Annotated in this window: 57 protein-coding genes and 4 pseudogenes (1 of these 61 only partly in view); 47 read left to right on the top strand and 14 right to left on the bottom strand. The window is 69.0% G+C overall.

Going from position 1 to position 56,231, the window contains the following annotated elements:
* The 5 genes from SSPN_RS0126785 to SSPN_RS0126765 all read left to right on the top strand — a co-directional run.
* Positions 1–227, top strand: partial view of a hypothetical protein gene (locus SSPN_RS0126785; RefSeq protein ID WP_010311089.1) — the 3' portion only. Its footprint begins 85 nt before the window's first position; the window shows 227 of its 312 coding nt (coding positions 86–312); its start codon lies beyond the left edge, outside the window; its stop codon occupies positions 225–227.
* A 77-nt stretch (positions 228–304) separates the two neighbouring features.
* Positions 305–2,977, top strand: a complete 2,673-nt coding sequence (alaS, locus tag SSPN_RS0126780) for an alanine--tRNA ligase (protein WP_010311088.1) — start codon at positions 305–307, stop codon at positions 2,975–2,977.
* Complete coding sequence (gene ruvX, locus SSPN_RS0126775) at positions 2,974–3,444, top strand: Holliday junction resolvase RuvX (protein WP_010311087.1); 471 nt, start codon at positions 2,974–2,976, stop codon at positions 3,442–3,444. Before alaS ends, ruvX begins: the two co-directional genes overlap by 4 nt.
* Positions 3,445–3,523: 79 nt before the next feature.
* Entirely contained in the window at positions 3,524–4,618 is a 1,095-nt protein-coding gene (gene mltG, locus SSPN_RS45950) for an endolytic transglycosylase MltG (protein ID WP_237710744.1), read from the top strand.
* Positions 4,605–5,459 carry a shikimate dehydrogenase gene (locus SSPN_RS0126765; protein WP_010311084.1) on the top strand — a complete coding sequence of 285 codons (855 nt, stop codon included), beginning with the start codon at positions 4,605–4,607 and terminating at the stop codon, positions 5,457–5,459. Before mltG ends, SSPN_RS0126765 begins: the two co-directional genes overlap by 14 nt.
* 87 nt (positions 5,460–5,546) lie before the next feature.
* Here SSPN_RS0126765 and SSPN_RS0126760 read toward each other — a convergent pair whose 3' ends face one another.
* The 3 genes from SSPN_RS0126760 to SSPN_RS45940 are packed head-to-tail and all read right to left on the bottom strand — an operon-like array spanning position 5,547 to position 7,986.
* The gene (locus tag SSPN_RS0126760) at positions 5,547–5,816 is read right to left on the bottom strand and encodes an HPr family phosphocarrier protein (RefSeq protein ID WP_010311082.1); all 270 of its coding nucleotides are present in this window, start codon (positions 5,814–5,816) and stop codon (positions 5,547–5,549) included.
* A gap of 41 nt (positions 5,817–5,857) precedes the next feature.
* A complete protein-coding gene (locus tag SSPN_RS45945) occupies positions 5,858–7,120 on the bottom strand; it encodes a PTS transporter subunit EIIC (protein ID WP_010311081.1) in 1,263 nt (420 codons plus the stop codon).
* Positions 7,117–7,986 carry a GntR family transcriptional regulator gene (locus SSPN_RS45940; protein WP_237710743.1) on the bottom strand — a complete coding sequence of 290 codons (870 nt, stop codon included), beginning with the start codon at positions 7,984–7,986 and terminating at the stop codon, positions 7,117–7,119. Before SSPN_RS45940 ends, SSPN_RS45945 begins: the two co-directional genes overlap by 4 nt.
* Positions 7,987–8,260: 274 nt before the next feature.
* On the opposite strand from SSPN_RS45940, the gene SSPN_RS0126745 reads away from it, so the two are divergent.
* The 8 genes from SSPN_RS0126745 to SSPN_RS0126710 all read left to right on the top strand — a co-directional run bounded on the left by SSPN_RS0126745 (position 8,261) and on the right by SSPN_RS0126710 (position 15,316).
* Positions 8,261–8,497, top strand: a complete 237-nt coding sequence (locus SSPN_RS0126745) for a PTS sugar transporter subunit IIB (protein WP_010311079.1) — start codon at positions 8,261–8,263, stop codon at positions 8,495–8,497.
* Complete coding sequence (locus tag SSPN_RS0126740) at positions 8,494–8,949, top strand: PTS sugar transporter subunit IIA (protein WP_010311078.1); 456 nt, start codon at positions 8,494–8,496, stop codon at positions 8,947–8,949. The genes SSPN_RS0126745 and SSPN_RS0126740 overlap by 4 nt, the downstream gene beginning before the upstream one ends.
* Positions 8,950–9,164: 215 nt before the next feature.
* Positions 9,165–9,848 carry a prepilin peptidase gene (locus tag SSPN_RS0126735; RefSeq protein ID WP_237710742.1) on the top strand — a complete coding sequence of 228 codons (684 nt, stop codon included), beginning with the start codon at positions 9,165–9,167 and terminating at the stop codon, positions 9,846–9,848.
* 194 nt (positions 9,849–10,042) lie between these two features.
* Positions 10,043–11,248, top strand: coding sequence for a chorismate synthase (gene aroC, locus SSPN_RS0126730; RefSeq protein WP_029535748.1), 1,206 nt, complete (start codon positions 10,043–10,045; stop codon positions 11,246–11,248).
* Positions 11,248–11,772 (top strand): shikimate kinase, encoded by a 525-nt coding sequence (locus SSPN_RS0126725; RefSeq protein WP_010311070.1) that lies wholly within the window; start codon positions 11,248–11,250, stop codon positions 11,770–11,772. The genes aroC and SSPN_RS0126725 overlap by 1 nt, the downstream gene beginning before the upstream one ends.
* 94 nt (positions 11,773–11,866) lie before the next feature.
* The gene (gene aroB, locus SSPN_RS0126720; protein WP_010311069.1) at positions 11,867–12,976 is read left to right on the top strand and encodes a 3-dehydroquinate synthase; all 1,110 of its coding nucleotides are present in this window, start codon (positions 11,867–11,869) and stop codon (positions 12,974–12,976) included.
* Positions 12,973–13,407: a type II 3-dehydroquinate dehydratase gene (gene aroQ, locus SSPN_RS0126715; protein WP_010311066.1), complete on the top strand. Its 435-nt coding sequence runs from the start codon at positions 12,973–12,975 to the stop codon at positions 13,405–13,407. The genes aroB and aroQ overlap by 4 nt, the downstream gene beginning before the upstream one ends.
* A 439-nt stretch (positions 13,408–13,846) precedes the next feature.
* Positions 13,847–15,316, top strand: a complete 1,470-nt coding sequence (locus SSPN_RS0126710; protein ID WP_237710741.1) for a glycoside hydrolase family protein — start codon at positions 13,847–13,849, stop codon at positions 15,314–15,316.
* A 258-nt stretch (positions 15,317–15,574) separates the two neighbouring features.
* Here the strand turns inward: SSPN_RS0126710 and SSPN_RS0126705 are convergent, their stop codons facing one another.
* Positions 15,575–16,546, bottom strand: coding sequence for a GlxA family transcriptional regulator (locus SSPN_RS0126705; protein WP_010311063.1), 972 nt, complete (start codon positions 16,544–16,546; stop codon positions 15,575–15,577).
* Here SSPN_RS0126705 and SSPN_RS0126700 point away from each other — a divergent pair.
* The gene (locus SSPN_RS0126700; RefSeq protein WP_010311060.1) at positions 16,545–17,912 is read left to right on the top strand and encodes an MFS transporter; all 1,368 of its coding nucleotides are present in this window, start codon (positions 16,545–16,547) and stop codon (positions 17,910–17,912) included. The two genes, SSPN_RS0126705 and SSPN_RS0126700, sit on opposite strands and share 2 nt — an antisense overlap.
* On the opposite strand, the gene SSPN_RS45935 is transcribed toward SSPN_RS0126700, so the two are convergent.
* Positions 17,887–18,531 (bottom strand): beta-1,3-glucanase family protein, encoded by a 645-nt coding sequence (locus SSPN_RS45935; RefSeq protein ID WP_272941782.1) that lies wholly within the window; start codon positions 18,529–18,531, stop codon positions 17,887–17,889. The genes SSPN_RS0126700 and SSPN_RS45935 overlap by 26 nt on opposite strands.
* Positions 18,532–19,531: 1,000 nt before the next feature.
* On the opposite strand from SSPN_RS45935, the gene SSPN_RS0126685 reads away from it, so the two are divergent.
* Positions 19,532–20,194: a spermine/spermidine synthase domain-containing protein gene (locus tag SSPN_RS0126685; RefSeq protein ID WP_010311055.1), complete on the top strand. Its 663-nt coding sequence runs from the start codon at positions 19,532–19,534 to the stop codon at positions 20,192–20,194.
* 31 nt (positions 20,195–20,225) lie between these two features.
* Here SSPN_RS0126685 and SSPN_RS0126680 read toward each other — a convergent pair whose 3' ends face one another.
* On the bottom strand, positions 20,226–20,747 hold the full coding sequence (locus tag SSPN_RS0126680) for a methylated-DNA--[protein]-cysteine S-methyltransferase (protein WP_029535747.1): 522 nt from the start codon (positions 20,745–20,747) through the stop codon (positions 20,226–20,228).
* 114 nt (positions 20,748–20,861) lie between these two features.
* Between SSPN_RS0126680 and SSPN_RS0126675 the strand changes: the two genes are divergently transcribed.
* From SSPN_RS0126675 to nusB, 3 genes are all read left to right on the top strand, one after another.
* Positions 20,862–21,971 carry a M24 family metallopeptidase gene (locus SSPN_RS0126675; RefSeq protein ID WP_010311051.1) on the top strand — a complete coding sequence of 370 codons (1,110 nt, stop codon included), beginning with the start codon at positions 20,862–20,864 and terminating at the stop codon, positions 21,969–21,971.
* An 88-nt stretch (positions 21,972–22,059) separates the two neighbouring features.
* Complete coding sequence (gene efp / locus SSPN_RS0126670; RefSeq protein ID WP_010311049.1) at positions 22,060–22,626, top strand: elongation factor P; 567 nt, start codon at positions 22,060–22,062, stop codon at positions 22,624–22,626.
* A gap of 48 nt (positions 22,627–22,674) precedes the next feature.
* On the top strand, positions 22,675–23,118 hold the full coding sequence (gene nusB, locus SSPN_RS0126665; protein ID WP_029535746.1) for a transcription antitermination factor NusB: 444 nt from the start codon (positions 22,675–22,677) through the stop codon (positions 23,116–23,118).
* Between the two features lie 219 nt (positions 23,119–23,337).
* Here nusB and bldD read toward each other — a convergent pair whose 3' ends face one another.
* On the bottom strand, positions 23,338–23,826 hold the full coding sequence (bldD, locus tag SSPN_RS0126660; RefSeq protein ID WP_010311046.1) for a transcriptional regulator BldD: 489 nt from the start codon (positions 23,824–23,826) through the stop codon (positions 23,338–23,340).
* Between the two features lie 289 nt (positions 23,827–24,115).
* Here bldD and pyrR point away from each other — a divergent pair.
* The 13 genes and pseudogenes from pyrR to SSPN_RS0126600 all read left to right on the top strand — a co-directional run bounded on the left by pyrR (position 24,116) and on the right by SSPN_RS0126600 (position 37,198).
* Positions 24,116–24,713, top strand: a pseudogene (gene pyrR, locus SSPN_RS45930) (bifunctional pyr operon transcriptional regulator/uracil phosphoribosyltransferase PyrR).
* Complete coding sequence (locus SSPN_RS0126650) at positions 24,713–25,645, top strand: aspartate carbamoyltransferase catalytic subunit (RefSeq protein ID WP_010311043.1); 933 nt, start codon at positions 24,713–24,715, stop codon at positions 25,643–25,645. The pseudogene pyrR and the gene SSPN_RS0126650 overlap by 1 nt, the downstream one beginning before the upstream one ends.
* A gap of 136 nt (positions 25,646–25,781) precedes the next feature.
* Complete coding sequence (locus SSPN_RS0126645; RefSeq protein ID WP_010311040.1) at positions 25,782–27,092, top strand: dihydroorotase; 1,311 nt, start codon at positions 25,782–25,784, stop codon at positions 27,090–27,092.
* A complete protein-coding gene (locus SSPN_RS0126640) occupies positions 27,092–27,640 on the top strand; it encodes a PH-like domain-containing protein (RefSeq protein WP_010311037.1) in 549 nt (182 codons plus the stop codon). Before SSPN_RS0126645 ends, SSPN_RS0126640 begins: the two co-directional genes overlap by 1 nt.
* 109 nt (positions 27,641–27,749) lie before the next feature.
* On the top strand, positions 27,750–28,871 hold the full coding sequence (gene carA, locus SSPN_RS0126635; protein ID WP_010311035.1) for a glutamine-hydrolyzing carbamoyl-phosphate synthase small subunit: 1,122 nt from the start codon (positions 27,750–27,752) through the stop codon (positions 28,869–28,871).
* Positions 28,871–32,196, top strand: a pseudogene (carB, locus tag SSPN_RS45925) (carbamoyl-phosphate synthase large subunit). Before carA ends, carB begins: the two are co-directional and overlap by 1 nt.
* Entirely contained in the window at positions 32,193–33,041 is an 849-nt protein-coding gene (pyrF, locus tag SSPN_RS0126625; protein WP_010311034.1) for an orotidine-5'-phosphate decarboxylase, read from the top strand. The pseudogene carB and the gene pyrF overlap by 4 nt, the downstream one beginning before the upstream one ends.
* Before the next feature lie 87 nt (positions 33,042–33,128).
* On the top strand, positions 33,129–33,656 hold the full coding sequence (locus SSPN_RS0126620) for a hypothetical protein (protein WP_010311033.1): 528 nt from the start codon (positions 33,129–33,131) through the stop codon (positions 33,654–33,656).
* Positions 33,657–33,757: 101 nt separating this feature from the next.
* Complete coding sequence (locus SSPN_RS45920) at positions 33,758–34,264, top strand: YbaB/EbfC family nucleoid-associated protein (RefSeq protein ID WP_101376995.1); 507 nt, start codon at positions 33,758–33,760, stop codon at positions 34,262–34,264.
* Between the two features lie 11 nt (positions 34,265–34,275).
* Positions 34,276–34,599 (top strand): WXG100 family type VII secretion target, encoded by a 324-nt coding sequence (locus tag SSPN_RS52015; RefSeq protein WP_237710739.1) that lies wholly within the window; start codon positions 34,276–34,278, stop codon positions 34,597–34,599.
* Positions 34,596–35,762 carry a WXG100 family type VII secretion target gene (locus SSPN_RS45915; protein WP_010311029.1) on the top strand — a complete coding sequence of 389 codons (1,167 nt, stop codon included), beginning with the start codon at positions 34,596–34,598 and terminating at the stop codon, positions 35,760–35,762. The genes SSPN_RS52015 and SSPN_RS45915 overlap by 4 nt, the downstream gene beginning before the upstream one ends.
* Positions 35,759–36,490, top strand: a complete 732-nt coding sequence (locus SSPN_RS0126605; RefSeq protein ID WP_010311026.1) for a hypothetical protein — start codon at positions 35,759–35,761, stop codon at positions 36,488–36,490. The genes SSPN_RS45915 and SSPN_RS0126605 overlap by 4 nt, the downstream gene beginning before the upstream one ends.
* A 12-nt stretch (positions 36,491–36,502) precedes the next feature.
* On the top strand, positions 36,503–37,198 hold the full coding sequence (locus SSPN_RS0126600) for a hypothetical protein (RefSeq protein WP_010311023.1): 696 nt from the start codon (positions 36,503–36,505) through the stop codon (positions 37,196–37,198).
* A gap of 50 nt (positions 37,199–37,248) precedes the next feature.
* On the opposite strand, the gene SSPN_RS45910 is transcribed toward SSPN_RS0126600, so the two are convergent.
* Together SSPN_RS45910 and SSPN_RS0126590 are read right to left on the bottom strand one after the other, a co-directional pair.
* Complete coding sequence (locus SSPN_RS45910) at positions 37,249–38,208, bottom strand: serine/threonine-protein kinase (protein ID WP_101377424.1); 960 nt, start codon at positions 38,206–38,208, stop codon at positions 37,249–37,251.
* A 46-nt stretch (positions 38,209–38,254) separates the two neighbouring features.
* Positions 38,255–40,111, bottom strand: coding sequence for an ABC transporter ATP-binding protein (locus SSPN_RS0126590; protein WP_010311016.1), 1,857 nt, complete (start codon positions 40,109–40,111; stop codon positions 38,255–38,257).
* 566 nt (positions 40,112–40,677) lie between these two features.
* Here SSPN_RS0126590 and SSPN_RS0126585 point away from each other — a divergent pair.
* A complete protein-coding gene (locus SSPN_RS0126585) occupies positions 40,678–41,820 on the top strand; it encodes a serine/threonine-protein kinase (protein ID WP_010311014.1) in 1,143 nt (380 codons plus the stop codon).
* A complete protein-coding gene (locus SSPN_RS0126580) occupies positions 41,817–42,254 on the top strand; it encodes a hypothetical protein (protein ID WP_010311012.1) in 438 nt (145 codons plus the stop codon). The genes SSPN_RS0126585 and SSPN_RS0126580 overlap by 4 nt, the downstream gene beginning before the upstream one ends.
* Before the next feature lie 113 nt (positions 42,255–42,367).
* Here SSPN_RS0126580 and SSPN_RS55460 read toward each other — a convergent pair whose 3' ends face one another.
* Together SSPN_RS55460 and SSPN_RS0126570 are read right to left on the bottom strand one after the other, a co-directional pair.
* Positions 42,368–42,799 (bottom strand): hypothetical protein, encoded by a 432-nt coding sequence (locus tag SSPN_RS55460; protein WP_143539735.1) that lies wholly within the window; start codon positions 42,797–42,799, stop codon positions 42,368–42,370.
* Between the two features lie 552 nt (positions 42,800–43,351).
* Positions 43,352–43,567, bottom strand: coding sequence for a hypothetical protein (locus SSPN_RS0126570; protein ID WP_010311008.1), 216 nt, complete (start codon positions 43,565–43,567; stop codon positions 43,352–43,354).
* A 162-nt stretch (positions 43,568–43,729) separates the two neighbouring features.
* On the opposite strand from SSPN_RS0126570, the gene SSPN_RS0126565 reads away from it, so the two are divergent.
* The 13 genes and pseudogenes from SSPN_RS0126565 (at position 43,730) to SSPN_RS0126515 (ending at position 54,375) form a co-directional block, all read left to right on the top strand.
* Positions 43,730–44,581: a helix-turn-helix domain-containing protein gene (locus tag SSPN_RS0126565; RefSeq protein ID WP_029535744.1), complete on the top strand. Its 852-nt coding sequence runs from the start codon at positions 43,730–43,732 to the stop codon at positions 44,579–44,581.
* Between the two features lie 21 nt (positions 44,582–44,602).
* A complete protein-coding gene (locus SSPN_RS52010; RefSeq protein ID WP_010311005.1) occupies positions 44,603–44,866 on the top strand; it encodes a DUF397 domain-containing protein in 264 nt (87 codons plus the stop codon).
* Positions 44,867–45,043: 177 nt separating this feature from the next.
* A complete protein-coding gene (locus tag SSPN_RS55455; protein WP_010311002.1) occupies positions 45,044–45,529 on the top strand; it encodes a hypothetical protein in 486 nt (161 codons plus the stop codon).
* Positions 45,465–46,085, top strand: coding sequence for a DUF3558 domain-containing protein (locus SSPN_RS62970; protein WP_083822122.1), 621 nt, complete (start codon positions 45,465–45,467; stop codon positions 46,083–46,085). Before SSPN_RS55455 ends, SSPN_RS62970 begins: the two co-directional genes overlap by 65 nt.
* A gap of 69 nt (positions 46,086–46,154) precedes the next feature.
* Positions 46,155–47,354 carry a hypothetical protein gene (locus tag SSPN_RS0126555; protein WP_237710738.1) on the top strand — a complete coding sequence of 400 codons (1,200 nt, stop codon included), beginning with the start codon at positions 46,155–46,157 and terminating at the stop codon, positions 47,352–47,354.
* Between the two features lie 76 nt (positions 47,355–47,430).
* Positions 47,431–48,207, top strand: coding sequence for an ESX secretion-associated protein EspG (locus SSPN_RS0126550; RefSeq protein WP_029535743.1), 777 nt, complete (start codon positions 47,431–47,433; stop codon positions 48,205–48,207).
* Between the two features lie 93 nt (positions 48,208–48,300).
* Positions 48,301–49,281: an ABC-2 transporter permease gene (locus tag SSPN_RS0126545; RefSeq protein WP_237710737.1), complete on the top strand. Its 981-nt coding sequence runs from the start codon at positions 48,301–48,303 to the stop codon at positions 49,279–49,281.
* A 355-nt stretch (positions 49,282–49,636) separates the two neighbouring features.
* Positions 49,637–49,954 carry an integration host factor, actinobacterial type gene (gene mihF / locus SSPN_RS0126540; protein WP_029535742.1) on the top strand — a complete coding sequence of 106 codons (318 nt, stop codon included), beginning with the start codon at positions 49,637–49,639 and terminating at the stop codon, positions 49,952–49,954.
* Complete coding sequence (gmk, locus tag SSPN_RS0126535; RefSeq protein ID WP_010310993.1) at positions 49,951–50,553, top strand: guanylate kinase; 603 nt, start codon at positions 49,951–49,953, stop codon at positions 50,551–50,553. The genes mihF and gmk overlap by 4 nt, the downstream gene beginning before the upstream one ends.
* Positions 50,554–50,633: 80 nt before the next feature.
* On the top strand, positions 50,634–50,927 hold the full coding sequence (gene rpoZ / locus SSPN_RS0126530; RefSeq protein WP_010310991.1) for a DNA-directed RNA polymerase subunit omega: 294 nt from the start codon (positions 50,634–50,636) through the stop codon (positions 50,925–50,927).
* Positions 50,924–52,189, top strand: coding sequence for a bifunctional phosphopantothenoylcysteine decarboxylase/phosphopantothenate--cysteine ligase CoaBC (coaBC, locus tag SSPN_RS0126525; protein ID WP_010310988.1), 1,266 nt, complete (start codon positions 50,924–50,926; stop codon positions 52,187–52,189). The genes rpoZ and coaBC overlap by 4 nt, the downstream gene beginning before the upstream one ends.
* A 92-nt stretch (positions 52,190–52,281) precedes the next feature.
* Positions 52,282–53,464, top strand: a pseudogene (metK, locus tag SSPN_RS45905) (methionine adenosyltransferase).
* Between the two features lie 212 nt (positions 53,465–53,676).
* Complete coding sequence (locus SSPN_RS0126515) at positions 53,677–54,375, top strand: YwaF family protein (protein WP_010310986.1); 699 nt, start codon at positions 53,677–53,679, stop codon at positions 54,373–54,375.
* Here the strand turns inward: SSPN_RS0126515 and SSPN_RS0126510 are convergent, their stop codons facing one another.
* The 3 genes and pseudogenes from SSPN_RS0126510 to SSPN_RS62960 all read right to left on the bottom strand — a co-directional run.
* Positions 54,376–54,834, bottom strand: a complete 459-nt coding sequence (locus SSPN_RS0126510) for a tRNA (cytidine(34)-2'-O)-methyltransferase (protein ID WP_010310985.1) — start codon at positions 54,832–54,834, stop codon at positions 54,376–54,378. It abuts the gene before it with no gap.
* An 11-nt stretch (positions 54,835–54,845) separates the two neighbouring features.
* On the bottom strand, positions 54,846–55,178 hold the full coding sequence (locus tag SSPN_RS62965) for a Rossmann-fold NAD(P)-binding domain-containing protein (protein ID WP_394378416.1): 333 nt from the start codon (positions 55,176–55,178) through the stop codon (positions 54,846–54,848).
* Positions 55,179–55,261: 83 nt separating this feature from the next.
* A pseudogene (locus tag SSPN_RS62960) lies at positions 55,262–55,378 on the bottom strand (SDR family NAD(P)-dependent oxidoreductase); the annotation flags it as partial.
* Positions 55,379–55,494: 116 nt separating this feature from the next.
* On the opposite strand from SSPN_RS62960, the gene SSPN_RS0126495 reads away from it, so the two are divergent.
* The coding region (locus SSPN_RS0126495) for an IS982 family transposase (protein WP_010310416.1) at positions 55,495–56,231 on the top strand (737 nt) is incomplete at its 3' end.

The raw sequence follows: 56,231 nt of genomic DNA, 5'->3' as shown, positions 1-56,231 counted from the left end.
CCCCGAGCGGCATGGCCGAGCAGCTGGGCGGCGCGGTCCGGGAACTCGCCGGAGCCGTCGGCTCGTTCGGCGCCGAGGTCCGCGCGGGCATGCAGGAGCGGGAGCAGGAACTGCACGACGTGGTGGAGCGCGGCAGCGCCTCGGACACGGTGCAGTTCCGCCGGATCGACGTGGACTCCGGCGCGGGCATGGTCAACGGTCGGCGAGCTCGCCGGGCGGGCCGCTGACGTCGGCGCTCCGCGCCGCCAGCCGCCCGCCGACCCCACCAGCCGTGTCCGTCACCCGAATTTCCTGAGGAACCACCGTGCAGACCCACGAGATCAACAACCGGTTCACCGAGCACTTCCGCAGCCGCGGCCACACCGTTGTGCCCAGCGCGTCGCTGATCCTCGACGACCCGACGCTGCTGTTCGTCAACGCCGGCATGGTGCAGTTCAAGCCCTACTTCCTGGGTGAGGCCCCGGCGCCCTACCCGCGGGCCACCAGCATCCAGAAGTGCGTGCGCACCGGCGACATCGACGAGGTCGGCAAGACCACCCGGCACAACACGTTCTTCCAGATGGCCGGCAACTTCTCCTTCGGCGACTACTTCAAGGAAGGCGCCATGCAGCACGCCTGGGAGCTGCTCACCGGTTCCCAGGCCGACGGCGGCTACGGCTTCGACCCGGAGCGGCTGTGGGTGACCGTCTACGAGAAGGACGACGAAGCCGCTCAGCTGTGGCAGAAGGTCGCCGGCGTCCCCGCCGAGCGGATCCAGGCCCGCGACGGCAAGGACAACTATTGGGACATGGGCGTGCCCGGTCCCGGTGGCCCGTGCTCGGAGATCTACTACGACCGCGGTCCGAAGTACGGCCGCGAGGGCGGACCGGTCGCCGACGAGGACCGCTACATCGAGATCTGGAACCTGGTGTTCATGCAGGACATCAGGGGTGAGCAGTCGCCGAAGCTGGGGCACCCGCCGATCGGTTCGCTGCCGACCAAGAACATCGACACCGGCATGGGCGTCGAGCGCGTCGCGTGCCTGCTGCAGGGCGTGGAAAACGTCTACGAGACCGACCTGGTCCGCCCGGTGATCGCCAAGGCCGAGGAGCTCTCCGGCCGCCGCTACGGCGCGAACCACGAGGACGACGTGCGCTTCCGCGTCATCGCCGACCACGCCCGCTCCGGCGTGATGCTCGTCGGCGACGGCGTCACCCCCGGCAACGAGGCCCGCGGCTACGTGCTGCGGCGCTTGCTGCGCCGGATCATCCGCTCCACCCGCCTGCTGGGCGTGCAGGAGCCGGTGCTCGGCGAGTTCAGCAAGGTCGTGCGCGACGCGATGGCACCGAGCTACCCCGAGCTGGTCACCGAGTTCGACCGCATCGACTCGGTGATGCGCAACGAGGAAGAGGCCTTCCTGACCACCCTGACCGCCGGCTCGAAGATCTTCGACTCGGCGGTGGCCGACACCAAGAAGGCCGGTGGCAAGCAGTTGGCCGGGGAGAAGGCCTTCCAGCTGCACGACACCTACGGGTTCCCGATCGACCTGACCCTGGAGATGGCTTCCGAGCAGGGCCTGGCCGTCGATGAGCAGGGCTTCCGGAACCTGATGTCCGAGCAGCGCCGCCGGGCCAAGGAGGACGCCAAGGCCCGCAAGACCGGCCACGGCGACCTGTCGACCTACCGGACCCTGCTCGACCAGCACGGCACCACCGATTTCATCGGCTACACCGACCTGCAGTCGCACAGCCGCGTGCTGGGCCTGCTGGTCGACGGGCAGCCGGTGAAGTCCGCCGCCGCGGGCACCGAGGTCGAGCTGGTCCTGGACCGCACCCCGTTCTACGCCGAGGGCGGTGGCCAGATCGCCGACACCGGTCGGCTGGTCGGTCCCGGTGTGGCCGTCGAAGTGCACGACGTGCAGCGCGCGGTGCCGGGCCTGTTCGTGCACCGCGCCAAGGTCGTCGAAGGCGAGCTCGGCGTGGACACCACGCTCGAAGCCGCCGTCGACGTCGCGCGCCGCCACGCCATCGAGCGCTCGCACTCCGCCACCCACCTCGTGCACGCGGCGGTGCGCAGCGCCTACGGCAGGCGCGCCGCGCAGGCCGGTTCGCTGAACTCGCCGGGCCGGATGCGCTTCGACTTCACCGCCCCGACGGCCGTGTCCTCGAGCGTGCTCACCGGGGTGGAGGAAGAGGTCAACGACTACTTGCAGAGCGACGTCGAGGTGCAGTCCTACACCACGACGATGGACCGGGCCATGCAGCTCGGCGCCATCGCGCTGTTCGGCGAGAAGTACGGCGACCAGGTCCGGGTCGTCGACATGGGCGACTACTCCCGCGAGCTGTGCGGTGGCACCCACGTGCCGCGCATCGGCCGCCTCGGCGTGGTCAAGCTGGTGGCCGACTCCTCGGTGGGCTCCGGTGTGCACCGAGTCGAAGCGCTGGTCGGCATGGACGCGATGCGCCACATCAGCAAGGAACACCTGCTGGTCAGCCAGCTTGCCGAGCAGTTCAAGGTGCCCGCCGACGAGCTGCCGGAACGCATCCAGGGCGTCGTGTCCCGGCTGCGCAGCGCGGAGAAGGAGCTGCAGCAGCTGCGCATCGCCCAGATCCTGCAGTCCGCCGGCGAGCTCGCCGACAAGGGCACCGACGTGCACGGCGTGACGCTGGTCGCCGAGCAGGTGCCGGACGGCGTGGACGGCAACGCGCTGCGCGCGCTGGCTGGCGAGATCCGCGGCCGGCTCGGCTCCCGCCCCTCCGTGGTGGCGCTGTTCGCCGCTGACGAGGGCAAGGTCAGTTTCGTGGTCGGCGTCAACGACGCGGCCCGCGACAAGGGCATCGCCGCGGGCAAGCTGGTGCCCGGCTTCGCGGCCGAGGTCGGCGGGCGCGGCGGCGGCAAGCCGGACATGGCGCAGGGCGGCGGCTCGAACCCGGCCGGGATCACGGCGGCGATCGAGGCGCTGCGCAAGGCTCTGGACCAGGTGGTGGCTGGCGGGTGACCGAGCACCGGCAGGCGGATCCCGGAGCGGGGCGTCGGTTAGGCGTCGATGTCGGCGCGGTCCGGGTCGGAGTCGCACTCAGCGACCCCGCGCCGATGCTGGCGACCCCGCTGGTCACCTTGCAGCGGGATGCCACCGGCGGCAGCGATCTCGCGCAGCTGGCCGAGCTCGTCGCCGAGCACGAGGTGGTGGAAGTCGTGGTCGGTCTGCCGAAGACGTTGGCGGGCCGGCACGGAACTGCAGCGGAAACGGCGCAGGCCTACGGGGCGGCGCTCGCGGAACGGATCGCACCGGTGCCGGTGCGGTTCGCCGACGAGCGGCTGACCACCGTGACGGCCAGCCGGATGCTGTCGCAACGCGGCGTGCGGGGGAAGAAGCAGCGCGCCGTGGTCGATCAGGCGGCGGCGGTGGAGATCCTGCAGGCATTCCTTGACAGTCGGGGGAAGACACGAGAGGACCTTTCGTGACCGACGATCTTGGACTGTTCGCGGACGAGCCCGGCGAGCGGCGGCGGGCCGCCGCAAGCGCCGCCGGATCGTGACGGCGGTGGCGAGCTTGTTCGTGCTGCTGCTGGTCGGCGTCGGCGTGCTCTACGGGGCCAGTCAGATCATGCAGATCGGTTCCTACGAGAACTACGAGGGCGAGGGCACCGGCGACATCGTCGTCGAGATCAAGCCCGGTGACACCGTCAGCGCCATCGGTCGCACCCTCGCCGAGAGGGACGTGGTGGCCAGCACCAAGGCGTTCACCAAGGCCGCCGAGGAGAACCGGCAGATCAACAGCATCCAGCCGGGCTACTACCTGATGCGCAACAAGATGTCCGGCGAGGCAGCCGTCGCGCACATCCTGTCGGCGGCCGCGAAGGTGGGCCGGGTTGACATCCGCGCCGGCATGCGGCTGGAGGACCAACTGGCGCCGGACAACGGGCACACCCCGGGCATCCTGACCCGGCTCGCCGAGGCCACCTGCGCCGGGGCAAACCCCACCTGCGTCACCGCCGAGGAGATGCAACGGGTCGCCGCGACCGCCGACCTGGCCTCGCTCGGCGTGCCGCAGTGGGCGCTCGCGGACGCCTCCAAGGCCGAGCCGAATCGGCGGCTGGAGGGCCTGATCCAGCCCGGTCTCTACGACGTGAAGCCGGGCGAGACCGCCGAGAACGTGCTGCGTGACGTGGCCACCCGGTCCGCAGCGCAGCTTGAGATCGCGGGGTTGCCGCAGGCGGCCGAGGGCACCGGGTACAGCCCGTACGAGCTACTCAAGATCGCTTCGCTGGTGCAGAGCGAGGGCATCGCCAAGGACTTCGGGCAGATCTCGCGGGTGATCCACAACCGGTTGACCCACCCGGTCATGCACCTCCAGCTCGACTCCACGATCAACTACCCGCTGGACAAACCGTCCCTGCTGACCAGGCCCGAGGACCGTGGGATCGATGGGCCGTACAACACGTACCGGAACTACGGCCTGCCGCCCACGCCGATCTCGGCTGTCAGCAAGGAAGCCCTGCAGGCAGCGGAGAAACCCGCTGACGGCACTTGGAAGTTCTTCGTGAAGTGCTACCCGGACGGCACCTCCTGCTTCGCCGACACCCAGGCGCAGCACGACGCCTACATCAACGAGGCAAGGGCACGTGGCGCGTTCTGAGCCCCGCCGGGCAGCGGTGCTCGGCTCACCGATCGAGCACTCGCTGTCGCCGGTGCTGCACGGTGCCGCATACGCCGCGCTCGGCCTGCACAGCTGGACCTACGAGCGGGTCGAGGCCGACGCGGACCGGCTCGTCGAGTTCGTCGCCGGGCTCGGCCCGGAATGGGCCGGGCTATCGGTCACCATGCCCGGCAAGCGAGCGGCGCTGGGCGTCGCGACCGAGGTCAGCGAGCGGGCCGCAGCGGTCGGCGCGGCGAACACCCTGGTGCACCAGGCCGACGGCAGCTGGGCCGCAGACTGCACCGACGTCGACGGAGTCGTCGGAGCGCTGCGCAGTGCGGGCGGATTCACCACCGGCCACAGCGGTCTGATCCTGGGAGCCGGCGGCACCGCCGCCGCGACCCTGGCCGCGTTCGCGGAGCTCGGGCTGAGCGAAGCGACGCTCGCGGTGCGCGAGCCCGCGCGAGCGCGCGACGCGGCCGAGACCGCGGAGCGGGTCGGCCTGCGAGTGCGCGTCGAGCGGCTGGACAGCGTCGCGCTCGCGGACGCCGCGGCAGCGGCGGACGTCGTGGTGTCGACGCTCCCGGCAGGGGCGTTGGACGCGCAGGCGGCGGAGCTTGCGACGGCGGGTTGCGTGTTGGACGTCGTCTACCACCCGTGGCCGACGCCGCTGGCCGCTGCGGTGACCGCGGCGGGCGGGCGGATCGCCACTGGACTGGACATGCTGCTGCACCAGGCGTTCGGCCAGGTCGAGCAGTTCACCGGGCTACCGGCGCCGCGCGAAGCCATGCGCGATGCCCTCGCCGAAGCGACGGGAAACGAGCTCCCGCTCCCGCTCTGACCGCAATCTCAATGGAAATTGCGGACTACGTCGAACGGCCCCTCCCCACATTGCGGCGGGTTCTCGGGGCCGTTCGCGTTGTTCCGGTCAGTTGTGGTCGAGGTCCGAGGCGACCAGCTGGGCGAGGTGGTCCAGCGCCGCCTCCGCGCCTTCTCCCTCGGCCGCCAGCACCACCTCGTCGCCGTGGCCCGCGCCCAGGGTCATCAGTCCGAGGATGCTGCCCGCCTCCACCGGATCAGTGTCGTCCTTACGGATCGTGATCTTCACGGGCTGCGCCGCGGCGGCTTTGGCCACTAGTGCCGCCGGCCGCGCGTGCAGCCCAACCTTGCTTGCTACGGTGACCCGTCGCTCGAACATGATTCTCCGTTCGTCGGGGGAATGGGAAACGATCGCCGGGGTCAGCTCCTGTCGGGGCCCGGCTTGGCGTCCCCACCTGCATTATCCGCGCCCACCTCGGCGTTTTCCGTGTCGTCCTCGTCACGGCCCGGGGTGCGCAGGTTCCACTTCGTGATCACGAACCGGAACACGAAGTAGTAGATGACCGCGTAGCCCAGGCCGATCGGGATCAGCCACAGCGAGTTCTGCGAGATACCGAAGTTGAGCACGTAGTCGATGGCGCCTGCGGAAAACCCGAACCCGCTGTGGATGTCCAGCGCGTTGACCAGCGCCATCGAGGTGCCGGTGAGCACCGCGTGGACCAGCAGCAGCGGCCAGGCCACGAAGATGAACGAGAACTCCAGCGGCTCGGTGATGCCGGTGATGAACGCGGTCAGCGCCACCGAGATCATCACGCCGCCGACGATCTTGCGCTGCGACGGCTTCGCGCACTGCCAGATGGCCAGCGCCGCGGCGGGCAGGGCAAACATGAAGATCGGGAAGAAGCCGGTCATGAAGGTGCCCGCGGTCGGGTCACCTGCGAAGAACCGGGCGATGTCGCCCTTCTCACCGTGGTAGTCGCCGAAGAGGAACCAGACCACGTTGTTCGGGATGTGGTGCAGGCCGAACGGCAGCAGCAGCCGGTTGATCACGCCGTAGATGCCGCCGCCGAGCACCGCGTTCTGGGTGACCGCGTCGCTGAAGGCCGTCAGACCGGCGTCGAAGACCGGGAACACCAGGCCCAGGACCACGCCAGCGATCACCATAGCGAAGGCGGTGATGATCGGCACGAAGCGCCGTCCGCCGAAGAAGCCCAGGTAGGCGGGCAGCTTGATGCGGTGGTACCGCTGCCACAGCCAGGCGGCGGTCAACCCGGCGATGATGCCGCCGAGCACGCCGTACGGGCCCTTGTTGAACGCCTTGTCCGACTCGGTGCCGGTGATCTCCCAGAGCACGCCGGAGAGCACCAGGTAGCCCACCGCGCCGGCCAGCGCCGTTGAGCCGTCGGCCTTCTTCGCGAAACCGATCGCCACACCGATGGCGAACAGCAGCGGTAGGTAGTTGAACAGCGCGTTACCGGCCGAGCCGATCACCCCGGCCACGGGCTGCATCCAGGGCAGCACCGCACCGAGCCCCTCCTTGCCGAGCAGGTCGTCCTGGCCGAGGCGCATCAGCAGCGCGGCGGCGGGCAGGACGGCGATCGGCAGCATCAGGCTCCGGCCGAGCCGTTGCAGCAGGGCGAAACCCTTCCTGTTGCCGCTCGCCGTGGTGGCGCTGGCACTCATCGGTTACCTCCTGTGTCGTGGAGACCGGGTTGTCGGGCGGGATGTTGGCGTCCGGTCGGCCGGGTGGGCCGCCTGGACGGGCGGTGGTGGCCGGAGCCGCTCGGGTTGCGGTCCAGCTGCATGGTCACCTGGTACAGATCGCCGCGATACCAGGAAGTCATGTCCTCGATCGGCCGGCCCTGCGCCGTGGAGATCCGGCGGAACACCAGGACCGGGCTGCCGGTGCGGACCCCGAGCAGCCGCGCGGTTTCGGCGTCGGCGCCCTCGGCGAGCACGGTCTGCGTGCCGTTTTCCAGCTGCACCTCGTAGTTGCGGGCCAGTAGGGTGTACATCGAATCGGTCAGGTCGTGGTCGAGCAGGCCGGGCAGCGGCCCGGCGTGGTACCAGCCGCGTTCCACTGCCATCGGCGCACCATCGGCCTTGCGCAGCCGACATAGCCAGTACGCGTGCTGGTCGGGCCGGAGGTCGAGCGCTTCGGCGGTGGCGGTCGGCGGGACCGCCTCCGCCGCATCGAGCAGCACCGTCTCCGGCTGCATGCCGCGGCGGCGCATTTCCTCGGTGAACGAGGCGAGGTGCAGTTGGGAGTCCACCCGGGGCCGGGTGGTGAAGGTGCCCTTGCCGCGGACCCGCACCAGCAGGCCCTCGGCGACGAGCTGTCCAACCGCCTCGCGGACGGTGAGCCGGGACACGCCGTAGCGCACCGCGAGGTCGCGTTCGGACGGCACCGGCGAACCTGGCAGCAGTTCCTCGCTCGCCAGCTCGCGCAGGATCTCGCGCAGCTGGGCGTGCTTCGGCGTCGGGCCGTCGCGCAGCACGTCAGCCGTTCCTGGGCGGGAACAGCCGTCTGCGGTTCGCCGTGCGGCCACGCTGCCTCCATCGGTCTTGCGGGACATCGACGTCCGGTGCCCCCGTGGACACTTGGCACCGGTCGAACGCGGGCGGATCGGATCCGGTGCTGTTCACCGGTCCTACCGGGTTGGTACTGTCCGGTCTAAACCAGTCGGTTGCGAACAATGCACTTTCATGCGATCGGGTGTCAAGACGGGTCGCGATTCGTTGCCGCATCGACACCCGGTGGCGCAAGATCGTCTCGGCGCGGTGCGCAACGCCTGCGTCGTAGGAGGACGAAGGGAGCACGGGGTGGCTCAGGACAAGGCCGCGGCAATCCTGGCCGCACTTGGCGGCGGGGACAACGTGGTGGAGATCGAGCCGTGCATCACGCGGCTGCGCTGCGAACTCGAGGACGGTTCCAAGATCGACGAAGCTGCGCTGAAGGCCGCCGGGGCGCACGGGGTGATGGTGCAGGGCTCGGTCGTGCAGGTCGTGGTGGGCCCGGAAGCGGACACCCTGGCCGAGGACATCGAGGACCTGCGGTGAGCACCGAGGTTGGCAGTCCGGTGGCGGGCCTGGCCACCGCGATCAGCGAGGTGCCCGACCCGGTGTTCTCGCAGGTCATGGTGGGTCCGGGCGTGGCGGTGCAGCCGTCCGGCGGGCGGGCCGACGCGGTCGCGCCGGTAGCCGGCACGGTCGCGACCCTGCACCCGCACGCTTTCGTCATCGCCTCGCCCGGCGGCGCCGCGATCCTGGTGCACCTGGGCATCGACACGGTGAAGCTCAAGGGCGAGGGCTTCGAGCTGCACGTGGCGAAGGGCGACGTCGTCGAGGCGGGCCAGCGCATCGTCACCTGGGATCAGTCCGAGGTGGAGTCGCACGGCTACTCGTCGATCTGCCCGGTCGTCGCCCTGGACGTCGCGCCGGACGCCCTGACCGATGTCCGCGAGGACGGTCAGGTCGTCGCGGGCGACCTGCTGTTCGCGGTGGGGGCTTGAAGTCCGGGGCGTGGATGTCGCGCGCCTGATTTTGAAGCGAACGGCCCGTTCGCCTCGTTAGAGGAGGTGAACAGGCCGTTCGCTCCTTCCTCGGCTGGAAATGGGGTGGGCGAACGGCCCGTTCGTCTCATTAGGCGGCGTGAACAGGCCGTTCGCTCCGCCCTCCGCCGGCGCCCAGGAGTTCTGGGGTTGCGCACCTGCCGCCCGATCCGGGCATGCCTCCCGACACGCGCAGCTTCGCGGATCGGCTGCCCGGGGCTCCGGGACGTCGCGGCGATGCTGGTGCGATGGTCGTGTTGATCGGGATCGCTGGTGGTGCAGCGGGTTTCGCGGCGGGTCGGCTGGGTCGGCTCGCGCTCTGCTCGATGCGCAGGGGAGTTCGGCCGCCTCGGATGTGGTGCGAGGTGGCGGTGGGCCTGCTGTGGGTGGTGGTGTTCGTCCGCGTGGTGACCGGGATGCCGTTGTGGTGGGCGGCGATCCCGTTGGCGCTCGGCTGGTTCGCGGTGTTGCTGACGGTGTGCGACGTGCTGGCCGAGCGGCTCCCGGATGTGCTGACGCTGCCCGCATATCCGGTAGCGGCGGTGTTGTTGACCGTCGCGGCGCTGCACAGGGCGGATGTGCTGCTCGGTGCCGTTGCCGGTGTGGTGGTCTTCGCCGGGACGTATCTGTTGGTGCGCGTGGTGTCGCCGGGTGCGATGGGCCCGGGCGATGTGAAGTTGGCGGGCAGCCTCGGTGCCGTGGTGGGCGCGGTGTCGCTGTCGGCGGTGCTGTTCGTGATGGCCGCCGCGGCGGCGTTGACACTGGTGGCGGCGTTGTGGACGCGACTGGGCGGCGTCCCGCACGGCCCCGCCATGCTCGCCCCGGCCTGGCTCGTCACGGCCTTCGCGCCGTGGCCCTAGGCGCGGCGATCCCGAACGGCGTTTCTTTTGCTGCTGGTCCGGCCCGCGTCCCGGGAGGTACCGGGTCGCGTGATGGGTGAGGGGCACCCTTGGGTGGTACAGCCGCTCAAGGGTGCCCCTCACCTCGGATGAAAGCGCGGGGCAGGACCCCCGGCCGGGTTCACCTGGGACCGAACGTGGCAGGATCTATAGCTGTGCTGCGTTGGATGACCGCTGGAGAATCGCATGGTCCCGCCCTGGTGGCGGTGCTGGAAGGCATGGTGGCCGGGGTCGAGGTGACCTCCGTCGACATCGCGACCCAGTTGGAGCGGCGCAAGCTCGGTTTCGGGCGCAGCCCGCGGATGAACTTCGAGGCCGATGAGCTGGAGTTGATCGGCGGCATCCGGCACGGCCGGACCCAGGGCGGCCCGATCGCGATCCGCATCGGCAACACCGAGTGGCCCAAGTGGGAGCAGGTGATGGCCGCCGATCCGGTCGACGAGGACGTGCTGTCGTCGCTGGCCCGCAACGCGCCGCTGACCCGTCCCCGGCCCGGGCACGCCGACCTCGCCGGGATGCAGAAGTACGGCTTCGAAGAGGCCCGGCCGGTGCTGGAGCGCGCGAGCGCCCGCGAGACCGCCGCCCGCGTCGCCGTCGGCACGGTCGCCCGGCAGTTCCTGCGGCAGCTGCTCGGGGTCGAGATCGTCAGCCACGTCATCAGCCTGGGCGGCGTCGACGCCACGCACGACGTGCTGCCCGGCCCGGACGACCTGGGCACCATCGACGACAACCCGGTGCGCGCCTTCGGCGACGAGGCGACCGAGAAGATGATGGCCGAGGTCGACGAGGCCAAGAAGGACGGCGACACCCTCGGCGGGGTCGTCGAGGTCATCGCCTACGGGCTGCCCCCGGGCATCGGCTCCCACGTGCACTGGGACCGCAAGCTCGACGCGCGGCTGGCCGGTGCGCTGATGAGCATCCAGGCGATCAAGGGCGTCGAGATCGGCGAGGGCTTCGCCAATGCGCACCGGCGCGGCAGCGCGGCGCACGACGAGATCTACCCGGACCAGGGCGCCAAGTGGGTGCGGCGGGGCAGCAACCGGGCGGGCGGCCTGGAAGGCGGCATCACCAACGGCGAGCCGCTGATCGTCCGCGCCGCGAAGAAGCCGATCTCCAGCCTGCCGCGCGCACTGGCCACTGTGGACATGGTGACCGGCGAACCGGCGCAGGCGATGCACCAGCGCTCCGACATCACGGCCGTGCCGCGCGCCGCCGTGGTGGCCGAGACGATGGTCGCGCTGGTCCTCGCGGAGGCCGCGCTGGAGAAGTTCGGCGGCGACTCGCTGCCGGAGACCCGGCGCAACGTCGAGGGCTACCTCGCCTTGCTGCGCGAGCGCGCCGAGAAACGGCAGGTGCGGTGATGGGCCCGCGCGCGGTGGTGATCGGCCCGCCGGGAGCGGGCAAGACGACGATCGGCCGGTTGCTGGCGCAGCGCCTCGACATAGCGTTCCGGGACACCGACGACGACATCGTGCAGACCGCGGGTCGGCCCATCGCCGACATCTTCGCCAATGACGGCGAGCCGGCGTTCCGGGCAATGGAGGAGGACGCGGTCGCCGTGGCGCTGCGCGAACACGACGGTGTTCTGGCGCTCGGCGGCGGCTCGGTGCTGTCGGAACGCACCCGCGAACGACTGGCCGGGCACCCGGTGGTTTTCCTGTCGGTGGGGCTGGCCGAAGGCGCTCGGCGCGCCGGGCTGTCCACGGCTCGACCGCTGCTGGCCGGGGTGAACCCCCGCGCCACCTTCAAGGCGCTGCTGGACGCGAGGCTGCCTATCTACCGCTCGGTGGCCGCTGTCGAGATCGTCACCGACCACGTGGCGATCACCGAGGTCGTGGAGCAGGTCGTCGCCGCGCTGTCCGCGCGCAGCACGGCGTCCAGCTGATCATGACGGTCGGGAGTGGGATGCTTCCAACCGCACCCACCGCCGGGCCAGGGGTGGGGCCAAGCCGAGAACTCGCTCAGCCGAAGGGACGATGATGACCGAACCGGTGCGGATCAGGGTGGCCAGCCAGCAGCCCTACGATGTGGTGGTCGGCCGGGGACTGCTCGGCGAGCTCGTCGACTTCCTGCGCGACGCATCGGTGGTGGCGCTGGTGCACCAGCCCACCATCACCAGCACCGTGGAGGCGGTCCGCGAGGAGCTGACCTCGGCCGGGGTGGACGCGCACCGGGTGGAGATCCCGGACGCCGAGGACGGCAAGAGCCTGCAGGTCGCCGGGTTCTGCTGGGAGGTCCTGGGCAAGATCGGCATGGACCGCAACGGCGTGGTGGTGTCCTTCGGCGGCGGCGCGGTCACCGACGTCGCCGGTTTCGTCGCCGGGACGTGGATGCGCGGGGTCCGCGTGGTGCACGTGCCGACCACGCTGCTGGGCATGGTGGACGCCGCGGTCGGCGGCAAGACCGGCATCAACACCGACGCGGGAAAGAACCTGGTCGGGCTGTTCCACGAGCCGAGCCTGGTGCTGGCCGACCTGGCGACGTTGGAGGGGCTGCCGCGCAACGAGCTCGTCGCCGGCATGGCCGAGATCGTCAAGGCGGGCTTCATCGCCGACCCGGAGATCCTGCGGCTCATCGAGGCCGACCCGGCGGCAGCGACCGATCCGGCCGGTGACGTGCTGGGCGAGCTGGTGCGCCGGTCGATCCAGGTCAAGGCCGACGTGGTCGCCGCGGACCTGAAGGAATCGCATCTGCGCGAGGTGCTCAACTACGGCCACACGCTGGCCCACGCCATCGAGCGCCGGGAGCGCTACCGCTGGCGGCATGGCGCGGCGGTCAGCGTCGGGCTGGTGTTCGCCGCGGAGCTGGCGCGGCTGGCCGGGCGGCTGGACGACGACACCGCCGACCGGCACAAGCGGGTCCTCGACCTGCTGGGCCTGCCGACCAGCTACGACCCGGACGCGCTCGGCCAGCTGCTGGAGGCGATGCGGGTGGACAAGAAGACCCGCTCCGGGGTGCTGCGGTTCGTGGTCCTGGACGGCCTGGCCAAGCCCGGTCGCCTGGAGGGACCGGACCCGTCGCTGATCGCCGCCGCGTACTCGGCGGTCACCGGCGGCGGGGCCAAGTCGGGTTCGGAGGTGTTGCTGTGAAGGTCCTCGTCCTCAACGGGCCGAACCTCGGTCGCCTGGGCAAGCGCGAGCCCTCGGTCTACGGCAGCACCACCTACGCCGACCTGGTGGGGATGTGCGAGCGCGCCGGCAAGGAGCTGGGCGTCGAGGTGGAGGTCCGGCAGACCGACCACGAGGGCGAGATGGTCCAGTGGCTGCACGAGGCCGCCGACCAGCGGTGGCCGGTGGTGCTCAACGCGGGCGCGTGGACGCACTACTCCATCGCGGTGCGCGACGCGGCGGCGCAGCTCGAAGCGGACCTGATCGAGCTGCACATCTCCAACGTGCACAAGCGCGAGGAGTTCCGGCACACCAGTTACCTGTCCGACGTCTCGACCGCGGTCATCGCCGGCCTCGGCGTCGAGGGCTATCCGCTGGCGATCCGGTGGCTGGCCGACAAGTCACGCAGCTAGTTCCCTTTCCGGGCCGTGAGTCTTTTGGGGCGCCGTAGAGGCTGTTTCCATTCTCGTCCTGCGTGGCGGTGCGGGTGGCGGAACCTCAGCCGCCGTCTGGACTACGGGATACCCGACTCATGAAGATCAATTCACCGCGTCGGGGACTGTCCTCGCCGAAAACCCCGACGGGGTGGGCACAGCCTGAGAACCCGCGGCGGTACGAGTTGCGAGGGTGGGCTAAGCGGTTTCGCCGCTTGAAAGGCATGAGCCCCCCGCCCTACCGCACTCCGGACGATCACTTCCAAAGCAGCCTCTACAGCAACCCAGCAGGCTCAGGGCCACATGCCCAGCGGCAATACACCGCTACTGTAGTGAGTCCTGCGGCCCGCGCGTTGCAAGTAAATTGGGCGGAGGTGTCCTTCACCTCGGTGTTGGCGCGGGTCTGGGGGGAGCATCGGTGAGGGATCGGATTCCGTTGCGGCGATTGGCCGGGTTGGCCGTGGTGGTGCTGCTGGCCGGGTGTTCGCCGGTCGAGGGCACGCCCGGGCCCCAGCCGCAGCCCGAGCAGCCGGTTGAGCAGCCCAAGGCACCGATCGCGCTGGGCGTCGGTGGCGCGCGGGGCAGCGCCGGGGTGGTGGTCGCCGGCGGGTTGCCCGCGCCCTACAACTACGGGCCGACGGTGCTGCAGGACGGCGGGCAGTACCGCACCTGGTGGTGCAGCCAGCTGCCCGGGATCGGCCCGCCGGGCGACGACATCCTGACGGCCGCGTCGGGCAGCCCCGACGGGCCCTTCACCGCTGCCGGTGGCGCTCCTGCGGTGCCCACCTTCAGCGGCCAACCCGGCGGGTTCGACGGCATGCACACCTGCGACCCGTCGGTGTCGAAAGTGGACGGTCGCTACTACCTTTACTACACGGGCGCGGCCGGGGATCACGCGCACGGCAACGCCATCGGCGTCGCCAGCAGCCCCGACGGCCTCGCCTGGCGGCGGGAGGCCGGCGGCCGCCCGATCGTCACGGCTTCCGGCGAGGTGAACCGGGAGAACGTCTACGGTGCGGGCCAGCCCTCCGCGCTGTACCTGGACGGCTGGTTCTACCTGATGTTCACCGACACCACTGCTTCCGGGGCGGGCTGGAACGGTGCTGGCCAGTTCGTGCTCCGTGCGCGCAATCCCGAGTTCACCGAACAGCCGCAGGCCTTGACCGAGAAGGGTTTCGACGCCGTGGGCACCAAGCGGTCACGTTCGGTGGTGGACGCGTTCAGCGCAGACTGGATGTGGGTTCCGGCGCTCGACGCGTTCGCGATCGCCCACCAGACCGCGACGGGCACCACGATCACCTTCTGGGACCGGGATTTCACCCGCCACCCCTACCTGCCGGTGGTCGTGCCCGGCCCCTGGCAGGAAGGCCCAGGTCTCGTCCGCGGCCCCGAGGGGCACGCGCCGGTGTCCACAGCGGATCCTTGCGGGACGGTTCCGGTGGACCTTCTCCGCGCCACCGCGTTGTTCCCGGCTCCGACCGACATCCGCCACTTCGGCGTCGACGTCACCGGGGCCGACGGGTGCCGGACGCCCCAGCAGGTGGTGGCGGTCCTCGACGGCTTCGCGGTGCCATCTCCGGCTCGCACGGTCGATGTGGTGCGCAACGGGCAGCGGGTCCGCGTCGAGCGCCGCTCCGTCGCGGCGCAATTGGTCACCAGGGTTCTCGACGTGAGGGTGCCCGCGCTGGACGGGCTCCCGGTCGCCGGCACCATCCTCGCCGCGGCGCCCGCGATGCGATCCCCGCAGGGGATGGTCGGCCTGCTCGACGACAACGGTCAACTGTGGACGGTGAGCGCGGCGGCCGCCGTCGCCAACGGTTCGACGATCGCCGACGTCTCCCAGCAGCAGTGGGACGCGCACGCCTCGGCCGGTGACCTCCGCCGCTGATCAGCGCTCGGCTGCCGGGCAGGTTCCGCGCGGATTCCCCGGTGTGGCTGCACTTCCCGGGCGGAGGCGGCTACGGCCGCCCGGAGGCCCACCCGGAGGCCCACCCCGTGGCCGGGTCCTTGACGATGTCGTCAACGGCTACGTGAGCATCGACGCCGCCCGCGACCACCGGGTTCGAGGGTGGTCGCCGGTTCCTTCGAACCGTCCCGCTCGGCTGCCATAGCGCCCAAGAACGATCACGGCACCCGCGCAACCAGGTCACGCGGTCCGGCGGAAGGTTCGGCGGTAGGCGGCGGGGCTGGTGCCGAGCCGCAGGCGCAGGTGCTTTCGCAGCGATGCCGCGGTGTTCAGCCCGGACTGCTCCGCGACCGCGTCGATCGGCAGGTCGGTCGCCTCCAGGAGGTGGCGGGCGCGTTCGATGCGTTGCTGCAGCAGCCAGTCCAGCGGGCTGGTGCCGGTCTCCTCCCGGAACCTGCGGGTGAAGGTGCGCACGCTCATCCCGGCCTGGACCGCCACGTCGTCCAGGGTGAGGGGCTCGGCGAGGCGTTCGAGCATCCACGCGCGCGTCGGTGCGGTGCCGTTGCCGCCGGTTTCCGGCAGCGGCCGCTCGATGAACTGGGACTGGCCGCCGTCCCGCCACGGTGGCACGACGCTGGACCGGGCCGCGTGGTTGGCGACCTCGCTGCCGTGGTCGCGGCGGATCACGTGCAGGCACAGGTCGATCCCGGCGGCCACCCCGGCCGAGGTCAGCAGGTCGCCGTCGTCGACGAACAGGACGTCCGGGCGCAGCCGCACCTGCGGGTAAAGCCGCTGGAACCGCTGGACGTGCGCCCAGTGCGTGGTCGCCGGGCGCTCGTCCAGCAGCCCGGCCGCGGCGAGCACGAAGGCTCCGGTGCAGATCGACATGATCCGAGTGCCGCGCGGCAGCCCGGCCAGGTAGTCCGCCAGCTCCGCGTCGATGCTGCCGTCGGTGCACGGCCCCGCGACGTAGGTGCCCGGGATGATCAGCGTGTCCGGCGCGGTCAGGAAGTCCGGGCTGGCCCCGGGCAGGATGGAGAACCCCTTGGTGGTGCGGATCGGGCCGCCGTCGAGGCTGCCGACCTGCACGTCGTAGAACGGCTCGCCGTCCTCGTCGCGGGCGCCGGCGAATATCTGCGAGGGGATCGCCAGGTCGAAGCCGACGACGTCGGGGATGCCGAGCACGGCGATCCGGTGCGGGATGGAGGGCATGGCCGAATCTTCTCACATCTTGTCCCTCCGGCCACTGGTTCCGGGCGGCGGACTCGGCGAGGCTGGCAGGGTGATCACCACTGGGACCGCGCGACGCGTCCACCCCGCCTGGTGGGTGGCGGGCGTCGCATTCATCGCCCTGCTCGGGGCCGCCGCCTTCCGGTCGATGCCCGGCGTCTTCATGAATCCGCTGCACCAGGAGTTCGGCTGGCCGCACAGCGTCATCTCGGCCGCCGTGTCGCTGAACCTCCTGCTCTACGGCCTCACGGCGCCGTTCGCGGCGGCGCTGATGGCCCGCTTCGGTATCCGCCGGGTCACCGTCGCGGCGCTGCTGCTCATCGCGGCCGGCAGCGGGCTGACGGTGTTCATGACGGCCAGCTGGCAGCTGATCGTGTGCTGGGGTCTCCTGGTGGGACTGGGCACCGGGTCGATGGCACTGGCATTCGTGTCCACTGTGGTCGATCGGTGGTTCGTGCAACGGCGCGGGCTGGTCAGCGGCGTGCTGACCGCCGGTAGCGCGACCGGGCAGCTGATCTTCCTGCCGCTAGCGGCCGTGCTCGTCGAGAGTCACGGCTGGCGGTTCACGTCGCTGGTCATCGCCGGGACCGCACTGCTGGTCGGCCTGCTGGTGCTGCTGGTGATGCGCGATCACCCCCGCGACGCGGGCGTAACCGCCTACGGCGCGACGGGTGAGGAACCGGAGCAGGTGCGCGACCGGGGCAACCCGGCCGCGATCGCGCTGCGCACCCTGCGCGACGCGGCCCGCAAGCCCGCTTTCTGGCTGTTGGCCGGTGGTTTCGCGATCTGCGGGGCGAGCACCAACGGCCTGGTGAACACGCACTTCGTGTCGGCGGCGCACGACCACGGCATGCCGACCACGACCGCCGCCGGGCTGCTCGCGGTGATCGGCGTCTTCGACGTGCTCGGCACGGTGCTCTCCGGCTGGCTGACCGACAAGGTCAACCCGCGTGTGCTGCTCGCCGCCTACTACACCCTGCGCGGCCTGTCGCTGTTCGTCCTGCCGCAGCTGCTCGGCCCATCGGTGGAGGCGAGCATGGTGCTGTTCGTGGTGTTCTACGGGCTGGACTGGGTGGCCACCGTGCCGCCGACCCTGGCGCTGTGCCGGGAGCACTTCGGGCCTCGCGCCTCGGTGGTGTTCGGCTGGGTGTTCGCCTCGCACCAGATCGGCGCGGCGGCCATCGCCAGCATCGCGGGCGTGGTGCGCGACCAGTTCGGCGACTACGCCGCCGCCTGGTACGGCGCGGGCCTGCTGTGCCTGCTGGCGACGGCCTTCTCGGTGTCGATCCGGGTCGCCGCGCCGCGACGGGAGCCGGAACCGGTCACCACGGCGTCAGCGTCACGGTGATCGACTTCGGCGCGCCGTCCTGGTCGTAGTAGGTGTTGGAGAACGTGCCGAGGTCGAGCCCGTGGCTCGGCGCGATCACCCGCAGGTCGTCCTGGCGCAGGCCGGCGAAGTCCGCGTTCTCCTTGACACCGCTGAGGATTCGCTCGCGACCGCCGACGGCGATAGTGCCGGTGGTCTGGTCCTGCGCGCCTTGCAGCCGGATCGACAGCGGCACGCTGAACATGTCGACCATCGTGGTGTTGCAGTACATGCCGTCGGACTTGAAGGTGAACTCGACGGTGTCGTGCAGGATCGAGTGGTTCGGGTCGGTGTCACCCCAACCAGCCGGGTACCGCAGCGCGGGCTTGCCGTCGCCGCCCGCAACGACCTTGAACTTCAGTTTCCCGTCCAGCGCGAAGTAGACCCGGCCGGACATGCTCGGCAGGTTCAGCGTGGTGTCGCCGCTGCCCTGCAGCGGGATGGCGTAATCGGCGAAGCCGTCGGAGCCGTTGTCGGAAGGCGAAACCGGCACCAGTTGGCCGTCCGGGGTGACCCGGGACTGCTCGCCGGAGTCGAGGTTCACGCCGACGACGTAGACCCAGATCGAGGCGTTGTCGAACTGGCCGCTTTGATTGACGATCGTCAGCGGTAGCGGGACGTCGGGGCGGCGCGGCCCGGCGAGGGTCGCCCGGACGGAGCCGAGGCTGCCGATGGCCGGGACGGCGAGGGCGGCGGCGGAGACGCCGCCTAGGTGGCTGGTGTTTTTCGGGGAGTACCAAGTGAGTGCCTCGAACTTCGAGGCTCAGGGTGGACTGATTCGGTCGACGACCGTCTTTTCGGCCGTCTATGACGATCTCAGCCCTGCACGATTTGTCTGGATCGGTCTTGCGGTGAAAATGAGGCCGTTCGACACCAGCCACCTAGGAAGGATCTTCTGCTTAGCACGGCAAATCCCTTCGGAGTGGGGGGAATAAGTTTGGGATCACAACAATTGTGGGAGCGGCCTCACCAACCGCCAATACTCCGAAGCGCTGCCGACGACTGCGCGATCCGGTCCAGCGAATGAGTCATTTCCGGACAACTGGATTCTCCGACTGGTAAAAGCGGACCGGTTTTACCGCGAGCACCGGAATGTTCCCGAATTTCCCGGAATTCAACGGTCCGGTGACTTCGGCGTGATGTCGCCGAAGCCATCTCCGTCCGGGCAGTGTCCATAGTGGTAATTCGGGTGCGACGACAGCGGCCCGCTGGGCGGCCGCCCGGATCACTATCTGCCCGCCGCAGTTCGCGTGAGCGGCACGCGGCTCAACACCGCGATGTCGGATTCGAAGGCCACGGCGATCCGTCCGCGGGAGGTGGCGGACAGCCCGCTCAACTGGTCGGGAACCGCAGGGCCGGAGCGATCTCCCGCCCGATCAGGTGATCAGCGGCCCGATCCCAAATCCGGACCACGCCGTGGCGTCCGCCGATACACCGCCGAAGCCAGCCGGGCCTCCCGGCTCCCTGCCAGCCCGAGCAGCGGAATGACCTCTGTCGCGGCCCAGTCGACCGTACCGACCGAGCGGATCATTCGACCAGCTCGGTCGAGCGGGCATGAGCGGTTCGGCTTTCCGCCACTGATTTCGCTAACGTTGACGGCGATGACCGAACAAGTCGCGCACAGCCGTTCCGAGCGTGGCGAACTGGTCCTGCTCCGTCGCGGTGCTGCTCTGGAGCTCCGGGTCAACGGTGTCTTCGTGATGGACACTGTGCACACCGAGACCGAACGGCTGCTCGCCAGCGCCACCCTGCGGGCCGCCGCCCGAACCGACCGGGTGCTGGTCGGTGGCCTCGGATTGGGTTTCACGCTAGGGGAAGTGCTGGCGGATTTGCGGGTGCGGGAAGTGCACGTCGTCGAGATCGAGCCGAACCTGATCGACTGGCACCGTGGCGGGCTGGTCCCCGGAACCGCCGATGCGATCCAGGACGACCGGGTGCGGTTCCGCGTCGGCGACGTGGCCGAGATGCTCGACGCACAGCCAGCGGGCAGCTTCGACGTCCTGCTGCTCGATGTGGACAACGGCCCGGATTTCCTCGTCTACGACGGCAACTCCGCGATCTACCGGGCCGAATTCCTGAGCCGTTGCGGGGAAAAGCTCGCCCTGGAAGGCACTTTGGCGATCTGGTCGGCCGACACCTCACCGGATCTCGGCGCGGCGCTGCACGCGGTTTTCGGGAACTGCGAGGAAATCCCGATTCCGGTGACCCTGGGCCAGAAGGAGACGACCTACCACCTGTTCCTGGCCCGCCGCCGTCGTGGGTGAATGTGTTGCAGTTTCTTACCGGCGCAATCACTCACGGCAGCAGGTCCAGCTCCAGCAGGCTGGGTTCCAGGACGCTCTCCAGCACCAGCAGCCGCCGCTTGGCCTCCAACCCGGGGCCGAAACCGCCGAGCCCGCCGCCGCTGGCCAGCACCCGGTGGCACGGCACGAGCAACGGGACCGGGTTGCTGCCCATGATCGTGCCGACGGCCCGCGAAGCCTCCGGCCGCCCGGACAGCTCCGCCAGCTTCTGGTAGGTCACCGTCTCGCCGAAGGGCACCATTTCGTGCAACGTGCGTAGCACGTGCAACCGCAAGCCCGCCAGCGGCTCCCACTCGATCGGCAGGTCGAACTCCCGGCGCTGCCGCGCGAAGTACTCGCCGAGCTGCCGCGCGGCCTCGGTCGCGACGCCGGCGTCCCGGCTCAACGCGGCGTCGTCGAACTCGCCGAGCGCCCGGTCCGGCCCGGCGAAGTCCACCCGGCAAACCCCGGATGCGGTCGCGACCACCGTCAGCTCCCCGACGGGACTGGCGAGCGTGCTCCACGACAGCGACATGCCGGCAGGGTAGCGCCGGGCACCGACGACCCGGCCGCGCAAGGTCGTGGCGGCTTCCCGCCGATGCTGGCGTGACCAGGCCCATTCGCGGATTCGCGGGTTAGGCTCCGAAACATGTCCGACACGCACTCCCACCGACGCCACGCCCTCCGTAACCACCTGCGCGAGCAGGAGTTGGACGCGATGTTGGTGACCGATCTGCTCAACATCCGCTACCTGACCGGCTTCACCGGATCGAACGCGGCGTTGGTGGTGCACGCCGCCGACGAGCCGGGAACCGAGCCGCGCACCGTGTTCTGCACCGATGGCCGGTACCTGACCCAGGCCGAGTCGCAGGTGCCGGACCTGGAGCGGGTCATCGAGCGGGCGAGCGATCTGGCGTTGGCCGAGCGGATCGGGGGCACCGCCGCCGAGCACCGCCGGGTCGGCTTCGAGAGCCAGCACGTCACCGTCGACGGCCGCGACGCGCTCGCCGACGCGGCGGGCAAGGCAGAGCTGGTGCGCGCGCCGGGCCTCGTCGAGCAGCTGCGGCTGATCAAGGACGAAACGGAGATCGAGGCGCTGCGGATGGCTTGCGCCGCCGCCGACCGGGCGCTGGCCGACCTCATCGAGCACGGCGGGCTGCGCCCCGGCCGCACCGAGCTGGAGGTCGCCCGCGAACTGGAGACCCGGATGCTCGACAACGGCGCCGCCGGGCCGTCGTTCGACACGATCATCGCCGCCGGACCGAACTCCGCGGTGCCGCACCACCGGCCGACCGACGCGGTCCTGGCCGCCGGCGACTTCGTGAAGATGGACTTCGGCGCCCTCGTCGACGGCTACCACTCGGACATGACCCGGACCGTGGTGCTCGGCAAGCCCGCGGATTGGCAGCGCGAGATCTACGAGTTGGTGCGCGCCTCGCAGGCCGCCGGTCGGGCCGCGCTCAGCATCGGCACCGAGGTGAAGGACGTGGATGCGGCGGCCCGCAAGGTGATCGAGGACGCGGGCTTCGGCGAGCAGTTCCTGCACGGCCTGGGACACGGCGTCGGCCTGGAGATCCACGAGGCACCGGCGTTGTCGCAGCGGGGGGACGGTAGAATCGGCGCCGGGATGGCGGTCACCGTCGAGCCTGGCGTCTACCTGGCAGGGCGGGGCGGAGTCCGCATCGAGGACACGCTGGTCGTGCGTCCCAGCACACCGGAGCTCCTCACCTTGACGACGAAGGAGCTCGTCGAAGTCTGACGCACCGAGGTGCGCCGGTCCCGCCGGAATCCGGTTCGCGTTGCAGACGAAACACGCCCAAGCCATCACCACAGGAGAGACCCCTACCGTGGCCACCACGAACGACCTGAAGAACGGACTGGTGCTCAACATCGACGGCCAGTTGTGGACCGTCGTGAACTTCCAGCACGTCAAGCCCGGCAAGGGCGGTGCCTTCGTCCGTACCACCCTGAAGAACGTGCTCTCCGGCAAGACCCTGGACAGGACCTTCAACGCCGGGGTGAAGGTGGAAACCGCGAACGTCGACCGCCGCGAGATGACCTACCTCTACAAGGACGGCCCCGACTACGTCTTCATGGAACCCGACACCTACGACCAGGTCAACGTCTCGGCTGCCGTGGTCGGTGACGCGGCGAACTACATGCTGGAGAACAGCGCCGTGGTGGTCGCCCGCCACGACGGCAACCCGCTGTACGTCGAGCTGCCGGCCTCGGTCGAGCTGGTCGTCCAGCACACTGACCCGGGCCTGCAGGGCGACCGCTCCACCGGTGGCACCAAGCCCGCCACCCTGGAGACCGGCGCGGAGATCCAGGTGCCGCTGTTCCTCAACACCGGTGACAAGGTGAAGGTCGACCCGCGCGACGGCCGGTACCTCAGCCGCGTCAGCAGCAAATGATCGCCTGCTCATCCGCAGGACTCGGCCCGGCCGGAAAGAGGGTGTGAGGTGGGGTCTCGGAGCAAGGCACGCAAGCGTGCCGTGGACTTCCTGTACGAGGCGGACCAGCGCGGCATCGACGCGGTGACGCTGCTGGCCGATCGGGTCGGCTCGCCGGAGGTGCCGCCGGTCGGCGACTACACGGTCACCCTGGTCGAGGGCGTCACGGCGAACCGCGAGCGGATCGACGAACTGCTCACGCAGCACGCCGAGGGCTGGTCGCTCGGGCGGATGCCCGCAGTGGACCGCTCGGTGCTGCGGCTGGGCCTGTACGAGCTGCTGTGGAGCGACGACGTGCCGCCGGCGGTGGCCATCGACGAGGCGGTGGAGCTGGTCAAGGCGCTGTCCACGGACGACTCGCCGCGGTTCGTCAACGGCGTGCTGGGCCGCATCGCCGGCATCGGTGACCGCCTCCGCAAGTCGGTCCGCCCGGAGCAGACCGCCGCAGAATAGCCCGAACGAGTTACGTATGAGAGGCATCCTTGATCGAACAAGGGTGCCCCTCGTACGTAACTGCGCCACCGTGCGGGTGATAGGTGAAGGTTGGCATGGCCAGGCGAACGCTCCCTTCACTCGGACATAGCGGAGGGGCACCCGTCTGCGACTCCTGAGTCGCGGTGGGTGCCCCTTCCCGTGCCCGGACTCGCCCGAACGGGTGGACCGGGTGTGGTGTCACTCCTCCCGGGCTGGGCGGGCCTCCGGGGGAAGCACGCCCCAGTCGATGAGCTGCTCGGTGAGCTCACCTGGCGTCATGTCGTAGATGATGGCCAGGGATCGCAGGTCCTCGGTGCGGATGGACAGCACCTTGCCGTTGTAGTCACCCCGCTGGCTCTGGATGGTGGCCGCGTAGCGGGCCAGCGGGCCCACCTTCTCCGCAGGTAGCTGCTGCAGCCGCTCCAGGTTGATCACAACTTTGGTGGCGGGCTCGGCGCCGGACGGCACCCGACCCTCGGGAAGCAGTTCCGCGACCGGAACCCCGTAGAAGTCGGCCAGTTCGGCCAGCTTCTGCACGGTCACCGCACGGTCGCCTCGCTCATAGGACCCGACGACCACGGCCTTCCACCGCCCGCCAGACTTCTGCTCGACGCCGTGCAGCGACAGACCCTGCTGCTGGCGGATAGCGCGGAGCTTGCTGCCCAGCGCCTTGGCGTAGTCGCCCATGTGGCGTTTCTCCGTTTCGTTCGCCCCGTCAGCCGATAACGGCGGCCGGGGAGCAAAGCTCAGATCGATACGGAGAGTAATGTTCGCTCGCCAGCGTCACCAGGTCAAGTTGGTCTTTCTCGGCAATGCGGCGAACGCCACCACACCACCCGGTCGATTGACCTCGCGGCGCTGATAGCGTACAAGGCAGCCCGGTAGCCGGCAGCGGTTTTCGAGCCCGCTACTGCCGGGCAGGTCGTACACCATCCTTTAAGGACCCGTCCAGAGAGGCGGAGAAGGAGGTCGCACCGTGGCGTCACGCCATCCGGCGGACGCGGCGGACCCGGTCGGGCAGCGGGAGCTGCTTTCGGCCGGTGACGTTGCGCGCACGATAGCCCGGATCGCCCACCAGATCATCGAGAAGACCGCGCTGGACACCGGCAACAGCGACGTGGTGCTGCTGGGCATCCCCACCAGGGGGACCTCGCTCGCCCGGCGGCTCGCCGCGAAGATCAGCGAATTCAGCGGCGTGACGGCTCACGCTCTTCCGCGACGACTTGCGGCACCGCCCGAACCGTCCGCTGGAGCCCACCAACCTGCCCAAGCAGGGCATCGACAATGCGCTGGTCGTGCTCGTCGACGACGTGCTGTTCTCCGGCCGCACCGTGCGGGCCGCCCTCGACGCCCTGCGCGACCAGGGCCGACCGCGGGCCGTGCAGCTGGCCGTGCTGGTCGACCGCGGCCACCGCGAGCTGCCGATCCGCGCCGACTACGTCGGCAAGAACATCCCGACGTCGCGCTCCGAGGACGTCGCCGTGCGGCTCGCCGAGACCGACGGCGAGGACGGCGTGGTGCTGCGCCGCCCGGGTGCGGGAGTCCCGCAAGGCACGGGGGAGGTGACCTCCTGATGCGCCACCTGCTTTCCACCGAGGGCCTGGACGCCGCCACCGCGACGAGCGTGCTCGACACCGCCGACACCCTCAAGCAGACGCTGCTGGGGCGCGAGGTCAAGAAGCTGCCGACGCTGCGCGGCCGGACCGTGGTGACCTTGTTCTACGAGAACTCCACGCGGACCCGGGTGTCTTTCGAGATCGCCGGGAAGTGGATGAGCGCCGACGTGATCAACGTCTCGGCCAGCAGTTCTTCGGTGAACAAGGGCGAGTCGCTGCGCGACACCGCGCTGACGCTGGCCGCCGCCGGGGCCGACTGCGTGATCATCCGGCACCCCGCTTCGGGTGCCGCGCACCGGCTGGCTGGATGGCTGGACGAGGTCGGCACCCAGGTCGTCAACGCCGGCGACGGCATGCACGAGCACCCCACCCAGGCGCTGCTGGACGCCGCGACGCTGCGGGAGCGGCTGGGCGAGCTGTCCGGTCGCCGCATCGCCATCGTCGGCGACCTGCTGCACAGCCGGGTGGCGCGCTCGAATGTGCACCTGCTGCGCACCCTCGGCGCCGAGGTGGTGCTGGTCGCGCCGCCGACGCTGGTGCCCGCCGGGGCGCAGCAGTGGGGCGCGGAGGTGAGCCACGAGCTGGACCCGGAGCTGCCGAAGCTGGATGCGGTGATGATGCTGCGGGTCCAGGCGGAGCGGATGCACGGCGGGTTCTTCCCGTCGGCGCGCGAGTACTCGATCGCCTACGGCCTCAACGAGGCGAGGCTGGGCAAGCTGCCCGAGCACGCGGTGGTCCTGCACCCCGGCCCGATGCTGCGCGGCATGGAGATCGCGCCGGCTGTGGCCGATTCGCCGCGCGCCGCCATCACCCAGCAGGTCAGCAATGGCGTGCACGTGCGGATGGCGGTGCTGTACCACCTGCTCGCCGGAGAGGAGCTCGCGGCATGAGGAGTCCTGTGTCAACGCGAGTCCTGCTCAGCCGCACCTCAGGGGAACGTGACGTAAGCCTGCCCCAGGAAACCGCGAAACGCGAGATTGAGCGGAACGTAACCACCACTGTGAAACGCGGAGAGGCGGGGCAGTCATGAGCCGGGTGCTGCTGAAGGACGTCCGCCCGTACGGCGTGGGCGATCCGGTGGACGTGCTGGTCGACGGCGAGGTGATCGCCGAGATCGGTCCTGGTCTGGAGTTGGACCCCGCCGCGAATGTTGACGAGATCGTGCACGCCGGGGGCGCCGTGGTGCTGCCGGGCTTCGTGGACCTGCACACGCACCTGCGGGAGCCCGGCCGGGAGGACGCCGAGACCGTCGAGACCGGTTCGGCGGCCGCCGCGCTCGGCGGCTACACCGCGGTCTTCGCGATGGCCAACACCGATCCGGTCGCGGACAACGCCGTGATCGTCGAGCACGTGTGGCGGCGCGGCCGCGAGGTCGGGCTGGTCGACGTGCACCCGGTGGGCGCGGTGACGGTGGGGCTGAAGGGGGAGAAGCTCGCCGAGCTGGGCACCATGCGCCGCAGCGCCGCCGAGGTCCGGGTGTTCTCCGACGACGGCCACTGCGTGCACGACCCGCTGATCATGCGCCGCGCGCTGGAGTACACGAAGTCCTTCGGCGGCGTGGTCGCGCAGCACGCCGAGGAGCCGCGGCTGACGGTGGGCGCGCAGGCGCACGAGGGCGCGAACGCCGCCCGGCTGGGCTTGGCGGGCTGGCCCGCCCCGGCCGAGGAAGCGATCGTCGCGCGCGACTGCCTGCTGGCCGGGCACACCGGCGGCACGCTGCACATCTGCCACGTCTCCACCGAGGGCACCGCGGAGATCCTGCGCTGGTGGAAGTCCCGGGAGGCAGCTGGCCGGGTTTCGGCCGAGGTCACGCCGCACCACCTGCTGCTGACCGACGACCGGCTGGAGACCTACGACCCGGTGAACAAGGTCAACCCGCCGCTGCGCACCGACGCCGACGTGCTGGCGCTGCGCCGGGCATTGGCCGACGGCACCGTGGACTGCGTGGCCACCGACCACGCCCCGCACGCCGCGCAGGACAAGGACTGCGAGTGGTCCGCGGCGAAGCCCGGCATGCTCGGCCTGCAGACCGCGCTCGGCATCGTCGTGCAGACGATGGTGCGTACCGGCCTGCTGGACTGGCGTGGTGTGGCCCGGGTGATGAGCCAGCGGCCCGCCGAGATCGCCGGGCTGACCGACCAGGGCCGACCGGTCGCCGTGGGCGAACCCGCGAACCTGGTGCTGGTCGACCCGGACGCCGAGTGGACGGTGCGCGGCGCGGAGCTGGCCAGCCTCGGTGAGAACTCGCCGTTCGAAGGCATGCAGCTACCCGGCCGCGTGGTGGCGACGCTGCTGCGCGGCAAGGTCACCGCGCATGAGGGCAAGGTGAGGCGCTGATGGAACGCTTCCTGTGGGTGCTCGGCATGGCCGCGATGGTCGCGCTGGTGTTCTTCGGCATGTGGCGCGGCTGGGGCAACCGGGTCCGCCGCCAGGCCGCCGAACTGCCGGACTTCCCGGTGCCGCCGGCCGAACCGGGCGAGGAGCTGCTGCCCGCCGCGACCGGCATGTACGTCGGCACCACCCGGGCGACCGACTGGCAGGACCGCATCGCCGTCGGCGACATCGGCCACCGAGCCAACGGAACCGCGCACCTGCACGCCTCGGGCCTGCTGCTGCGACGAACCGGCGCCAGCGACCTCTGGATCCCGGCGGAGTCCATCGTGGACAGCCGTCTGGACCACAAGCTGGCCAACAAGGTGGTGCCCGGAGCCGGCCTGGTCGTGGTGACCTGGCGGCTGGGCGAGCAGCTGCTGGACACCGGGTTCCGCGGCGATGACAAGACAACGCAGACCGATTGGGTCGAAGCGGTCCGGGCGATCTCGCCCGCCGACGAGCTGACACGGGACGAAACCGCTGAGCCGGTACGTGGATCGGAAGCGACATGACCGCGACCACGACCGGCGTCAGGCAAGCGGTGTCAGCCGCATTCGCCACCTGCGCAGAACGACCACGGCAGACGACCCGCGAATTCTTTGAATCGCGGCAGGAGGACAAATGACCGAGTACATCCCGGCCGCACTTGTGCTGGAGGATGGCCGGATCTTCCGCGGGGAGGCTTACGGCAAGGTGGGTCGCACCCTCGGCGAGGTCGTGTTCACCACGGGCATGACCGGCTACCAGGAGACCCTGACCGACCCCTCGTACCACCGCCAGATCGTGGTGCAGACCGCGCCGCAGATCGGCAACACCGGCTGGAACGACGAGGACGACGAGTCCTCGCGCATCTGGGTCGCCGGCTACGCCGTGCGCGACCCCGCCCGCATCCCGTCGAACTGGCGCTCCCGCCGGTCGCTGGTCGAGGAGCTGGAGCGGCAGGAGATCGTCGGCATCGCCGGGATCGACACCCGCACCCTGACCCGGCACGTCCGCGAGCTGGGCGCGATGCGCGGCGGCATCTTCTCCGGCCCGGAACTGGGTTCCGACGGCGAGATGGTGGCCGCGGTCAAGGCCGGCGCCGAGATGGTCGGCGCCTCGCTGGCTGGTGACGTCACGACCAACGAGCCCTACCTCGTCCCGGCCGTCGGCGAGAAGCGGTTCACCGTGGCCGCGCTGGACCTGGGCATCAAGTCCAACACGCCGCGGATGATGGCCGAGCGCGGCATCGAGGTCCACGTGCTGCCGCTGTCGTCCACATTGGACGAGGTGCTGTCGGTGCAGCCGGACGGGCTGTTCCTGTCCAACGGGCCGGGCGACCCGGCAACCACCGACCAGCAGGTCGAACTGACCCGCCAGGCCCTGGACCGCAAGCTGCCGCTGTTCGGCATCTGCTTCGGCAACCAGATCCTGGGTCGCGCGCTCGGTCGCGGCACCTACAAGCTGCGCTACGGGCACCGGGGCATCAACATCCCGGTGATCGACGCCGAGACCGGCCAGGTCGCGATCACCGCGCAGAACCACGGCTTCGCCGTCGAGGGTGAGCCGGGCGAGCGGTTCGACACCGACTTCGGCCGCGCGATGGTCAGCCACCACTGCGCGAACGACGGTGCGGTCGAGGGGCTGCGGCTACTCGACGGCCCGGCGTTCAGCGTCCAGTACCACCCCGAAGCGGCGGCGGGTCCGCACGACGCCGCGCCGCTGTTCGACAAGTTCGTTGATCTGATGAGTGAGGCGCGCTGATGCCGAAGAGGACCGATATCAAGCACGTACTCGTCATTGGTTCCGGGCCGATCGTGATCGGCCAGGCGTGCGAGTTCGACTACTCCGGCACGCAGGCGTGCCGGGTGCTGCGTGAGGAGGGCATCCGCGTCTCGCTGGTGAACTCCAACCCGGCGACGATCATGACGGACCCGGAGTTCGCCGATGCCACCTACATCGAGCCGATCACCCCGGAGTTCGTGGAGAAGGTGATCGACGCCGAGCGGCCGGACGCGATCCTGGCCACGCTGGGCGGGCAGACCGCGCTGAACACGGCGGTCGCGCTGCACGAGCGCGGGGTGCTGGAGCGCTACGGCGTGGAGCTGATCGGCGCCGACTTCGAGGCGATCCAGCGCGGTGAGGACCGGCAGCGGTTCAAGGACATCGTGCGCGCCGTCGACGGCGAGGTGCCGGAGTCGGCGGTGTGCAAGTCGATGGCGGACGTGCGCGCGTTCGTCGCAGAGCGGGGCCTGCCGGTGGTGATCCGGCCCAGCTTCACTATGGGCGGCCTCGGGTCGGGCATGGCGCACACCGAGGAAGACCTGGAGCGGATGGCCTCCTTCGGGCTGGCCGAGTCGCCGGTGCACGAGGTCCTGATCGAGGAGAGCGTCCTCGGTTGGAAGGAGTACGAGCTCGAGCTGATGCGCGACCACGCCGACAACGTGGTGGTCATCTGCTCGATCGAGAACATCGACGCGATGGGCGTGCACACCGGTGACTCGGTGACGGTGGCGCCGTCGATGACGCTGACCGACCGCGAGTACCAGCACATGCGCAACGTGGGCATCGCGGTGCTGCGCGAGGTCGGGGTGGACACCGGTGGCTGCAACATCCAGTTCGCCATCCACCCGGACACCGGCCGGATGGTGGTCATCGAGATGAACCCGCGGGTGTCGCGGTCCTCGGCGCTGGCGTCGAAGGCCACCGGCTTCCCGATCGCCAAGATCGCCGCGAAGCTGGCCGTGGGCTACACCCTCGACGAGATCCGCAACGACATCACCGGCGAGACCCCGGCGAGCTTCGAGCCGACGCTGGACTACGTCGTGGTGAAGGTGCCGCGGTTCGCCTTCGAGAAGTTCCCGGGCGCGGACCAGGAGCTGACAGCGTCGGCGAGGCGATGGCGGTGGGCCGCAGCTTCTCCGAGGCGCTGGGCAAGGCGCTGCGCTCGATGGAGACGAAAGCAGCGGGCTTCTGGACCAAGCCGGACCCTGGCGGTGTCACCGTCGAGTCCACTCTGGACGAACTGCGTATCCCGCACGACGGGCGGCTCTACACCGTGGAGCGCGCGCTCCGGCTGGGCGCCACGGTTGAGCAGGTGCACGAGGCGTCGGGCATCGACCCGTGGTTCGTCGACCAGATCGCGGCGTGGGTGGAGCTGCGCGGCGAACTCGTCGAGGCGCCGGTGCTGGACGCGTTGCTGCTGCGGCGCGCGAAGCGGGCCGGGCTCTCGGACCGGCAGATCGCCGCGCTGCGGCCGGAACTGGCCGGCGAGGACGGGGTTCGCGCGCTGCGGCACCGGCTGGGAGTGCGGCCGGTGTACAAGACGGTGGACACCTGCGCGGCGGAGTTCGCGGCCCGGACGCCGTACCACTACTCGGCCTACGAGTCCGACCCGGCGGCCGAGTCGGAGGTCGCCGAGCAGCGCGAGCGGCCGAAGGTGATCATCCTCGGTTCCGGGCCCAACCGCATTGGCCAGGGCATCGAGTTCGACTACTCCTGCGTGCACGCCGCGACGGCGCTGCGCGGTGCCCCTGATAATGCTGGGCGCGGGTACGAGACCGTGATGATCAACTGCAACCCGGAGACGGTCTCCACCGACTACGACACCTCGGACCGGCTCTACTTCGAGCCGCTGACCTTCGAGGACGTCCTGGAGGTCGTGCACTCCGAGCAGCAGTCCGGCACCGTGGCGGGCGTGATCGTGCAGCTCGGCGGGCAGACCCCGCTGGGCCTGGCGAAGCGGCTGGCCGAGGCCGGGGTGCCGATCGTGGGCACGCCGCCGGAAGCGATCCACCTCGCCGAGGACCGCGGCGCGTTCGGCGACGTGCTGGCCGGGGCGGGCCTGCCCGCGCCGCGCTACGGCACCGCGACGTCGTTCGAGGGCGCCAAGCGGGTCGCCGACGAGATCGGCTACCCGGTGCTGGTGCGGCCGTCCTACGTGCTCGGCGGCCGGGGCATGGAGATCGTCTACGACGAGGCGTCGCTGGAGAACTACATCGCCCGCGCCACCGAGGTCACCCCGGAACACCCGGTGCTGGTGGACAACTTCCTCGACGACGCGATCGAGATCGACGTGGACGCGCTCTGCGACGGCACCGACGTCTACCTCGGTGGCGTGATGGAGCACATCGAGGAGGCCGGTATTCACTCCGGCGACTCGGCGTGCGCGCTGCCGCCGATCACGTTGGGGCGTCAGGACATCGAGCAGGTGCGAAAGTCCACGGAGGCCATCGCGCGCGGCATCGGCGTGCACGGCCTGCTGAACGTGCAGTACGCGCTCAAGGACGACGTGCTGTACGTGCTGGAGGCCAACCCGCGCGCCTCGCGGACCGTGCCGTTCGTGTCCAAGGCGACCGCCGCGCCGCTGGCCAAGGCGGCGGCCCGGATCATGCTCGGCGCCAAGATCGCGGACCTGCGCGCGGAGGGCCTGCTGCCGCCGGAGGGCGACGGCGCGGAACTGCCGATCGACGCGCCGGTCGCGGTGAAGGAAGCCGTGCTGCCGTTCCACCGGTTCCGCACCCGCGAGGGCGTCGGCGTGGACTCGCTGCTCGGGCCGGAGATGAAGTCCACCGGCGAGGTCATGGGCATCGACACCTCCTTCGGGCAGGCCTTCGCCAAGTCGCAGGCCGGCGCCTACGGTTCGCTGCCGACCGGCGGCCGGGTGTTCGTGTCGGTGGCCAACAAGGACAAGCGGTCCCTGGTGTTCCCGGTCAAGCGGCTGGCGGACCTGGGCTTCGAGATCCTGGCCACCAGCGGCACCGCGGAGGTGCTGCGCCGCAACGGCATTCCGTCCACGGTGGTGCGCAAGCACATCGAGAAGAACGGCGAGGAGCGTGACATCGTCGACCTGATCAAGGCCGGCGAGGTCGACATGGTGATCAACACCCCGTACGGCAACCCGGGCCCGCGCGTGGACGGCTACGAGATCCGCACCGCCGCCGTGTCCCGCGACATCCCGTGCATCACCACCGTGCAGGGTGCGGCAGCGGCCGTGCAGGGCATCGAGGCCGCCATCCACCGCAACATCGGGGTCCGGCCCCTGCAGGCGTTGCAGGCGGCCCTTCGGCAGGGCGGTGCGCAGCGATGACTGATCCGCTGCGGGCAGGCTTCGGCCAGCGGCTGGCGGAGTCGGTGCGGGCGCGCGGTGCGCTGTGCGTCGGTATCGACCCGCACCCGTCGCTGCTGCACGCGTGGGATCTCGACGAGACCCCGCAGTCGCTGGAGCGGTTCGCGATGACCGCGGTGGAGGCGCTGGCCGGCGAGGTCGCGGTGCTCAAGCCGCAGTCGGCGTTCTTCGAGGTGTACGGCTCGGCCGGGATCGCCGTGCTGGAGAGGACGATCCGGGAGGCGCGGCAGGCCGGTGCGCTGGTGCTGCTGGACATCAAGCGCGGCGACATCGGCTCCACGATGACGGCGTACGCGATGGCCTACCTGGACGAGCACGCGCCGCTGGCGGCGGATGCGATCACGGTGTCGCCGTACCTCGGCTACGGCTCGCTCGCCGCGGCGATTGGCATCGCCGAGCAGACGGGCCGCGGGGTGTTCGTGCTGGCTCGCACCTCCAACCCGGAGGGCGCGGGCCTCCAGCGGTCGATCCACGGCAGTGGCGACTCGGTCGCCCAGTACATCGTGGACTCGGCGGCGGAGACCAATGCGGGCGCGGAGCCGATGGGGCACGTCGGAGTGGTGGCGGGAGCCACCATCGGCGCCGACGAGCTGGACTTCTCCCGCCTCAACGGCCCGATCCTGGCACCCGGCCTGGGCGCGCAGGGTGCGACGGTGCACAGCCTCCGCGCGGTGTTCGGCGCGGCGCTGCCGAACGTCCTACCGGCGACGGCCCGCGACGTCCTCCGCCACGGCCCGACGGTCGACGGTCTCCGGGCGGCGGCCCACCGGGTCCGCGACGAGGTGAACGACCTCCTCCGCGACTGATTTTTCCTTGCTAGGGGGCATTCTCGGCCAAGCTGGCTGAGGATGCCCCCTAGCTTTGTGCCGGCGGGGAACTGATACGAAGTTCGCATGCGTCCCGCAACGAACGGCGCTGCCGCGCAGAAAAAACCGCCGCGCGTGCTGCGCTGGATCATCGTGCTCCTGCTGATCTGGCTGGTCACCGGTGGCTATTTCCTGGTTTCCACCGAGGTCACCATCTGGTCCCGGACCTTCGGCTCGGGCGAGGCCACGGCCGATCCGGTCGCACACGTGGAGCTGGACCAGGGGCAGCCGTTTGGCCTGGCCGCGCAACGGGATGAGTACGTGAAGTGCCAGGTGATCCCCCGGGCAGGTGAGGCGCGCGAGTTCATTCCCGACCGCCCGGCCAACAGCCTGCGCAGCTCGCGGCTGCCCGGGCCGGAACCCGCGTGGTTCTCCGGCCCGGCCGAGGTCCGCTGCACCGGGCCCGCCACGGTGCTCCTGCCAGAGCGCTACGACAAGACCGGCCTGAACGTGCTGTACGCCCTGATGACCGCGTCCAGCCTCATGATCGTGGTGGTCCTCGGGCAAATAGCGCGTCGTGTCCGTTTCAGCAACCGTCTGCATGCCCGCGTTTAGCAGGTTTGTTTGCGCAAGGGAACGGATTGCGGAACGGCCCGAGGCGCGATCGGCGGTCGGATAGTCTCGATCCAACGGATCGGAAGCTAAGGGGACAGACGGTGAGCAGCGCGTCTGAGCGTATCCAGGAGATGATGCGCAAGTTCGAGGAGCAGGCGCAGAAGGCGTCGGAACTGCAGTCCGCGATGCAGGGCATGCAGGCCACGGCGAGCAGCCCGGACCGCTCGGTGACGGTGACCGTCGCGCCGTCCGGGGCGGTGCTGGACCTGCGCCTGGCGCCGAACGCGGTCCGCCAGTCGGCCAACGACCTGCAGCAGCAGATCATGGCGACCATCCGGCAGGCGACGGCGTCCGCGGCCGAGCAGCTCAACAACACGGTGGCGCCGATCCTGGGCGACCAGTTCGACAAGTTCCAGGAAGCGTTCAACGTCGAAAGCATGGCGATCAAACCGACCACCGGGGACGAAACGCCCAACCAGGCCGGACCTGCGGCAACACCTTCCCCGCAGCGGGAACCGAATGCGGGTCAGGCGCCGTCCAAGCGGCCGCCGCAGCGAAGCACCGACTACGGTGACGACGACTTCTCTGCGGGCTCGTTCCTTCGCTGAGGGGTGCTGCTTTGACTGACTTGAGGATGACGCCGGGAACCCTGACCGGCCACGGCCAGGGCTGCGAGAGCCTGGCAGACAAGTTCGGCCAACTGGCCGACTTGCTCCACCAGGCCAAGGTCGACGACCAGTGCTTCGGCCCCATCGGCGACGCCGTGGGATTGAGCAGCAAGTACTTCGAGAGCTTGGACTCCTGCAAGGAACTGGCGACCAAGGCGCAGGAATTCCTGCAGCACATGAAGGAAGCACTGGACGAGACGGTCAAGGACTACGCCGACACCGAACAGCAGATATCCGAGATGCTGAAGAAGGCCGGAGAGGGGCTGGGCGGATGAGCGCGCCGCAGGGACCGGGTGACTTCCAGAGCCTCAACAACGGCGACGGAAACTCGAAGAACTGGTTCGAGCAGGCTGCCGGCCGCGGCTCCTCGATCGTGGGTGCCTCCCAGGACTTGGCGGACGCCTCGTCCCCGCCCGAGTGGGGCGTGGCTATGGTGTCGATGCGGGCCGAGCAGCTGCAATTGCTGACCAGTCCCGGCCAGGCGTTGATGGACAACGGTCTCGGCTTCCTAGTGTCGATCGTGCTCAGCCCGCTGATCGAGCTCGCGGAGTTCGCGATCGGCGACCCCGAGCAGATGCGCGCCACCGGCGAGGGCTGGGAGAACGTCGCGAAGTGGCTCGACCAGGTCGCCGAGCAGGAGCCGCAGCGGGCGCAGGGCACGGCCGAAACCTGGGTCGGCAAGGACGGCGACGCGTTCCGGAAGCAGATGACGGAATTCGGCGACGGTGCCAAGGCCCTGGCCGAGGATGTCCGCGACCTCAAAGGCACGCTGGACATGATCGCGGACATCTTCGACATGTTCGTCGAATTCTTCATCTCGGTCGTCACCGAGCTGATCATCGGCCTGATCGTGCAGTGGTTGGCGGCCCTGGCGGCTTCCTGGATCACGGCCGGGGCTTCGGTCGGCGCGGCCAGCGCCGGGACGGCCGCTCAGGTCGCCGGACAGGGAGCGCGGATCGGCGGCCGGATCGCCCAGATCCAGGGCAAGCTCTACCAGCTCTTCCAGAAGCTGGAGAAGTTGCTGCAGAAGCTGCGCGAGGTCGGCAAGCTCCGCAAGGTCATCGACAAGATGAACGACCTGCGCAACGGCGGGAAGGTCTCCCAGTTCGTGGCGCGCAAGTTGGACTCGAACGCGCTGTTCAGCACGCTCACGAGGGCCGACGGGAGCACGCTGGCCACGACGACCGGTAACCGCTTCATGCAGGGTGTCACCGGTTCCGAGGCGTTGGCGGGCAACCTTTCCCAGCGCTTCTTGACCAGTACGCTCGGTGGTTCGACGCGGTTGAGCGGCGCGATCTTCAAGGAAGGTGTCTCGACGGCCACGGACGCGGCGATCGAGCAGGGTGCCGAATTCGCGTATGGTGCAGGGGAAGATCAAGCCACCGGGAAGATGAGCGAACAAGAGCGGAAGTCCGCTCAGGAGAAGGGCTTCTCGTGATCGAAGTTCTGGCGGCTCGCCAGCAGTGGTGCCGGTCGGGGGAACCCATCCTCTGGTGCATCCGGTCGCACCGCAACTACCTGTTCGACGTCGAAGGGCTCGACGAGAAGGGGAAGCCGAAGAAGGGGTGGGGCGCACGCGCCGCCCTCGGCGCTGGCGATGCTGTCGGAGGTGTCCTCGGCGGTGTTTTCGATGCGGTCACCGGTGGGGACACCGATTCCGACCTGAAGGATTCGCCGCCGAGCGTGCTGTTCGGTCCGGGGCCGAACTGCATGGCGGTCACGGAGCTCTCGCGCATCCCCACCGGCGAGGACAGCGCCTACTGGGTGTTGACCTCGCATCGGTTGGGCTTGCTGACCTTCCAGGACGTCGCCGAACCGGCAGCGGGGGAAGCCGCGGAGTCGGCGGGACTCCTGGGCGGCGCGCTGAAGTTCGGGAAGGGCGCGATGAAGTTCGCCCGGGATGTCCGGGACATCGTCGCATCGAAACCCGAGTACGAGCCGGGGGTTGCCGTCCCGGTGCCGGAAACGCGCGCCCACCTGGAGATCCAACGGCCCGCGATCGCCGATATCGGTTCGCACCAGCGCAAACTCGGCCGCGGCTACCAAACGGGAAAGCCCTGGTACCTGCGCGTTCAGTTCACCGACGGCTCGGGGATCGAGCTCAGCCCTTCGCCGCAGGAAAAACCCGTGCAGCGGCTGGTGGCAATGTCCCACGGACAGATCTGACGAAGGCGAGCGATGAGGGATCGGTCCAAAGTTCTGCGCCTGCTCAACGACGGCTGGTGCGCTCCCGGCGAGCAGCTCATCTTCCTCGTGGGTGGTGAGCACAAGCCCGGTTGGTTCGGCGCGACGCTCGGCAACACCCGGCAGGTTCCTTACCTCCCGCAGCAGGACGACGGCGTGCAGCCGCCGTGGCCGCTGGTGAACGCCCGCCTTTCGGCGGGTGAGTTCCTGGCGGACGAATGGGTGCATGACCCGGCGGTGTGGGGCTGGTTCCACACCGCCGGCCCCGCGCGAGCAGCCGCGCAATGCGGCGACGCGCTGAGCCGGGGGAAGCACTTCTCGTGGCTGGCTTGCACCAACCGCCGGCTGGCGGTGGTCGTGGAGGCGGATGCGCGGGCCGAGGCCCTCCAGAAGGCCGCGGAGCAGCAGAAACCGGCGGCGGAATCCGCCGGGATGCTGGGTGGTTTGTTCGGCAAGGCCAAGGCGTCGAAGGACAGCGGCCAGCCGCAGCCGCCCGCACCTGCCGGTCCGACCGAAACGTGGTGGGAAATCCCGATCGGGCACGTCGGCCGGTTCACCTCGGCCGAGCGTGGCAGGGGACTCGACCCCGTGGAGTTCTTCGCGATCCAGTTCGGGGACAACTCGAGCCTGGAGTTCCGCCTGATCAACGCCCCAGATCTGGTCGAAACCATCTACTTGAACCTCCGGTGAGCCATGCATAGGGAGTAGTAATAGCCGGGGGTGGCAGTGGCTGTTGACGCCTAGCGGTGGACCGGGCGGCTCGACTCCGCCCCGGGCGTCGGCACGGGATCGGCAACTGCGGACAGCGCTTCGGCGAGTTCGGCGACCGTCGGGCGCTGCTGCGGATCCTGGCGCAGGCACGCATCGATCGCGGTCGACATCGCCTTGGGCAGCCGCCGCTGGGTTCGGATCGGGGGCGCCGGAACGGTCAGCTGCGGACACCGCGCCTGCAACGCAGACACCGACTCCGACTCGAAGTTCGTCGGTTCGTCGAGCACGATGGTGTCGCGTCGTTCGCCGGAAGTTCCGACGTCGAACGGCTGGATTCCGGTCGCCGCCCCGTAGAGGACCAGGCCGATTCCCCAAACATCGGTCTCCTGGCTCAGCATCCCGCCGCGGATCTGCTCGGGCGACATGGCGCAGGGCGTTCCCGCGCCGCCGCGGCTGGGGCCGGGTTGGCGGGCGAAGTTGAGGTCGATGACGCGCGCCCTGCCCATGTCCGCGATGATGTTGCCCGGGTTCAGGTCGAGGTGCAGGTAGCCGTGGTCGTGCATGTACGCCATCGCCGAGCACAGGTGCTGGCCCAGGTGGGCGAGTTCGGCGGCGGTGAGTCGACGGGTCCGCGTTTCGACCAGGTGCGAAAGCGTCGCCCCGGACAGGGTTTCCAGCACCACTACCGGACCGTGCTCCCCGCCGACGAGGTCGTACGCCCGGACGATGTGCGGGTGGGTGAACGACAGCAGCAGGCGACCTTCGAGCTCCAACCTCTCCCGAACGCCCTCGTGGTGCGCCAGGTCCGGGCGCACGGACTTGATGAAGCACCGGCAGTATCTCTTTTCGCTCCAGGCGTCGTAGGTGTCGAGTTCCTGTCCCCGGCGAATGTGCTGGATGACCCGGTAACCGGGAGTGATCTCGTCGCCCGGCGGGTATGGTTCCGGCGCGGATTCCGTCGGCTCGGGGGCAGTGCTGATCGCTGTCATCGAAACTCCCATCGGTGGATGCCCCGCTTCGGCCGCGGGGCGGAGGTCAAGCCGTCTCCCGTTCGGCGTCCGGAGCGGCGTGATCGCGTTCGTGCAGCCGGTAGAGCTCGGCGTACCGGCCCCCGCGGCCCATCAGCTCGGGGTGCGTGCCGGCTTCGGCGATCCGGCCGTGATCGAGCAGCAGGATCTGGTCGGCGTCCCGAACGGTGATCAGGTTGTGGGACACGACGATCGTGGTGCGGCCCGCCATCAGGCGGCGCAGTGGCGCGAGCACGCGTGCGGTCGCGGCCGCGTCGAGCCCGACCGTCGGCTCGTCGAGCAGCAGGATCGGGGCGTCGCGGATCATCGCGCGGGCGATGGCGATCCGCTGCCGCTGCCCGCCGGATAGCAGCCGCCCATGCGGGCCGACCCGGGTCTCGTAGCCGTCGGGCAACCCGGTGATGAACTCGTGCGCGTCGGCGGCGCGGGCTGCGCACACGACCTCGTCGTCGGTGGCGTCCGGTTTCCCCCAGCGGATGTTCTCCCGGATGCTCATGTCGAGCGCGAGGACGTCTTGGAGGACCACCGAAACGTTGTGCCGCACCGATTTCTGCTGCATCGAGCGCAGATCCGCGCCGTCGAGGGTGATCGCGCCGGAGTCCGGGTCGTAGAACCGCAGCAGCAGCTTCCCGGTGGTGGACTTGCCCGATCCGCTGGCGCCGACGAGGGCGATCGTCTGCCCGGGCGCCGCGGTGAAGCTGATGCCGTGCAGCACGTCGCGCTCCGCGTGTGGGTACCGGAAGGTGACGTCGTCGAAGGCGACCACGCCGCGCGCGCGGTTCAGCCGTCGCGGGCGGATGGGGTCGTGCACGGTCGGCTGCTGGTCGAGCAGCTCGATGACGCGTTCGGCGCTCGCCGCGGCCGCGAAGACGGTGTTGCTGAGCTGGCCGAATCCGCGCACCGGCGAGTAGAGCTGGCTGAGGAAGCCGAGGAACACCAGCAGACCGCCCAGCGAGATGGCGTTCTGGGTCAGCTGCCAGGTGCCCAGGCCCACGATGATCAGCACCCCGGCCAGCTCCAGGAGCTGGATCATCGGCGAGAACAGCGCTTTGAGCCTGGTGGCGACCAGCTCGGCGGCGAAGCTGCCGAGGTTTTCGCGGTGCAGGCGGTCGGTTTCGGAGTTCTCCCGCCCGTACGCCTTGACCAGCGCGGCGTTGCTCAGGCTCTCTTCCGCGACCGAACTGATCGATCCGGTGCGCTGCCGCTTCTCGCGCGAGGCGGCTTTGATCCGGTGCGAGAAGAACCGCGCGGTCAGCCAGAAAGCGGGAATGGTCACCAGGGACGCGATGGCCAGCTGCCAGCTCAGCACGAACAGCGCGCCCGTGAACAGGACGATCTTGAACGCGTAGGAGATCGTCTGGGTCAGCCCGGACAGCACCAGGTTCTCGATCGCGGCGATGTCGCCGGTGATCCGGGAGAGGGTGTCGCCGATCTTGCGCCGTTCCAGGAATTCCACGGAGAGCTCGTGGAGGTGCCGGAACAGGTCGGTGCGCAGTTCGAGCAGGAACCGCTCGGCCAACCAGGTGGACAGGTACCGGTCGCCGAACGAGATCAGCCCGGACAGCAGCGTGACGACCACGTAGGCCGCCGCGAGCCCGAAGAAGAGGCTGAAGTCGCGCGGCACCAGGACCTTGTCGACGAGGATCTTGAAGAACCAGATGGTGGCGGCGTCCAGGACGGGCGCGATCAGGATCAGCGTCATCACCACGCACAACCACCCTCGGTAGGGGCGCAGATACGGCCAGAAGCGGCGGAAGATCTCACGGACGCTGACCGGCGGTGCCGCTTCCGGTGTTTCTCCGGGGCTGCTGGTGTTGACCCCGAACGGGTAACGGATTCTGGCGAAGAAGTTGGTGTTCGTCATGGTTGAAGGGCATCCGGCGGCGGCACTTGGCGCGCGTGATGCGGAAGATGCCGCCGCCGAACGGATCTAGTTACCAGAAACACCCGTTGTTGAAGCTGAAGAATCTGCGACTGCAGAAGCGCCTGCTGAAACAACGGCTGCTGAAACCGCCAAAACCGCCCCAAGCAGGTGCGAGCCCGGTGAAGACAGCCATGAAAACTCCTCGTGTGTCGTGGTTTCTCGTTGGGTTTCTCGTTATGAACGGGCCCGATCCCCCGGGGTAACGCTTGTCGGGCAAGCGTTTTCGGGCCCGTGTCTGGGCTTTCCGGTCCCCCTGGTGGTCAAACGCCCCGGCTGTCAGATTTTTTCGTCGCGACACCGGATGACGTTGATTTCTGTCGGGGTCGGACCAGTGGTCGCGCCACTGCCACCGGGGCGAACGCCGCAGCTTACGCGCCCGAGAAGATTATTTGCGATCGGGAACATTTGGTCGTCGCTGTTCACCCGGCCTGCTCGCTCGCCCGGAATGACTCGGGCGGCCGGCGGTCGTCTAGGGTCGTTCTCTCAGCTGACGGTTCGGAGGACTGATGGACGACGTGCCTCTGCTGGGTGAGCGCTACCGGTTGGGCGCTCGCTTGGGTAGCGGCGGCATGGCAGATGTGTACCGGGCGATGGACACCCGGTTGCAGCGCGTGGTCGCCGCCAAGTGCTTCCGCTCCGGAACGGATGCCGCCGGGCGGGAGCGGTTCGCCGAGGAGGCCCGGATCCTGGCCGGGCTGAGCCACCCCGGCCTGGTCACGGTGCACGACTTCAGCGCCAGTGAGGACGAGCTCTACCTGATCATGGAGTTGGTCGAGGGCCCGACGTTGTCCGACGTGATCGCCGAGGGGCCGCTGCCGCCGGAGCAGGTCGCCGACCTCGGCGGCCAGTTGGCCTCCGTGTTGGCGCACGTGCACGACAACGGGATCGTGCACCGAGACGTGAAGCCGTCGAACGTGCTGATCTCCAACGACGGCACGGCCTTCCTGACCGATTTCGGCATCTCCCGGCTGGCCGACGCGGTAGCGCGGATGACCAGCTCCGGGATCATCGTCGGCACCGCCACCTACATGGCGCCGGAGCAGGTCAGCGGCGGTGACGTCGGCCACCCGGTGGACGTGTACGCGCTCGGCCTGGTGCTGCTCGAATGCGTCACGGGCAAGGTCGAGTACCCCGGTGCGGGCGCGGAAAGCGCCGTGGCGAGGCTGGTACGCGCGCCGGAAGTGCCGATCGGCATCCCGGCACACGTGCACCGGGCGCTGCTGGCGATGACCGCCGCGGCCCCGGATCGGCGGCCCACCGCCGCGCAGTGCGCCGACCTGTTCAGCGGCAGCGCCACCGAGGTGATCCCGCGGATTCCGGCCGCGCCGCCAACCGAACCGCCGCGCCAGCCCCAGCCGCCAACCGAACCGCAGCGTCCGCCCCAGCCGGAGAACCGGCCGATGACGCAGCACCTCCCGTTGGAAGAACTGCGCACCGAACTGCGCGCCGAACCGCACACCGAGCGGCCGAACCGGCGGCCGCTGCTGCTCGCCGGAGGTGCACTGCTGGTGCTGCTGTTCGCGCTGATCACGTATTTCTCGTTGCCCGAAGCGCCTGTCGCGCCGACGCTGCCACCGGCATCGGGCCCAGCGGGCGTGGCGCGCTTGCCGGCCGATCTCGCCAACTTGGAAAGGCTGGTCCAAGGATGAAACGCGTTCTGCTGCCCGCTTTCGCGCTGTTGCTCGCCGGCTGCGGCAGCGCGCCCGAATCGGCCGATCCGCAGGTGCGCCAGCAGCTCAGCGCGCAGGTAGAGGCGGTGAAAGCCGCCGCGCTGGGCAACGATCGCGCCGCCGCCGAGGCCGCTCTCGCCGAGCTGAACCGGAGGATCGCCACCGCGCAGGCGCAAGGCAAGCTCGCGCCGGACAACGCCCGGGTGATCCTCACCGCCACAGACCGCGTCGCCGAGGACGTGCGCACCATCCCGCTGCCCGAGCCCCCGCAGCCGGTGATCGTGACGGTCACCCCAGATCCCCCGCCCGACGTGCCGGACGAGGGCGACCCGGGCAAGCACCAGAAGGATTGGGAAAAGCAGCAGAAGCAGTGGCAAAAGCAGCGCCATAAAAACGGCGATAACGAGGGCTGATGCTTTCCGTCGCGTAGCGCTGGTGCGGGGAGTCTTGCGATTTCGCGAAATCGACACCTCGCCCGAAGGGGAACGCCGATTTCGCGCGAAATCGCCAGACCGCAGGTGCCGGATCAAGCAGGTCGGATCTTCAACGACTGGCCGTGCGTTATGATGTCTCCAGACGCCACCGGTGTTGTGGCCCAGCAGGAGATTTCGTAGCCGGATGGCGTAGTCGCGCTCACGCCCTTGATCGTCCTGCCTGCGGCGGATGCGCAATGGGGCTTGAGCTGCTCGAAGACCTCGGTGGCTTCCTTGAGCTGTTCGGGCTTGCCCTGCCAGATGTGCTTGGCTGTGATCTCGAAAACCGTGATCAAGCTCTTGTTCGGGTCCTCCGCTGTGGTGCGTTCACCGTTGTGCGCTGCGGCCGTGGTGCTCACGTCCAAGTTGAATTCCCAAAGCTTGCCGGTTGGCCGAAAGTCGTGCGTTTGGTAATCGATCGATGCGCGGATGGTGTAGGGCTGACCGACGTTGTCCTTGGTCTCACATCGCCGCGGCTCGGTCACGGGGCTTCCAACCTCCGTTAGTTCCCCCTTCCGCAGGCAGTTCCATCCCTCCGTGGCGATACCGTCCATCACGGCGTCGGGGTTGTAGTCCTCCGGGAAGCATTGCTGAAAGTCCGGACGCTCCGGGGCGCAGGGAACCGGGGCGCCTGGCTTGGGTGGTTTCGGTTCGCCATTGGTGGGTGCGGTTTTGGGTGCTGTCGGAACTGCCTCGCGAGTGGGTTCAGCGCTCGGCTGGCGAGGTTCGACGGCGAGCACGTAGTAGACCCGAAGTCCGACGAACCCACCGACGATCAACAGCAAGGCGACAGCGGGAATGACGATGTACGGCCACTTCCTCCACTTCGGAACAGGTGGTGGTTGTTGGCCCCGTGGTGGTGCGTACCGCCCACCCCCAGGCCCCTGGTTCGGCCCCCACTGCGGATTCGGATTCCAACCCGATTGAGTCGGCACAAGCCCTCCCTGCCTTATGTACCCATGATCGGCAGCAATCTTATGGAGCCCAAATCGGGCACCGGACACTTTTGCTCGAAATGTGAGAGAGAACCTTGGAGTTCATTCCTGACCGCAAAGGGCTTCCACCACATCGCGGGCGTCGGCGGTGAAGGCCTGGTCGAGGAAGTAGAGCTTGTCGGCGAGGTCGGTGAGCTGTCGCCGCGCGACCACGACTTCGACGCCGTCCTGGCTGATCCAGACTTCGTCGCGGACGAGCATCCTTACGATGACCTCGGCGCGTCGCTCATCGGCCGGAATGTTCCAGCTGGCGCACATGTTTCTGCCCTCCCGGAGCGGAATTTCGCTTGCGACAACACTTTCTGGGGTCCCCGTTTGGGCACGCAAACATACTTTCGAGTGACTTGGGTTACGTGCCCCACTGGCAACCGGTGATGGTGATCAGGGGAGGTCAGATCGATTCCGAAAGCGGGAGGGCAGATGAACGGACGAGTCGGGGTCCCGGTCCGGGTCCGAAGGGTGTCCAGCGAGCTCCGCGAGCTGAGACTGCGAAGCGGCCTCGGAGCGGAAGAAGTCGCTGGGGCACTTGGGTTTTCAATGAGCAAGCTCAGTAGGATCGAGAACGGCCAGCGGGGACTCTACGCCGACGATGTGGCGGCACTGCTTGGCTTGTACCGGGTCCCAGCAGAGCGCCGCGAAGAGTTGCTGAAGCTTGTTCGCAGCGGTGCGAACCCAAATTGGTGGCAAGTCCAGGATGGACGCTTGCCAGCAATGTGGGAGGACGTGATCCGCTTCGAGAAAGAAGCCACGGCCATCTACAACTACGAGACCATGCTCATACCGGGCCTGTTGCAGACCCCGGAGTACGCGACCGCGATCGTGCAGGGCACCGACCCGGATCTGAATCTGGCAGAGGTCGACACTCTCGTTACGGCTCGCATCGGCCGACAAACCTTGTTGAACCGGCCAACGGCACCGTTGCTCGAAGTGCTCATCGAACAGAACATCTTGGAGCGCCCGGCTGGGGGTGCGGGAGTGATGTTCCGCCAGCTCCGCCACCTGGTCAGCGCTACTAGCCAGGACAACATCACCTTGCGTGTGCTGCCATCGACAGTCGGCGTGCACCCGGGGATGGCGGGTCCCTTCGCCATCCTCGACTTCGAAAAGCACGCAAGCCTCGTGTACCTGGAGAATCGCGGAAGCAGCGCGTTCCTTGAAGAGTCCGAACACGTGGCCGCGGCGAGAGAAGCCCTTAGAACCTTGCAGGAGGTGGCGCTGTCGGTCGAGGATTCAGTGGACCTCATCAACTGCATCGCCGATGGGTTGGTGTGAAGACAGGCAAGGAGCAGCTCAGTGTCATCACTGGATCTCTCAACGCTTCACTGGCGCAAGAGCAGCCGAAGTAGCAACTACGGCAACTGTGTCGAGGTCGCTTTCGTGCCGTGGCGGAAGAGTAGTAGGAGCAGTTTGCAAGGAAACTGCGTAGAGGTGGCCTTCAACGGCCCAGTTGTCGCGACAAGGGACTCGAAGGACCCGGACGGCGGAAGCCTGGTATTCGCCGCTCCGACCTGGGCTTCCTTCGTCGATGGTCTTCGCGCAGGGCGGTTCGATGCATAGATGACCTTGATCCGAAACCCCTCACCGGCATCCGGGTGCGAATTCACCCGGATGCCGCAGTTTGTCTTCATCAACTCTTGTCTGGTCGGCCGCTCGCGTGCGCTAACGTTTGCCACGCTGGCAAGTGGATGACCGTCGCCCTCGTCGCGACGGCACGCGGACGAGGGGAGTTCAGCGGTGACTGCCGAGGGGGAAGACAACCAGGTCCAGTTCGACGGAACGGACCAGGCTTATCTGCAGCACCGGGCGCAGCAGGGCGGTTTGCTCGCTCCGGTTGGAGCTTTCGTTACAACAGCCGCGCGCGCGGCGGACAAGGCGGCCCTAGCGCAGTCGCAGGCTGCGCACGGGTCGATGCGCATTGACCCGGATAAGGTCGACGAACTGGCGAGGTTCTTCACCGACGAAGCTAAGGCGCTGGAAAAGCAAGCGCGGAAGGTTCAAGAACTGGCTTACCTCTCGCCGCCTGGCGACGATCCCGTGAGCGTTAGAGCCACTGAGAAGTACGGTCTGGTTGCCGCTGGAGACGACCGCGCCTGCTACGAAAATCTGATGACGCTTGCGCAGTTTTTCGGAGAAACCGCGGAGAAACTACACAATAATGCTTCGGACACTCGTACAAATGATCAGAACTCGGCGGAGAGTTTCGGAGGGTATCTTGCGTAAGGCGCTCGTGATCGGCGCAGTTGCGGCCAGCTTCGTTCTTGCTGGCTGCAGTGGTGGGGGAACACAAGCCCCTCCGGTGGGCGGCAAGGCTGAGTCTTCATCTCCTCCGCCATCGAGTCAGTCCGCACGGTCAGCTCCAGCAAAGTCCTTGGGTCTTTCAGACCCCTGCGCGATCTTGACTGCGGCCCAGCGACAGTCGCTTGGAATTGATCAGCAGCCGGAGCCGGAAGAGTCGAACGGCAAGCCGGGCTGCGGCTTCGCTGCTGGCGAGGCTGGCAGTAGCGACGGATGGACTGGCTTCGTCGCAGCTGATCCCAGGCGTACGATGAAGCAGTTTGCGTCTTCTGGGTCTGGGGCACAGGAGATTGAGCTAGCGGGCTACCCGACTGCGCAGGTGAACAATTCGTCCGGTTGCATGCTGGCTATAGACGTTTCGGACTCGGGATCTCTGTTCATTAACTTGATCGTTCGTCCCGGGTCCCCGATGGAATCGCAAGCGTGTGACAAAGCCGCCAAGATAGCCGAGGCTGCAGTTCAAAATCTTCCCGATGCATGAGAAGGCTTGGAGATGACTGACACCAGGCAGATTGAGCCATCCGATTTCGAAGGCGTTCAGCTTTCACAAATGCGGGCATGGGTTGAGAACGGCTCTCCTCAGGGACTCTATGACGCATCCGGCGGTTGGAGAGACCAAGACAAGTACCTCCGAGACCTCAAGACCCGCGTCGAGGACAAGCTGAAGGGCGTCGGCGCGATCATGCGGTCTGAGTCCGGTGAGGCCATGAAGAACCAGGCCGTGCCAGTGGTGCTCTGGACCGAGGTTGCCGCCGACAACGCGCTCGCGCAGTCGCAGCTGATGACGGATCAGGGCGATGCGTTCACGAAGGTGCAGTCGTCAGTCCCGGGTAAGGGCGAGGAGCAGGAAGTTCCCGACGACTCCTGGTTCGAAGAGGGCTGGGATAAGTTCTGGACCGGCTCGACCGATGCCGAGGATGCCAAGGCGCATAATGAGAAGCTGCGCCAGGAGGCTGTGCAGGCCTTCCAGAACTACGACAGCGCATCCCAGAGCACCGTCGCCGCGAGTGCTGTGTTCACGCCGCCGCCGGACGGGGGCATGAACGTCGCGGTCACGGGGTCGCAGCATCCGCACGTCGGGAGCGTTCCGCAGGTTTCGCCGCACAGCACCTCCAGCCAGTCGGCGACTCCGGTGGTGGCGGACAGGATGGGGCCGCCGGGGCCGGGCACCGGTACGACCACCGGCATCGCGAACACCAGCAGCAGCGGCTATGTCAGCAACACGAATCCCGTGTGGCAGCGGCCGGACTCGCCCCGGACTCCCGGTCCGGAGCCGCGCGTTCCGGTCGGCGACGGCGGGCGAGGCTACTCCGGCGGGCCTGGTGGCCCGGGCGTGCCTGGTGGTCCCGGCGGTGGTCGGCCAGGGCTCGGCGGCGGTGCTGGGGGCCGGGGTGGCGGTGCTGGTGGTGCTGGGGGCCGGGGTGGCCGTGCCGGTGGTGCTGGCGGCCGGGGTGGTTTCGGTGCCGGTGGTCGTGGGGCCGGCGGTCCTGGCGTTGGTGCCGGTGGCCGGGCCGGGATCGGTGGACCCGGTAGCGGCGCTCCCGGGTCCGGTCCCGGTGGTCCCGGTGGTGCCGGTGGTCGTGGCGGTGCTGCGGGGGCCGGTGCGGCTGGTGCTCGCCCGCAAGGGAAGCAGGGCGAGGAGGACCAGGAGCACGAGATCCCCGACTACCTCAAGGGCGACCACGGCTTCTTCGACGACGAATTGCCTAAGGTCGCGCCGCCCGTCTTCGGCGAGTGGGACCAGAAGTAAGCAGTAGACGACAACAGAAAACGCCGTGGGCGGCACCGTTTCGGTGCCGCCCACGTACTGGCCTGGGGAGAAACCGGTGAAATTCGAGCTGTCGAAGCAGGCGTTCTACGAGGCTTGGAAGCACTTCAAGCTGGGGACCAAGCCGTTGGTGCTGAACGTGCTCCCGGAAGGCATCTTGCAGTCCGAGCGCCGCGAGGCCGAACGGCGGGCGTGGGAGGAGCTGCGCGCGCTCGGGTTCGGCAACGTGATACGGGAAGACGACATCTACGGCGTGTTCCTGCCGCTGCAGCGCTACGAGCGGGCCTTCGACGTCACCTTCAACGACCGCAAGCCCGACGGTGCGAAGCGCGAGCTTTCCGGGCTTGTCGCCAACGTCCGGAACAACGCAACACTGGCGGTGCAGACCGAGCAGAGTTTCCGGCTGCAGGCCCTGCCCGCCAACGACATGGTCCGGGCCGCGCTCAGCGTGCTGCCCGACGACGTCAAGGCCGGGCCCGGGCGGGCCGTGTCGCTGCGCAGCGAGGCGATGGAACAGGCCGCCAAGGCCGCCGGGAAGTCCGACCGCGCGATGGCGGAAGGCCTTGCGCGGCAGGGGATTCGGCGCGACGACGCGCGGACGCTGGTGGAGATGGCCGGGGGCGAGCGAATCGCGTGGGCCCAGTTCGGTGCGTCCGTCATGGACGGCCAGGGCAAGCGGCACCGGGCCCCGATGGTCACCAACTTCTTCGCCAGTGCCAAGGGCTGGTACCTCATCGAGAACAGCCGCCGCAGCGCTGAAGCCTGGACCACGGTCGCCCCGGTCGACAAGCAGCGCATGGCCACCCGGGTCCAGGACCTCATGAAAACCATCTGACCCGGGAGCCGTCGCTGCGCGAATCCCGCCGACCGCAGGAATCCGGTCAGTGTTCGATTGACGACTTACAGTCATCGCATGGTGTCGGCTGAGGTGCAGCGCGGGTGGTGGCGGGCCTTCCGGGAGTCGCGGTTCCTCCCGGCGACCGTGCTCGTGCTCATCGTCGCCGCAGCCGCTGCGCTGTTCGCCGGCTCCTACACCTTCGCGATGGCCAATCCGACGCCGCACCGCGTGCCGCTGGCTGTCGTCGGCACCCGGCATGATCCCGCGCTCGTCGCCGAGATGGAGCAGGCCGCGGGCACCGCGTTCGAGCTCCACCACTCCAACTACGACGAGGCGTTGCAGGCCGTGGAGGAGCAGCGCGTGTTCGGCGTGCTCGATCTGCGCGGCGACGTGTTCCGGCTCGATGTGACCAGTGCGTCGGGTGCGTCCGTCGCGCAGCTCCTGGAGCAGGTGGGGCAGAAGGCCGGGGTGAGCCTCGGCATGGCGGTCGTCGTCACCGACCTCAAGCCGTTGCAGCGCGGCGACCCGCGTGGGCTCGCGCTGTTCTACGTCACGCTGGCCTCGATCATCATCGGCTTCGTCGGTGCCATCCAGCTCAGCGTGCACGCCAAGGCGCTCAACCCCGCCGAGCGGATCGGACTCACGGTCGCCTATGCGCTGCTCGGCGGCTTCGCCATCATCGCCGTGGTGGACTGGCTGCTGGGCGCGGTCCACTTCCCGGTCGTCGAGGCCTGGCTGATCCTGGCGCTGACCATGTTCACCTCCGGGATGGTCTTCACGATGTTCAACACGCTGCTGGGCCGGTGGGCGATGGTGCCGACCTGGGGGCTGATGGTGCTGCTCGGCAACCCCTCGTCCGGCGGCGCGGTGTCCTGGCCGCTGCTGCCGTCCCCGCTGGGCCTGGTCGGCGCCTGGCTGCCGCCCGGGGCGTCGGTGAACGCGATGCACACCGCCGTCTACTTCGGCGGCTACCAGCACGTCTTCCCGTTCCTGGTGCTGGGCGCGTGGGCGCTGGCGGCCTGCGCCGTCTTCTGGATCTGGCGCGACCACGGCGGTCGGCGCCCCGCCTAGCCGTTGCGGAACTTCCGCGTAGCGGAATTGTTGGAGTTCTTGATCACTTCCCGGATGAGGGGCATTTCACCCCGGTTTGACCTGCGAGGACACCCCCAGCGTGGCTCAACTGTGCGGAAATCGGACACATTCGAAGAGTTTTGGCCGAGATTAGTGCACTTCAGCGGCTTTGTTGGTAGTACTTGCAGCGGCCCCATGCTCGTGCGCGCCTCGTACGAGCAGCACCAGGCGGGCCTGGGCGGCGAGCCGGATGAATCCTGCTCACGAAAACGGGGACCCAAGTGGAACCCGGCAGAGCGGACTCGGTACCGTCGCCCGCACCGATCAAGAGAAACCCCACATCACGGAGGACATGGTGGCCCTTCCCCAGCTGACCGAGGAGCAGCGGGCAGCAGCTCTGGAAAAGGCGGCTGCCGCCCGTCGCGCCCGAGCTGAGCTCAAGGAGCGCCTCAAGCGAGGCGGAACCACGCTGGCGGAGGTCCTGGAGACCGCCGACAACGACGAGGTCTTGGGCAAGATGAAGGTCTCCGCCCTTCTCGAAGCCCTTCCCGGTGTCGGCAAGGTCCGCGCTTCGCAGATCATGGAGCGGCTGGAGATCGCCAACAGCCGTCGGCTTCGCGGACTGGGCGAGCGGCAGCGCAAGGCGCTGCTCTCCGAGTTCAGCGGCGAGTGATCGACGCAAAAACCGGCGCTGAGCCGAGGACCGTCCGTCAGGGCGAGCCTCGGCTCACCGTCGTTTCCGGGCCTTCCGGCGTCGGCAAGTCCAGCGTGCTCAGCGAGGTGCGCAGGCTGGCCCCGGAGATCTACTTCAGCGTTTCCGCGACCACCCGCGCACCCCGCGCCGGCGAGGTCGACGGCGATCACTACCACTTCGTCTCCACCGCCGAGTTCGAGCGGATGATCGCCGCTGGCGAGATGCTCGAACACGCCCGCTACGCGGGCAACCTCTACGGCACCCCGCGCAAGCCGGTCGAGGAGGCCCTGGCGGCCGGCCAGCCGGCCGTGCTGGAGATCGAGCTCCAGGGCGCCCGCCAGGTGCGGCAGGCGATGCCGGAGGCGCAGCTGGTGATGCTGCTGCCGCCGTCCTGGGAGGTGCTGGTGGACCGGCTCACCGGTCGCGGCACCGAGCCCGCCGAGGTGGTCGAGCGGCGGTTGGCGACCGCGCGCAAGGAGCTGGCGGCCGAATCGGAGTTCGACGCGACGGTCGTCAACGCCGATGTACAGGTAGCGACCAGCGAATTGCTACGATTGATTCTTGGCCGCGAGCAGTGACCGCGCCTTTCGCGTTGAGCTAGCGCCGACCGCGCCACTGCCGCCCCAGCAGACATCCACGAGGAGCAGGAGCCACTCACGTGAGCACCCCCAGCGCGCTGGCTGCGCTCAACAGCAGCCCGTCGACCAACACCGTCGAGGGCATCACCTACCCGCCGATCGACGACCTGCTCGAGCAGGTCAGCTCCAAGTACGCCCTGGTGATCTACTCCGCGAAGCGGGCGCGGCAGATCAACGACTACTACGCGCAGCTCGGCGAGGGCCTGCTGGAGTACGTCGGGCCGCTGGTCGAGCCGGGCCCGCGGGAGAAGCCGCTGTCGATCGCGCTCCGCGAGATCCACGCGGGCGTGCTCGAGCACACCGAAGGCGAGTGACGACGGCTAACAGCGGTGCGGCCGCGCCGCAGGACCGCCCGCGGGTGGTCCTCGGCGTCAGCGGTGGCATCGCCGCCTACAAGGCGTGCGAGGTCCTGCGGCGGCTGACCGAGTCCGGGCACAGCGTCCGGGTGATCCCGACCGAGGCCGCGCTGCGGTTCGTCGGCTCGGCGACGTTCGAGGCGCTGTCCGGGCAGCCGGTGGAGACCGGCGTGTTCGCCGACGTCGAAGAGGTCCCGCACGTGCGGCTCGGGCAGCAGGCCGACCTGGTCGTCGTCGCGCCCGCCACCGCTGACCTGCTGGCCCGTGCCGCGCACGGGCAGGCGAACGACCTGCTCACCTCGACGCTGCTGACCGCGCGCTGCCCGGTGCTGATGGTGCCGGCGATGCATACCGAGATGTGGGAGCACCCGGCCACGCGGGACAACGTGGCGCTCCTGCGCAGCCGCGGCGTGGTGGTCGCCGAGCCCGACAGCGGGCGGCTGACCGGCGCGGACACCGGCAAGGGCCGGTTGCCCGACCCCGCCGAGATCGTCGACCTGGCCCGGCTGCTGCTGGCCGAACCGCGCGCGCTGCCGCGCGACCTCGAAGGCCGCCGCGTGGTGGTCTCCGCCGGCGGCACGCGCGAGCCGCTGGACCCGGTGCGCTACCTGGGCAACCGCTCGTCCGGCCGCCAGGGCTACGCGCTGGCCCGGGTCGCCGCGCACCGCGGCGCGGACGTCACGCTGGTCGCCGCGCACACCGCCGACCTGGTCGATCCGGCCGGGACCAGGGTGATCCGGGTGGGCACCGCCGAGGAGCTGCGGTCGGTGATGCTGGCCGAGTCCGACGGCGCGGACGTCGTCGTGATGGCTGCGGCGGTCGCCGACTTCCGGCCCGTGTCGCAGGCCGGGCACAAGATCAAGAAGAGCGGTCAGGACCCGGAACCGCTGGCGTTGACCAGGAACCCGGACATCCTCGCCGAGCTCGTCGAGGCGCGGAACGCGGGCAAGCTGGCCGCTTCGATGATCGTCGGGTTCGCCGCCGAGACCGGGGATCCGACCACCAGCGCCCTGGAGCACGGCCGGGCCAAGCTCGCCCGCAAGGGCTGCGACCTGCTGGTGGTCAACACCGTCGGCGACGGGCAGGCGTTCGAGGTCGAGGACAACGCGGGCTGGCTGCTGGGCGGCGACGGCACCGAGGAGCCGATCCCGTTCGGCGCGAAGTCGCGGTTAGCGGCCACATTGTGGGATGCCGTGAACCGGCAGCTGCCCCAGCAGTAGGCTGACCTCGCACGTCGGGCCACCGCTGTGGGCTTTCTACGCGAAGAAATCCAGGAAGAAATCCAGGGAGAGTTGTGAGTCAGCAGTCGGACCTGCGCACCGGTCGCAGGTTGTTCACCAGTGAGTCCGTGACCGAAGGCCACCCGGACAAGATCTGCGACGCGATCAGCGACTCGATCCTGGACGCGTTGCTGACCCAGGACCCACGGTCGCGGGTCGCCGTCGAGACGCTCGTGACCACCGGTCAGGTGCACGTCGCGGGCGAAGTCACCACCGACGCCTACGCGGACATCCCGACGATCGTGCGGGAGAAGATCCTGGAGATCGGCTACGACTCCTCCGCGAAAGGCTTCGACGGTGCCTCCTGCGGCGTGAACGTCGCCATCGGCTCCCAGTCGCCGGACATCGCGCAGGGCGTGGATGTCGCGCACGAGTCCCGCGTCGAGGGCGTGATCGACGAGATCGCCAAGCAGGGCGCCGGTGACCAGGGTCTGATGTTCGGCTACGCCTGCACCGACACCGACGAGCTGATGCCGCTGCCGATCGCGCTGGCGCACCGCCTGTCGCGGCGGCTGACCAAGGTCCGCAAGGACGGCGTGCTGCCGTACCTGCGCCCGGACGGCAAGACCCAGGTGACCATCGAGTACGCGGGCGACCAGCCGGTGCGGTTGGACACCGTGGTGCTGTCGACGCAGCACGCCGCCGACATCGACCTGGAGTCGATGCTGGCCGTCGACATCCGCGAGAAGGTGGTCGGCCCCGAGGTGGAGAAGCTCGACCTCGACACCTCCGACACCCGCCTCCTGGTGAACCCGACCGGCCGGTTCGTCGTCGGAGGCCCGATGGGCGACGCGGGCCTGACCGGCCGGAAGATCATCGTCGACACCTACGGCGGCATGGCCCGCCACGGCGGCGGCGCGTTCTCCGGCAAGGACCCGTCGAAGGTCGACCGCTCCGCCGCCTACGCGATGCGCTGGGTGGCCAAGAACGCCATCGCGCATCGAGGTGCAGGTCGCCTACGCGATCGGCAAGGCCGCCCCGGTCGGCCTGTTCGTGGAGACCTTCGGTACCGAGAACGTCGACCCGGCGCGCATCCAGGCGGCGATCAACGAGGTCTTCGACCTGCGCCCGGCCGCGATCATCCGCGACCTCGACCTGCTGCGGCCGATCTACGCCCAGACCGCGGCTTACGGCCACTTCGGCCGCAACGACCTCGACCTGCCGTGGGAGCGCACGGACCGCGCCGAAGCCCTGAAGGCCGCCGCGAACGTCTGATCCTGCGTCGCATCGTCTGGCGGAGGCACCCCCGACACCCGTCGGAGGTGCCTCTTCGCCGTCCAGCGGTATCTGCAGTTTCCATTGAAACTGCGGGAGATGCGCTGGTGGTTGTGGACAACCCCCGCAATTTCAATGGAAATCGAGGGTCCGATTTCCATTGAAATTGCGGGGAGCCCGGTGCCTACGCTTGGGGTGTGGGGTCGCCTCCGGTGGATCGCTTCGTTCCCTACGGCCCGTCGCACTGGGTGCTCATGGTGCTGATCGTCGTCGGGGCCGTCGTGCTGGTCGTGCTCGGGCGCCGGAACCGCGATCCGCGGACCGAGGTGGTGTTCACCCGCACCTTCGCCGTGGTGGTCGTGGCGTTCAACGTGGCGATGCTGGTGTACCGGTTCCTGCCGGCGCATTGGAACATCGGCGAATCGCTGCCGCTGCAGCTCTGCGACCTAGCCTGGATCGTCGGTGCCGTCGCGCTGTGGACCCATCGGCCGCTGGCCCACGCGCTCCTCTACTACTGGGGGCTGACGCTGACCCCGCAGGCGATGATCACGCCCGCGCTGGACGCCCCGGACTTCCCGTCGCCCGACTTCATCGAGTTCTGGGGCCAGCACCTGCTGGTCATCTGGGCTGCGGCCTACCTGACCTGGGGCGTCGGGTTGCGGCCGAACTGGCGCGGCTACTGGTTCGCCGCCGCCGTGACCGTCGGCTGGGTCGCGGCGATGCTGGTCTTCAACTCCTGGGCGGGCACCAACTACGGCTTCGTCAGCCGGAAGCCGAACAACCCGTCCTTGCTGGACGTGATGGGCGGCTGGCCCTGGTACCTGGTGGTCGGGCTGGTCCTCGGGCTGGTCGCGTGGGCCCTGCTGACCTGGCCGTGGACCAGGACCTCGCGCGGGGCCGTGCGGGCGTAGCTACGAGGGCATCGCGAAGCCCTGCTGGCGCCACGCCTCGTAGACCGCGACCGCTGCCGAGTTGGCGAGGTTCATCGAGCGGATGCCGGGGAGCATCGGGATCCGGACCTGCAACGTCGCCGTTTCGAGCACGTCCTCGGGCAGCCCGGTGGATTCGGGCCCGAACAGCAGCACGTCGCCCGGCCGGTAGGCCACCGTCTCGTAGGAGACCTCGGACTTCGAGGTGAACGCGATGACCCGCTGCGGGTTCAGCGCTCGCCAAGCCGATTCGAGGTCGGCGTGCAAATGCAGGGCCGCGCGGTCGTGGTAGTCGAGACCGGCCCGGCGCAGCTTCGAGTCCTCGACGGAGAAGCCGAGGGGTTCGATCAGGTGCAGCGCACAGCTGGAACCAGCCGCCATCCGGATCGCGTTGCCGGCGTTGCCCGGGATCTCGGGATGGTAGAAGACCACGTGAAACACCCGAAATCGTTTCACACCGCGTTGGGCATTGGCAGCCCGGGGAGGCCCCCGCCGGTGGCGGGGGCCGGTCGACCACACCAGCCCGCCGTTGTCGCGGACGTTCTGGCCGGTGACCCATCGTGCGTCGGGGCCGGCCAGGAACGCCCCCATGTCGGCTCCGCCGGTCGCCCGAGCCTGCCCAGCGGGAGCATGTGCGCGGTCGCGGCCAGAGACTCGTCGCCGACGGCACCGTGCAGCAGGTCGGTGTCGGCGGGCCGGGGGAGACGGCGTTGACTGATGCCGCGCGGTCCGAGCTCCTTCGCCGCGACGCTGGTGAACTGCTCGACGGCGGCTTTGCCTGCCACGTAAGCGGATCGCCCGGGCTGGCCCACACCGTGCTCATCGTGGAGATGCTGACGATCCGCTCGCCGTCGCGCATCCGCCGCACCGCGTGCTGCATCGACAGGAAGGTTCCCTTCGCGTTGACCGCCATGACGCGGTCGTAGTCGGTGTCGGAGGTGTCGATGAGCGGCTTGGTGGACGGGATTCCGGCGTTGTTGACCAAGACGTTCAGCTCGCCGAGCAGGCACGACGAAACTGGTCGGGCGGACCTCGCCGCGCGCCTAGACGAGTAATTCCAAATTCCTGCGAGCATGAGGCGAGGGTGTCCATGATCCGTTTGTGACGACAGACCTGGACACCCTCGTGATCGCACTCTACGTCAAAATCGACGATGACCTGGCCGGTTCGGCTCGGCTGCCTGGTCGGCCACCCAAGCTCAGCCACTCCGAGTTACTGTGCCTGGCCGTCATGCAGGCGATGCTGGGCTTTCACAATGAGGCCCGATGGCTGCGCTACACCCGCACACACCTGCGGCATCTGTTCCCCTACCTGCCCGGACAGTCCGGGTACAACAAGCGCCTGCGTGCCGCACTGCCGCGGATCAAACGGATCATCCGGGTACTGGCCCGCGACACCGACTTCTGGCATGACACCGTGTGGATCACCGACTCCACCCCGGTGCCCTGCGGCATGTCCCGCCCCACCGTCAAGCGTTCGGACCTGGCCGGCTTCGCCGGCTACGGCTACTGCGCGTCACACTCGCGGTTCTTCTGGGGTCTGCGCCTGTACCTGGTGTGCACCCCGGCCGGGATGCCGATGCTGTGGGCGTTGGCAGATCCCAAGCTCGGCGAGCGCGAGGTGCTGGCCGCGATGCTGGAGGTCGACGCCGAGATGATCAAGGACCGGGCCGGGCTGCTGCTGATCAGTGACAAGGGGTTCGCCTCGAAGACCTTCGAACGATCACTGTCCGAACAGGGCATCACGCTGCTGCGCCCGTCGCGCAAGAAGGAGGTCCTGCGAGCAGGCGAGCCGATGCTCAAGAAAGTCCGCCAACTCATCGAGTCGGTCAACGACAC

The sequence above is a fragment of the Saccharopolyspora spinosa NRRL 18395 genome (assembly GCF_000194155.1).
Classification (GTDB): Bacteria; Actinomycetota; Actinomycetes; order Mycobacteriales; family Pseudonocardiaceae; genus Saccharopolyspora; species Saccharopolyspora spinosa.
The sequence above is the reverse complement of the archived record's forward strand: the minus strand, read 5'-3'. Positions and strand labels throughout refer to the sequence as shown.

What these genes read in the sequence shown, in the direction of transcription:
- SSPN_RS0126705 (WP_010311063.1), bottom strand. Translation starts at nt 16,546, where the DNA reads ATGCCCTCCATCCCGCACCGGATCGCCGTGCTCGGCATCCCCGACGTC.
- SSPN_RS45945 (WP_010311081.1), bottom strand. Translation starts at nt 7,120, where the DNA reads ATGAGTGCCAGCGCCACCACGGCGAGCGGCAACAGGAAGGGTTTCGCC.
- pyrF (WP_010311034.1), top strand. Translation starts at nt 32,193, where the DNA reads ATGACTGATCCGCTGCGGGCAGGCTTCGGCCAGCGGCTGGCGGAGTCG.
- carA (WP_010311035.1), top strand. Translation starts at nt 27,750, where the DNA reads ATGACCGAGTACATCCCGGCCGCACTTGTGCTGGAGGATGGCCGGATC.
- SSPN_RS0126585 (WP_010311014.1), top strand. Translation starts at nt 40,678, where the DNA reads ATGGACGACGTGCCTCTGCTGGGTGAGCGCTACCGGTTGGGCGCTCGC.
- SSPN_RS0126580 (WP_010311012.1), top strand. Translation starts at nt 41,817, where the DNA reads ATGAAACGCGTTCTGCTGCCCGCTTTCGCGCTGTTGCTCGCCGGCTGC.
- SSPN_RS45915 (WP_010311029.1), top strand. Translation starts at nt 34,596, where the DNA reads ATGAGCGCGCCGCAGGGACCGGGTGACTTCCAGAGCCTCAACAACGGC.
- SSPN_RS45910 (WP_101377424.1), bottom strand. Translation starts at nt 38,208, where the DNA reads ATGACAGCGATCAGCACTGCCCCCGAGCCGACGGAATCCGCGCCGGAA.
- aroB (WP_010311069.1), top strand. Translation starts at nt 11,867, where the DNA reads ATGACCGAACCGGTGCGGATCAGGGTGGCCAGCCAGCAGCCCTACGAT.
- SSPN_RS0126680 (WP_029535747.1), bottom strand. Translation starts at nt 20,747, where the DNA reads ATGTCGCTGTCGTGGAGCACGCTCGCCAGTCCCGTCGGGGAGCTGACG.
- bldD (WP_010311046.1), bottom strand. Translation starts at nt 23,826, where the DNA reads ATGGGCGACTACGCCAAGGCGCTGGGCAGCAAGCTCCGCGCTATCCGC.
- SSPN_RS0126600 (WP_010311023.1), top strand. Translation starts at nt 36,503, where the DNA reads ATGAGGGATCGGTCCAAAGTTCTGCGCCTGCTCAACGACGGCTGGTGC.
- SSPN_RS0126555 (WP_237710738.1), top strand. Translation starts at nt 46,155, where the DNA reads ATGCGGGCATGGGTTGAGAACGGCTCTCCTCAGGGACTCTATGACGCA.
- SSPN_RS0126760 (WP_010311082.1), bottom strand. Translation starts at nt 5,816, where the DNA reads ATGTTCGAGCGACGGGTCACCGTAGCAAGCAAGGTTGGGCTGCACGCG.
- SSPN_RS0126620 (WP_010311033.1), top strand. Translation starts at nt 33,129, where the DNA reads ATGCGTCCCGCAACGAACGGCGCTGCCGCGCAGAAAAAACCGCCGCGC.
- SSPN_RS0126675 (WP_010311051.1), top strand. Translation starts at nt 20,862, where the DNA reads ATGTCCGACACGCACTCCCACCGACGCCACGCCCTCCGTAACCACCTG.
- SSPN_RS0126570 (WP_010311008.1), bottom strand. Translation starts at nt 43,567, where the DNA reads ATGTGCGCCAGCTGGAACATTCCGGCCGATGAGCGACGCGCCGAGGTC.
- SSPN_RS0126685 (WP_010311055.1), top strand. Translation starts at nt 19,532, where the DNA reads ATGACCGAACAAGTCGCGCACAGCCGTTCCGAGCGTGGCGAACTGGTC.
- SSPN_RS0126735 (WP_237710742.1), top strand. Translation starts at nt 9,165, where the DNA reads ATGCCTCCCGACACGCGCAGCTTCGCGGATCGGCTGCCCGGGGCTCCG.
- SSPN_RS0126650 (WP_010311043.1), top strand. Translation starts at nt 24,713, where the DNA reads ATGCGCCACCTGCTTTCCACCGAGGGCCTGGACGCCGCCACCGCGACG.
- SSPN_RS62970 (WP_083822122.1), top strand. Translation starts at nt 45,465, where the DNA reads ATGCTTCGGACACTCGTACAAATGATCAGAACTCGGCGGAGAGTTTCG.
- SSPN_RS0126565 (WP_029535744.1), top strand. Translation starts at nt 43,730, where the DNA reads ATGAACGGACGAGTCGGGGTCCCGGTCCGGGTCCGAAGGGTGTCCAGC.
- SSPN_RS0126645 (WP_010311040.1), top strand. Translation starts at nt 25,782, where the DNA reads ATGAGCCGGGTGCTGCTGAAGGACGTCCGCCCGTACGGCGTGGGCGAT.
- SSPN_RS0126640 (WP_010311037.1), top strand. Translation starts at nt 27,092, where the DNA reads ATGGAACGCTTCCTGTGGGTGCTCGGCATGGCCGCGATGGTCGCGCTG.
- SSPN_RS0126700 (WP_010311060.1), top strand. Translation starts at nt 16,545, where the DNA reads ATGGCCGAATCTTCTCACATCTTGTCCCTCCGGCCACTGGTTCCGGGC.
- SSPN_RS0126725 (WP_010311070.1), top strand. Translation starts at nt 11,248, where the DNA reads ATGGGCCCGCGCGCGGTGGTGATCGGCCCGCCGGGAGCGGGCAAGACG.
- SSPN_RS0126590 (WP_010311016.1), bottom strand. Translation starts at nt 40,111, where the DNA reads ATGACGAACACCAACTTCTTCGCCAGAATCCGTTACCCGTTCGGGGTC.